Genomic DNA, 56779 nt, shown 5'->3' with positions numbered 1-56779 from the left:
GCCGGCCTGTCGATCCAGGACGTCGCCAGCAAGACCGGCCTGTCCACCGGCATGATCAGTCAGCTCGAACGCGCGCGCGCCATGCCGTCGATCCGCACGCTGCGCCTGCTCAGCATCGCGCTCGACGTGCCCATCTCCTATTTCTTCGAGACCAGCGATCCCGCCGAAGCGCCGCCCTACATCGTGCGCAAGAACGCCAGGCGTCTGCTGCGGCTCACCGCCAGCGGCGTGGTCAAGGAAGCCCTCACCCCCGAAGGCAAAGGCCAGCTCGAGCTGTACGAGCTTACGCTCAATCCCGGCGCCTCCTCCGGCACTGACTTCCTGCAGCACACCGGCGAGAAGGCCGGCTACATCCTCTCGGGCAGCCTGCGGCTGTGGCTCGACAACCAGGCCCATGTGCTGGAAGCCGGCGACAGTTTTCGCTTTCCGAGCATCGTGCCGCACATGTTCGACAATCCGACCCAGCAGGCCGCGCGCGTGATCTGGGTGACGACGCTGCGGCAAACCGATACGCCCGCAGGTTGAGGCGGCCGCCGCCCGGCACCACCAGAAATTGCCCCTCGACGACGCCGCATTGAATCTGTAGCTCACGCGGGGCCGGAGTAATGTGGCGGGCGGACGTGGGGGTCCGTAACGGACGTCGTTGGTGTGAGACCATGAAACTCAGGGGGCTTCTGACACTCGCGATGGCCGCACAGGTCGTCGTGACCGCGGCGGCCCTCCTCGCCTCCCATGCCGTGTCCGGACCGGGCTTCGGCATGGCCCAGATCGCGGCCCTCATCGCAAGCGCCGCCGTTGCCGTTCTGCTCGCGCGCCTCTGCAACGGCGCGATCGAGAGATCGGAGGGGAAACACGCCCTCGCGCACGCGACCGAGCTGGCGCGCGCCCGCAGCGACAGCGCGCAAATGACGCAAGCCGTCATCAGGACCGCGCTCGATGCCTTCATCCAGATCGACGACAGCGGCACCGTGCTGGAGTGGAGCTTTCAGGCCGAGGCCCTGACCGGATGGACGCGCCAGGAGGCGCTCGGGGCCGACGTGGTCGACCTCATCGTCGCCGAGCCGCTGCGTGCCGCCTTCAGGCAGCGCATGGCGCGGCTGGTTCCGGAACTGTCGAACGCGCCGTCGGGCCTGCGCTTCGAGCTCACTTTGATCCACAGGAATGGCGACCAGATCCTGGCCGAGGCCTCCAGCACGGTGCTGCGGCCCGCAGGGCGCACCCTCATCAACACCTTCGTCCGGGACATCACCCAGAAGCGCGCTGCCGAGGAGCAGCTGGTGCAGTCGCAGAAGATGGAGGCGGTCGGCCAGCTCACCGGCGGCATCGCGCACGAGTTCAACAACATGCTCACGGTGATCACCGGCACGATCGAGATCCTCGCCGACGCCGTCAAGGACAACCCGCCGCTCGCGACCATTACCAAGCTGATCAGCGAGGCCGCCGATCGCGGCGCCGCGCTGACGTCGAGCCTGTTGTCCTTTGCCCGCAAGCAGGCGCTGCAGCCGGCCGATATCGACGTCAACGAGCTGCTGGAGGAGCTCGCAAAGCTGCTGCTGGCGACCTTCGACAAGAAGATCGAGATCGCGACCCGGCTCGACCGCAACGTCTGGCTCGCCTTCGCCGACCGTGGCCAGCTGAGCTCGGCACTGCTCAACCTCGCGATCAACGCTCGCGACGCCATGCTCGACGGCGGCAGGCTGACGCTGACGACGCGCAACGTCGTGTTCGGCGTGCGCGAGGCCGTCGCGGTCGGCGCCGGCTATGCCGGGGACTATGTCGAGATCGAGATTGCCGACACCGGCACGGGCATTCCGCAGGCCATCCTGGAGCGCATCTTCGATCCGTTCTTCTCCACCAAGGAGGTCGGCAAGGGAACCGGCCTCGGGCTCAGCATGGTGTTCGGCTTCGTCAAGCAGTCCGGCGGCGGCATCAAGGTCGCTTCCGAAGAAGGCCGCGGCACGATCTTCACGATCTATTTGCCGAAGGCGGAGGCGAGCGCGCTGCGCCCGACCGGCTATGACGATCGCAAGATCGTCGGCGGCAAGGAGACCGTGCTCTGCGTCGAAGACGACCACGACGTCCGCCAATACGTCACGGTCCAGCTCGAAGGCCTCGGCTACAAGGTCATCCCGGCCGCCAATGCGACCGAGGCGCTGGCGATCGCGGCAGAAGGCAGGCCATTCGACCTGCTCTTCACCGACATCGTGATGGCCGGCGGCATGAACGGGCGCGAGCTCGCCGAGCAGATGGTGGCGGCGCGGCCGTCACTGCGCGTGCTGTTCACGTCGGGCTACGCCTACGATTCGCTGCACGCGCAGGGACGCGCCACGATGGGCGCACCGCTCCTACGAAAGCCTTACCGCAAGGCCGAGCTCGCCCGCATGCTGCGCCGCTGCCTCGACACCGCCGTCGATTCCGCCGGCGACGCGATCCCGACGCCCTACTCGGTGCAGGCCGATGTCGAGGCTTTCTTGCGCAGGCAGGCGGCGGAAGACAGCGGCGAGCCACGATCGCGGGAGTAGCGGCCTCGCTTCAGCTCATCCTTCGCCGCAGCGTCGCCGACGGCGTCTCGCCGAATTTTTCGCGGTAGGCGCCGGCCATGCGGCCGAGATGGGTGAAGCCGAGATCGAAGGCGATGTCGGTGATGGAAGCATCGGGCGATGCTTGCGCAAGGCGGGCGTGCAGTCCGGCGAGGCGCATGTCGAGCAGCATCTGCGAGATCGACAGGCCGAAGTGACGGCGGAAGCCGAGCTGCAGCGCGCGGATGCCGATGCCGGAAGCGCAGGCGAGCTGCGCCAGATCGAGCGGCTCGCCGGCGTTGTCCGCCAGATGATCGCGCGCCGTGCGAAGCGCGCGCGGCAGCCGCTCGGCCCGTCCCGAGAAGGTGTGAATAGCATCCGACAGGCCGTGGCGCTGGCCATTGAGCAGATGATCGAGCAGAAGCTCTCGCCAGTCGGCCATCGCGACCGCTGAAAGCCGACCCGAAGGACCGAGACGCTCGGCGAGATTCATCAGCTCGGCGAGACTGCGCCGCAAAACCTGACCGGACGGTGCGTCCAAATCGATGACGGGATCGAACTCGATCGTGCCTGCCACCCTGCCCGACAGCGCCGCGGCGCGCTGCTCGACCATGCGGCGGTCGAGCAGCAGGATCGCCTGCGCGCAGTCGCGCCACATCATCCGCGTCGGGATCGTCGGCGACAGCAGCGACGCCGTCCGCTCCGGCGCGGCCTCGAGCTCGGTGACGCCGGCGCGGATATGGGCCGTGCCCGCGAGCGGGATCTGCACCAGGAAGAAGCGCTCGAGGCAGCCGGGGTCGATGCCAACCGCTCCGCCATAGGCGACGTAGTTGATGGAAAAGCCGTCAAAGGCCGCGCAATTGTGCCGGGCAGAGAAGCCGGCGGCCCGCGCTGTTGCCGGCTTGAGGTCATGCGGGCAGAAGATGCGCCCGATCTCTTCGGCCGCTTCGTCGACATCGTCAGTGGTGACGCGGGCGAAATCCGCGAGCCGTTCGGCTGCGGACGCCCTTGCGGTCATTTCCAGCACGGCTGCGGACATCGTCGACCACGCTTCGCGTCACGGAATTGTTTTAAGCCTATAATAGTTCCCCGGACGCGAAAAGGGCGACGGCGGCGAAATCGTCATGCTGCAGGGCAACAGCGAGGAGCGGATTCGTTTAGCGGATAGACAGGCGCCCGTTGCTGGCTGAAGCTCCATCCCCGCCGGAATCCAATGGGAGCGCGCCATGACTGCACTCGAAAAAGGCATTACCGCTAACGGCACAGGCTACGGCGGCAAGAGCTGGAACATCCTGGGCCAGGTCTATTTCCCCAAGGCCGTCACCGATTCCACCTTCGCGTTCGAGACCAACAGCGATCCCGGCCAGTTCGTGCCGGTGCACATCCATCCGACCCAGGACGAGTTCATCCTGGTGCAGGAGGGCACGCTCGACCTCAAGCTCGACGGCGTCTGGGTCAAGGCTCACGCCGGCGATCTCGTCCGCATGCCGCGCGGCATCCCGCACGGCTATTTCAACAAGTCCGACAAGCCGTGCCGCGCGCTATTCTGGGTCTCGCCGATGCAGAAGCTGGAGGCGCTGTTCAATCAGCTGCACAATCTGACCGACCCTGCCGAGGTCGTGCGCATCTCGGCGCTGCACGAGGTCGACTTCCTGCCGCCCGAAGCCAACGACTAGGCGAGAGCTCTCCGTCCACTTTCATCTGCTTGCAGGCCCTACCGGCCGCGCCTTGCGGCCGAATGTGGCCGCTTGCGCGCGAAAACACATCGATTGCGAGCAAACTCATGGTCAGCCCCAAGCATGTCTGCGTGATCGGCGCCGGCGTCTCCGGCCTTGCCGCCGCCAAGGCGTTCTCTGCCCGCGGCCACCGCGTCACCATCGTCGAGCGCAGCTCGGATCTCGGCGGCGTCTGGGAGCCGGCACGCTCCTATCCTGACGTGCAGACGCAGAGCCCGAAGGAGCTCTACCGCTACACCGACCGCGCCATGCCGGACGCCTATCCGGAATGGCCGACCGGGCCGCAGGTCCACGCCTATCTTTCCGACTACGCCAGGAACTTCGGACTCGACCGCATGCTGCGCCTCGACACCGAAGTCGCCGGCATGGCGCGGCGCGCCGACGGCAAGCCGGGGTGGACGCTCGCGCTGAAGAGCAAGAACGCCGCGACGAACGAGGATTTCGATTTCGTCGCGGTCTGCACCGGGCAGTTCAACGAGCCGCGCGAGCTGCATTGCCCGGGCGAGGACGGCTTCCTCGCGCAAGGCGGCCAGATCCTGCATTCGTCGAAATACGGCGACCCGGCGCTGGCAAAGGGGCGCCGCGTAGTCGTGCTCGGCGGCTCGAAATCGGCGACCGACATCGCCGTCAACGCGGTGAAATCGGGCGCGCGCGAGGTCACCATCGTGATGCGCGAGCCGGTCTGGCGCATCCCTTATTTCATCGGCGGGCTCGTGAACTTCAAGCGCATTCTCTATATCCGCGCGCAGGAGGAGATGTTTCCGGGCTGGGGCGTCAGTTCAATGGGACGGCTCGCGCACCGCATCGCCGCGCCGCTGGTGTGGGCGAACTGGCGCGGGCTGGAGAGCCTGCTGAAGGCGCAGCTCAAGCTCGGCCGTTGCAACATGGTGCCGAAGGAGCGGATCGAGGACGGCGTCAACTGCTCGGTGCCGATCGCAACGCCGGGCTTCTATCCCATGGTCGCCGACGGCCGCATCAAGGCGGTGTTCGGAACCTTTGATCATTATGACGGCGACAGCATCGTGATGAGCGGCGGCGAGCGCGTCGGCGCCGACGTCGCGGTGCTTGCGATCGGCTACAAGCTCGGCGTGCCGTTCCTGCCGGAGGCCTACAGGCAGAAGTTGGTCGATGCCGACGGGCAGTACCGGCTCTACCGCCTGATCGCCAACCCCGATCTGCCCGAGCTCGGCTTCGTCGGCTTCAACTCGTCGTTCTGCACCGTGCTCTGCGCCGATCTCGCCGCCAACTGGCTGGTGCGCTACGCCGACGGCCAGCTCGCCAACCAGCCGACGGCGAAGGCGATGCACAACAACATCGAGATGATGCTGCACTTCAAGCGCGTCGAGCGGCCGGCCGCGGGCGTCTATGGCGGCCTCTGCGTCGCGCCCTACCACTACCGTCATTTCGACGAGCTGATGGCCGACATCGGCGCGAAGCAGCAGAAGCGCGGCGGCCTTGCCGGACACTTCCAGCCGCCGGATGCGGATGCCTATGCGAAATTCCTGGCGACGGCGCCGGACTATCGGGCGGCGTGAGAACTGTCGGACTTCGGCAGCACCGACTCGAGATCGGAATCGATCACGTCGGCCGTGCGCTGATAATGCTGCTGGAGCAGTGCGACGGCTTCATCCGTCTTCCGGTCGAGCACGGCTTTCAGGATCTGCGCATGCTCGCTTCCGACCTTGCGGATCGGATAGGCCTTCGCGATCGACATCATGCGATAGCGGTAGAGCCGATCAGCGAGCTGCTCGCAGAAAGCGAGCAGCGGGCGTGAGCCGCATAGCCCGATCAGCGTGGCGTGGAAGGCGCGATGCGCCTTCTCCCAATCCGGATTGTCCTCGAACTTCGCCGGGTCGAGCGAGCGCGGCGTGCGGTCGAGCCGATGATGCGTGACGAGCAGGGCTTCCTCCCAGCCTTGAGTCGCATTCTGCATGGACTCCCGCAACGCCAGCCCCTCGACCCAACAGCGTGTCTTCGTCAGCTCCCGAAGCTCGTCCTTGCTGACCGGCTTCACGTAGAAGCCGCGCTGCTCCATGCCAACCACGAACTCCTCCGTGGTGAGGCGGTTGAGCGCCTCCCGTAGCGGGGTCTGGCCGACATTGTAGTGCTCCATCAAAAACCGCGACTGGAGCTTGCGCCCGGGCGCGAGCCGCGTGGTCAGAATGTCGGCCTTGAGGCGGGCGTAGATGCTCGTCGCCAGCGTCGCCGGCGTGTCGGTCTTCAGGCTGGACAGGTGAGAACTCATAGCGTGCCGTTGATTCATCTGCGCTTTTTGTACATCGCCCTGACCAAAGCCATAATTTATAAATTTCTGCTTTACTGGCAAGTTTGTATATATTATTTCTCGGCCAACAACAACCGGCTCGAGAGCGATGAGCGGCTGCTTCGGCGCGCGTCTCTGGGCTTTTCACGAGGAAACCGATGTACGATTTTCCGGTGATCGCGTTACGCAGCGTCGAGATCGCGACACCGCATCTCGGCGCCTCGGCAGATTTCTATCGGAAAGTCTGGGGGCTCGATTTTGCCGCGGAAGCCGACGGCACGATCTATCTGGCGGCAACCGGAGCGGACTTCCACGTCCTGGAATTGACGCAAGGCGACCGCGCCGCGCTACGCAAGATCTGTTTTCGCGTGCGTTCGCGCGAAGACCTCGATCGCCTGTTCGACCGCGCCCGCAAAGCTGCCTGCGAGATCATCGTCCCGCCCGGCCCGTCGCATGCGCCCGCCGGCGGCGAGCACTTCGTGATCTGCGAGCCGCAGGGCTGCTGCATCGAGTTCGTCCACGGCGACCACACCAAGACCGCGCGCATCCTGGCTGATCGTCCCGAGCGGCTCGCCCACGTCAACATCAACAGCGCCGACATCGAGAAGCTCTCAACCTTCTACCAGCAGGTACTCGGCTTCCGCCTGACCGACCGCTCGAAGCTGATGGCATTCCTGCGCTGCAACAGCGATCACCACGCCATCGTGCTCGCGGAGGCGCCGGTCAACGGACTCAATCACATTGCCTTCCTGATGCCGGACCTGGAATCGGTGATGCGCGGCTCCGGCCGCATGGTCGATCACGGCTTTCCGATCGGCTGGGGCGTCGGCCGGCACGGGCCCGGCGACAATGTGTTCGCGTATTTCGTCGATCCGACGGGGGTCGTAATCGAATACACCGCCGAAGTCCTCCAGGTCGACGACAGCTATCGGGCAAAGGGACCCGCCGAATGGGTCTGGCCGCCGGGGCGCACCGACCAATGGGGCATCGCACCCCCGAAGAGCGATGCCTGCAAGACCGCGCAGCTCGCCGTGCTGTTCGACGCGGGTCGCCGCGCATGACGATGTCCCCGGCCACCACGGATTACGACGTCCTCGTCGTCGGCTTCGGACCGACCGGTGCCGTCGCGACCGGGCTGCTCGGCCGTAACGGGCATCGCACGCTCGTCATCGATCGCCTCACCGACATCTACGACAAGCCACGCGCGATCGCGCTCGATCACGAGATATTCCGTCACTTCGACAATATGGGGGTTGCGGAGGCGATCGCGGCCTATGTCGAACCGTTCACCGCCTCCGAGCATTTTGGCGCCGACGGCCAACTGATCCGTCGCATCGACATGATCGCAAAGCCCTACCCGCTCGGCTACACGCCGAGCATGGTGTTCAGCCAGCCACCGGTCGAGGCGGAACTGCGCCGCCACGCCACGGGATTTGCTAGCGTGCAGGCCGAGCTCGGCGTCGAGCTGACCGGTCTCGTGCAGCGCTCCGACCGCGTCGAGGCGACGCTGAAGGACGCAGGCGGACAATTACGGAGGGTGACAGCGCGCTATGTTCTCGGCTGCGACGGCGCCTCGAGCATGGTTCGCCAGATTGCCGGGATCGCGCTCGAAGACCTGATCTTCGACGAGCCCTGGCTCGTGGTCGACGTGCGGGTCAATCAGGCCGCGCTGGCAAAGCTGCCGCAGAACTCCGCGCAGTTCTGCAATCCGGCGCGGCCCGTCAGCTTCCTGATCGGCCCGAAGAACCATCGCCGCTGGGAGATCATGCTGCTGCCGGGCGAGGACCCCAGGCAGGTGGAGCGGCCGGAGAACGTGTGGAAGCTGCTGGGGCCGTGGCTCGCGCCGGAGGACGGCGAGCTATGGCGCGCGGCGTCCTATCGCTTCCACGCCCTGGTGGCTTCCGAATGGCGCAACGGCCGCATCATCATCGCCGGCGATGCAGCACATCAGCAGCCGCCCTTCATCGGCCAGGGTATGTGCCAGGGCCTGCGCGATGCGACGAACCTGGCCTGGAAGCTCGATCGCGTGCTCAAGGGCGCCTCGCCGGACTCGCTGCTCGACAGCTACACGGCGGAGCGCAAGCAGCACGTGATCGAGCTGACCGGCAAGATCAAGGCAATCGGTCAGTCGATCTGCGAGCGTGATCCGGCGGCAGCGCGGCAACGCGACGCACGGATCCTGGCGGAAGGCGGCGGCAAACCGCTGACACTGACGCGGCAGGAGATCATCCCGCCGCTACGCGCAGGTTTCTTGTCGGAGCGGGACGGCGCGGCGCGGGGCACGCTGTTTCCGCAGCCACGGATCATGAATGGGCGCGAAGCGCGCCCGCTCGACCAAGTGACCGGACTGGGCCTGCGCATCTTCATCGACGGCCGCGGCGACACGTCCGCACTCGCCGCGCTCAGTGCGGCGTATCCGGACCTCCCCGCAGCGACCATTGCTCCGGCGGACAGCGGCCAACCCGGCACGCTGAAGGAAGCCGACGGCGTGCTTGCCGGCTGGTTCGACCGGCACGGCGTCGTCGCCGCGATCGTCCGGCCCGATCACTACGTGTTTGGAACGGCGCGCAACGCGGACGAGCTCGACAGACTCTTGCGCGAGGTCAGCTCGCGCTTGCACGGCCATATCACGATCCGGATTTGAAAATGGAGAAGACAGCATGAAGCTCGCGACCGTTGCAATCGACGGACGGACCACCTGGGGCCTCGTCGAGGGCGACAATTTTCTCGATGTCGGCGCCGTGCTCGCCACCCGCTACGCCGATCTCAGGGCCGCCATCGCAGGTACCCTCGCGGGCGTCGCCGATGCGAAGTCCGTGGCGGCCGCCACGCCGCTTGCCGGGCTCAGCTGGCTGCCTGTTATTCCGAACCCCGACAAGATCCTGTGCGTCGGCCTGAACTACGAGACGCACCGGAAGGAGACCGGCCGCGCCGAGGTCGAGCATCCCACCATCTTCTCGCGCTATTCCAACAGCCAGACCGGACACCTCAGGCCCATCATCCGTCCGCGCGTCTCGACCGATCTCGACTTCGAGGGCGAGCTTGCGGTGATCATCGGCAAGGGAGGCCGCTACATCTCGCGCAACGAGGCGATGGGCCACGTCGCAGGCTATTCCTGCTACAACGACGGCAGCATCCGCGACTTCCAACGCCACACCCACCAGTTCACGCCAGGCAAGAATTTTCCTGATACCGGCGCATTCGGTCCGTGGATGATGACCACGGACGAGCTCGGCGAGCTCGCCGAGCTGAAGCTCACCACCCGCCTCAACGGGCAGGTCGTGCAGGAAGCGCGGATCAAGCACATGATCTTCGATATCCCGCGGCAGATCGAATATTGCTCGACGTTCACCCGGCTCGAACCCGGTGACGTCATCGTCAGCGGCACGCCCGGCGGTGTCGGTGCCAAGCGTACGCCACCGCTCTGGATGAAGCCCGGCGACATCGTCGAGGTCGAGGTCGAGAAACTCGCCATCCTGCGCAATCCGGTCGCCGACGAGGCGACGTGAGCGATCCGCTCGACGGATCCTTACGACCCGGCGGCGGCGGGACTTGCCTCGCGCCTCCGCCGTGCCGACGCGCCTGAATTGAGACGACACGAGCAAAAACCAAAGAGGGGAAACGCATGAGCAACACCGCAGAGGTCATCACCGGAACGACGGACCGCGCCAGATCGGCGCCGATCTCCCCCGCGTTCCGCAAGCTCGTGGTCGCGTCCTCGCTCGGATCGGTGATCGAACACTATGATTTCTTTATCTACGCGTTCACCGCGCCGATCGTGTTCGACCGCTTCTTCTTCCCCAGAATGGATTCGACAGCGAGCATGCTGGCGGTCTACGCGACGTTTGCGGTCGGCTTCGTCGCCAGGCCGCTCGGCGGCATGGTGTTCGGCCATTACGGCGACCTGCTCGGCCGCAAGGCGATGCTGACCATCACGTTCGTGCTGATGGGGATCGCGAGCTTCCTGATCGGCTGCCTGCCGAGCTATGATTCGATCGGGCTGCTGGCACCGGTCGCGCTGGTCACCTTGCGATTCGTGCAGGGCTTTGCCTTCGGCGGCGAATACATGAACGCCGTGTCGCTGACGCTGGAGAATGCCCCCTCGGCAAGGCGCGGCTTCTTCGCCTCCTTCGTCAACGCCTCGGGTCCGATCGGCGTGATCCTGGCATCCGGGTTCATCGCGCTGCTCGGTTTCGTTTCTACCCCGCAGGATTTTGCGCAATGGGTCTGGCGCGTGCCCTTCGTGCTCAGCCTCGTGCTGGTGGTGCTCGGCACCTACATCCGCCTCCAGGTCGATGAGTCGACCTTGTTCAAGGCGGCACAAGCCTCGGCCGCGCGGCCGAAGGCGCCGCTGCTGGCAGTGGTGCGGTCGTGGAAGAAATCGGTGCTGTTCGGCTGCCTCGCGAACATGGCCCACAGCACGTTCCAGTACATGAGCACGGTCTTCGTGCTCGGCTATGCCGTCAAGACACTGGGCATGGCGCAGTCCAACGTCACCTTCGGCACCATGGTCGCCAATTTGCTGGAGATGTGCATGGTGCCGCTGGTCGCGAGCTACTCGGACCGCTTCGGCCGCCGCCCGTTCATCGCACTCGGCATCCTGCTGGCGGCGGCCTGGTACCCAATCTACTTCCAGCTCGTCGCGACCAAGGATCCGACGCTGCTCATCATGGGCCTCCTGGTCTCGATCGGAATCATTCATGCGCTGATGTTCGCGCCGGAGGCGGCTTTCACTGCCGAACTGTTTCCGACCGAGGTCCGCGTCAGCGGCTCCTCCCTGGGCAAGCAGCTCGGCATCATCCTAGGCGGCGGCATCGCGCCTCTGGTCGGCACCGCCCTGATGGGATCGAGCGGCAGCTTCACCCCCGTGATCCTGTATTTCGAGGTGATCGCCGCCTGCGCCTTGGCTGGAATCCTGTTCGCCCCGGAAAACGCGAAACGCGCGCTGTAGGCAGAGAACGGCCGCCGGAGGCTGGGGAAAGAAATACATCTCGCCAGCTTTCGCATCCGACGCTTACGATCCCTGAGTGCGATTCGCGCCGGGGAACCGCCATGGGACCGAGATCTCTTGTTGCCGCAACCTTGACGGCTCTTGCCGTGCTCATGACGGCGCCCGCCGTCGGACAGAAGGGCGCGCTGACGACGAGTCAATCGGAGGCGATCGCGGCTTACGAGCGCGCGCTCGTCGACTTCAAATCGATCCTCGCCGAGCGGCGCCGCCAGATCGACGCGAAAGAGCCGCTGCCGAACCTGCCGGGACAGGCGTTGTATCTGGCGCGCGTCGCCGTCATCAGCACCTACAAGGATCTCACCGACGCCATGCCGTCGCGGATCGGCCGGCCCAACAAGTTCGAGATCCCGCCGGCCTATTTCGACGCCGAGATCGAACCGCTGATCGACGAATATTCTGAACTCTTCGACGTCATGGAGGCGCCGCCGGCGAATGCGCAGAACTCGGCGACACCGTTCAAGGACGTCGTCGATCTCGCGACAGTGATCGCGCGCGCCAAGGGACTTCCTCCCGACCACGCCGCTGCGGCGGGGCGCATCAGCCTCGGGCTGTTCTTTGCCGAGACCAACGGCAAGCAGAACGTCCGCAACGGGCGCTCCAACACCTATATGGGCAGCTTCCAGACCGGCCCCTCCGAAGACCGCAACGGCCACCGGAAATGGCAGGCCATCAAGGGCGAGATCGCCGCGATCGATCCGCAACTGAGCGCGCGCGACGACAAGGAAGAGGCGCGGGCCCGCAGCATCGATCGCCGCTTCAACCACTGGACCAACGTGCGCGACGGCCTGATGAACGCACACGCGGAGGTCTTCCGCGAGATCCCCGCCATCGTGAAGACGCTGCCCGACCCGATCGACCAGATGAAGCTGTTCGAGCTGATCCAGATCGTGCCCACACCGACGCGCGCCGCGCTCAAATCCGGCGATCTCCTGAATTACCGGGTCTCCAGCCCCACGATCATGAAGCACCTGCGCAACAACAGCATCTTCGCCTTCGGACGGGCCGACCGCGCGCGCACGTCAGCCAGCTTCCGCGAGATTCTCGCGGCGATGTGGCTGTTCAACCGGAAATTCGAGAAGGCGATGGTGAAATACGCGGAGATCAAGGGGCGGTAGACCATCACGACTGTGTCGATGGAAGAGACAATCGCATTCTCATCCTCGGCGACAGCCGCTCCCAACTCAAAGCCGCTTGATGAAATGGTAGCGGCGAATGCCACCGCCTAGCGTCTTGTTGGTGGGGGCATCGGCGATCTCCTCGCGCACTGGCTCGTATCCGGCGTTACGATACAGCGCCAGCGCGTCCTCCTGAAGCTCGGACGTACTCAGCTGCAATTGCCGCCGATTGCGACAGCGGCACTCCTGCTCGGCGAACGCCAACATCTTCCGCGCGATTCCGCGGCGTCGCGCGTCGGGAGCGACGTACATGCGCCGCAACTCCATAGCGTCCGCGCCAACGGCCTCCAACCCAAACATGCCAACAATCCTGTCGGTGGCGACAGCGACCCAGAAACCGCCATCCCGGCTTGCATAGTAATCGGCGAGCCGGTCAATCTCCTCGATCAACGAACGAGCGATGTAGTTTTCAAACGCCTCCGCCAGATGCGCCGGCGCCAGCAGGCGATTGACCCGGATGAACAGCTCGCGCACAGGCGCCGCATCGGACGGCGTGAAAGTGCGAATCTGAATCTCGTCCGTCATTGAGGCGCTGCCACTACTCCGTCCGGATCGGCGAATCCTTCAGGCCGCTATTGTCATAGGCCTTGCGCAGCGTGCCGTTGGTCGTCGCGTCCGTCATGAATTTGGTGACGAAGGCCAGCGCCTGCTGGTGACCGAGCGGCACGGCGACGGCGGTCACCGTCTTCTTGAACGTCTCGTCCAGCACCTTCGTGCCCGGGATTTTTTGCGCCATCTTGTTGAGCTGATCGCGCGACAGCGCGAAGGCGTCGATCTCGCCGCTCCTCAGCAGGCCGAAGATCTCGTCATAGGTCTGATAGCCCGTGACCTTCGCGTGCTTCAGATGCGCGATCGCGCCGCGCATGGTCGTCGTGGCCTTGACGGCGGCGACCTTGATTCCGGGCTGGTCCAGCGTCGCAAAATTGGTGACGGCGGAGCCGGGCTTGACGATATAGGTGGCGTCCGCGACCTCGTAGATCGGGCCGAACAGCATCCTGGTCTCGCGCTCGGGATCTTTGGGGAGCCAGGTGACGTCCCAGGTGCCCCTTGACGCGGCGTCGGTGATCTGCCCGGAATTCTGGTGCGCGACATATTCGACGGGGACCCCGAGCTGTGCAGCCATCGCCTTGCCGAGATCGACGGGAACGCCGGCATAGCCGGCTTCGGTCTTGGTCGACCAGAACGCCCCGCCTGCGGGGCTGATGGCGATCGCGACCCGCAGCTTGCCGGTCGGCGCGATCTCGTCCTTCAAGCCGTTGGCTAGCGCGGGCATCGCAACCATCGCCGCGAGAGCGAGGCCGGTGAGGGCCGACCGGAATGGCGTTGGCATGTCATGGTCTCCTCACCTTTTCTTCTTTCCGGTTCTGCTTCCGGCCGCTCTATCCGGCTCACGCGGCCTTTGACACAATTCTGGTCGATCGTGCGCCCGGTGAAAAGCAGTTTGTCACGACAAATCCGTCAAAGGCCACACCGCCCTGTGCAGCGCAAGGCCGGCGACTGCCATGGCTATGGTGTTCCACGGCCGGACATTTGTTGGTAGCCTGCCGCACCGACAGACGATACTCGGGGGCTACCGAATGACCGCATGGAATCCCGCATCTCCCGCACGGCGCAATGAAGCGTGGAGGCAGGCCGGGCGGACGCTGGCCGCCGCGGTGGCCCTGGTCGCGCTGACGGGTTGCGAGGACAAGAACACGTTCGTGGCACCGCCGCCGCCCAAGGTGGACGTGGCAACGCCGGTGCAGCGCGCCGTGACGCGCTATATCGAGGCCACCGGCAACACCGCGCCGATCAAGAGCGTCGATCTCGTGGCGCGCGTGCAGGGCTTTCTGCAATCGATCGACTATCAGGACGGCAGCTTCGTCAAGCAGGGCACCCAGCTGTTCACGATCGAGCCGGAGACCTACAAGCTCAAGCTTGAACAGGCCCAGGCGGCCGAGGCCGGCGCGCAGGCCTCGCTGCGGCAGGCGGAAGCCGATTACAAGCGGCAGGCCGAGCTGGTGCAGCGCCAGGCGGTCTCGCAAGCCACGCTCGACAATTCCACCTCGACGCGCGACAACGCCCAGGCCAATCTGCAGCAAGCGCAGGCCAATACCAGGCTCGCCCAGGTCAACTACGGCTACACCAGGGTGACGGCGCCGTTCGACGGCATCGTCAGCGCCCACATGGTCTCGGTCGGCGAGCTCGTCGGCGTCTCCTCCCCGACCCAGCTCGCGACCATCGTCGCGATGGACCCGATCTATGTGAACTTCACCGTCAACGAGCAGGACGTGCTGCGCATCCGCGCCGAGGCGACGCGCCGGGGATTGACGCCAGCCAACCTCAAGCAGTTTCCGATCCAGATCGGCCTTCAGACCGAAACCGGCTATCCGCACGAAGGCCATCTCGACTACGTCGCGCCGACCCTCAACCAGTCGACGGGCACGCTGGCGGTTCGCGGCCTCATCCCGAACGACAAGCGGGTGCTGCTGCCCGGATACTTCGTCCGGGTCCGCGTGCCGTTCGATCAGGAGAAGAGCGCCCTGCTCGTCCCCGATACGGCGCTCGGCAGCGACCAGGGCGGCCGCTATCTGCTGGTGGTCAACGCCGACAACGTCGTGGAGCAGCGCAAGGTGCAGATCGGCCCGGTCGACAACGGGCTGCGCGTCATCGAGGGCGGCCTGAAGCCGGAGGACCGCGTCGTCATCGCGGGACTTCTGCGGGTGATCCCGGGCCAAAAGATCGATCCGCAGGTGACCAAGATCGACCAGCCGCAAGCCTCGAGCAAGTAAGGGGCCGCAGCCATGATCTCAAAGTTCTTCATCGAGCGGCCGGTCCTCTCGAACGTCATTGCGCTCCTGATGATCCTGATCGGCGGCGTCGCCCTGTTCAACCTCGCCGTCGCGCAATACCCGGATGTGGTGCCGCCGACCGTGCAGGTCACCACGCGCTATCCCGGCGCCAGCGCCAAGACCGTGATCGACACGGTTGCCTTGCCGATCGAACAGCAGGTCAACGGCGTCGAGGACATGCTCTACATGCAGTCCTACAGCGGCTCCGACGGCACCTATACGCTGACCGTGACCTTCAAGATCGGCACCGACCTCAACTTCGCGCAGGTGCTGGTGCAGAACCGCGTCTCCAGCGCGCTGTCGCAATTGCCGCAAGCCGTGCAGAACCAAGGCGTCACCGTGCAGAAGCGGTCGACCTCGATCCTGCTGTTCGTGACGCTGACCTCGCCGGATGCGCGATACGACAGCCTTTATCTGAGCAACTACGCTACCATCAACATCCGCGACGAGCTCTCGCGCCTGCCCGGCGTCGGCAACGTCACCGTGTTCGGCGCCGGCCAATATTCGATGCGGGTCTGGCTCGATCCGAACAAGCTGCAGGTTCGCGGCCTGGTGCCGCAGGACGTCATCAACGCCATCCAGCAGCAGAGCCAGCAGGTCTCCGCCGGCCAGGTCGGCGCGCCGCCGACGCCGCCGGGCCAGGCGTTCCAGTACACGCTCAACGTCAACGGCCGGCTCGACGACACCAGCCAGTTCGAGAACATCATCGTCAAATCGGGCACCAGCGGCGACGTCACGCGCGTGCGCGACGTCGGCTGGGTCGAGCTCGGCGCGCAGACTTACAGCCAGATCTTCTCGCTCAACAAGCAGCCGGCCGTCGGCATCGGCGTATTCCAGTCGCCCGGCGCCAATGCGCTTCAGGTCGAGCAGGCCGTCGAGAAGAAGATGGCCGACCTCGCCAAGCGTTTCCCGGAAGGCATCAAATACGACACGCCGTTCGACACCACCAAGTTCGTCGAGGCCTCGGTGCACGAGGTCTACATGACGCTGATCGAGGCAGGTCTCCTCGTGCTGATCGTGATCCTGGTCTTCCTGCAGGACTGGCGCGCGATGCTGGTGCCGGCAACGACGGTGCCCGTCACCATCATCGGCGCCTTCGCCGCGATGGCGGCGCTCGGCTTCACCATCAACATGTCGACGCTGTTCGCGATCGTGCTCGCAATCGGCATCGTGGTCGACGACGCCATCGTCGTGGTGGAAGGCGCGGCCCACAATATCGAGCGGGGCATGAACGGCCACGACGCCGCGATCAAGGCGATGGACCAGCTGTTCGCCCCGATCGTCGGCATCACGCTGGTGCTGATCTCGGTGTTCCTGCCAGCCTCGTTCCTCGCCGGCCTCACCGGGCGCATCTACTCGCAATTCGCGCTGGTGATCGCGGCGACCGCGCTGCTCTCCGCCATCAACGCGGCGACGCTGAAGCCGACCCAATGCGCGCTCTGGCTGCGGCCGGCGGTGCCGCCGGAGCAGCGCAACTTCTTCTACCGCGGCTTCAACGCCGTCTATGACCGCGTCGAGCGCGGCTACACCAGGCTGATCACGTTCCTCGTGAAGCATGCCACCATCTCGGTCGCATTCGCGCTATTGGTCATCGGCGCCAGCGGTTACGGCCTGTCGCGAGTGCCGACCGGCTTCCTGCCGATCGAGGACCAGGGCTACCTGATCGCCGCCGTGCAGTTGCCCGACGGCGCCGCGCTGGAGCGGACGCAAGCCGTACTCGACAAAGCAAGTGGGCTGATCAAGGAGACGCCCGGCGTGGCGCAGGTCATCACCATCGCCGGCATCTCCGCGCTCGACAACAGCGCCAGCCTTGCCAATGCCGGCGTCGCCTACATCATCCTGAAGGACTGGGACGCGCGCAAAGGCCCCGGCGAGGATCTGCGCTCGCTGGTCTATGGCCTCAACGACAAGCTCGCGACCATCATGGAGGCGCGCACGCTGGTGCTGCCACCGCCGCCGATCCAGGGCATCGGCAACGCCGCCGGCTTCTCGATGCAGGTCGAGCTGCGCGACGGCAACAGCGACTTCGCCAAGCTGCAGGCCATCACCGGAGCGATGGTCTCGAACGGCCAGAGCCAGAGCGCACTGCAGCGCGTGCAGTCCTCGTTCCGCTCCTCCGTGCCGCAATTCAACGTCGAGATCGACCGCGTCAAGACCCAGACGCTGCACGTCACGACCGACCAGGTGTTCTCGGCGTTGTCGACCTATCTGGGCTCGTCCTTCGTCAACCAGTTCAACAAGTTCGGCCGCGTATTCCAGGTCTACACCCAGGCCGATCCGGCCTTCCGCGTCACCGAGCGCGACATCGCCAACATGCAGGTGCGCAATTCGAACGGCGACATGATCCCGATCGGGACCGTCGCTACGATCACGCCGGCGACCGGCCCGTCGCTGATCAGCCTTTACAATCTCTATCCGTCCTCGACCGTGATCGGCCTGCCGGCGCAGGGCTACTCCTCCGGCCAGTCGCTGAAGCTGATGGAGGAGATCGCCGACAAGACGCTGCCGCCCGGCACCGGCTATGAATGGACGGCGATGTCGTATCAGGAGAAGGCGGTCTCGAACCAGATCTACTGGGTGTTCGGGCTCGCCATGCTGCTGGTCTATCTGGTGCTCGCCGGCCAGTACGAGAGCTGGTACGCGCCGATTTCGGTGATCCTCGCCGTGCCGCTGTCGCTGCTCGGGCCGATGCTGATCCTCTCCGGGCTCAAGATCGACAACAACCTCTATTGCCAGATCGGCTTGATCCTGTTGATCGCGCTGTCGGCCAAGAACGCCATCCTGATCGTCGAGGTCGGGCTCGAGCTGCACGGCCGCGACGGCAAGCCGGTGCTGGAGTCGGCGATCGAGGCAGCACGCGCCCGCTTCCGGCCGATCCTGATGACCTCGTTCGCCTTCATCCTCGGCGTGGTGCCGCTGGTGCTCGCCACCGGCGCCGGCGCCAGCGCGCGCAAATCGATCGGCATCACGGTGTTCTCGGGCATGCTGGCCTCGACCTGCCTCGCGGTGCTGTTCGTGCCGGCCTTCTTCGTGGTGGTGCAGCGCTTCGAGAACTGGCGGGCGAGCAAGAAGGCGCCGAAGGCGGAGACGGTGGCGGAGGTGAAGCCTTAGTTCTCAGCCGGTTCAAACAAAAAGTGTGAAAACAACCCCATGCACAGTAGCGATGGGGTTGAAAAGTCTCACGAAAATTTCGGTCTTGCCGAAGCGATTTGCATCGTCGGGCAAAACAGGGGCATAATGGCATCATCGGTGGACGTTCGGCGAGGCGCCCCCCGCTCGTGCCCCGGACGCAGTGCAGCGCCCCGGCGATGCGAAGCATCGTCCGGTGCGGTGCGCTGCAGAGCCGGGGCCCATGCGGCACGGGGACTCGCGGCTCTGGGTCCCGGCTCTGCGCTGCGCTTGTCCGGGACACGAGACGTCACACCGCCTGCGGCGTCCGGATCTCGCGGGGCAGGATGATCGCGGCTGCGATGGCCAGCAGGCAGAGGCCGGCGAAGGCGTGCAGCATCGTCACGAAGCCGCCCTGCTCGTAGAGCCAGGCGACGAGGCCGACCGAGGCGCCGGCCGCGGTGAAGCCGATGAAATAGCGTACCGCATAGGCGCGCGAGCGCCATTCCTCGCTGGTGTACTTGCCGACCATGGCGTCGTTCACCGTGACCTGGCCGAACGCGCCCATGACGATGCCGATCGACACCAAAATCAGCGGCAGGTTGTTCAGGCTCGCGGCCAGATACAGGAATGGCGCCAGCATGAAGGACAGCGGCAGGGCCACCGTCTTCAGCGAGTAGCGGTCGAGCAGCCGACCGATCGTGTACTGCGTCATCGCGCCGAACACGTAGACGCAGGCGGCGATGACCCCGAGCAGCGCCGGGCTCCTGGTCAGGTCGGCGAGCCGCTCCGCAAACAGTTTTGGCAGCGCGACTGTGACGGCGTTGAACGTGGTCGAGATCGCGATCACCACGATCAGCAGCGACAGCACCACGCGCCACATGTCCTGTTTTGCCACCCGCGCTTGCGCCGCCGCCTGCTTGGCGCCCTTGCGGTCCTCATGCACGACCAACATCGCGAAGGCGATCCCGATCAGGATGGTGACCACGCCGGGGACGATGAAGGCAAAGCGCCAGCCGAGATATTGCCCGATCACACCGGTGACCAGCGCCGAGGAGGCCACGCCGAGATTGCCCCAGACGCCGTTGATGCCCATCTCGCGGCCGAGCCGGTCGGCATAGGACACGATCATCGCGGTGCCGACGGGATGGTAGATCGAGGCGAAGATGCCGATCGCAAGCAGGGCGGCGCCGAGCTGCGCCGGGGTCTGCACCAGGCCGACCGAGATCATGGATGCCCCGATGCCGACGAAGAAGATCAGCATCATGTGGCGGCGGCTCCAGCGGTCGCCGAGCCAGCCGGTGAGCAGCGAGCCAGCGCCGAAGGCGACGAAGCCCGGCGTCGCATACGGCAAGAGCTCCGAATAGGCCATGCCGAGCGCCGGGCCCATGATGATCACCGCGGCGGCGAAGATCAGCATCGAATAATGGTCGATGAAATGGCCTGCGTTGACGAAACTGATCACCCGGCTTGGGCTGTTCATTTCCCGAATCCTCTCCTGCTCCGAAATGAGTTATATGTCCTCCCCATGACGGGATGCTGCCAATGACTGTCTTGGAAACGCCAATCTTGGAAACGCCAATCCTGCGGGAGGTCCGGAGCAACCACCGCTCGCCCGCCGGCGTGCACCTGGTCGCGCGCGACTATCCCAAGGGAATGCGGATCGAGCCCCATCTGCACCGCGAGGCGCAGCTGATCTATGCGGCGAAGGGCACCATGCAGGTGACGACGCCCGAGGGCCGCTGGCTGGTGCCGCCGGACCGGGCGGTCTGGGTACCGGCCGGGCTCGAGCACGCCCTCGACCTGCTCGCCGACATCGAGATGCGCACGCTGTATTTCGACCTGTCGTGGCTGAAGCGCGAGCGGCGCTATGAGGGATTGACCAGGGAGTTCGTGGTGCGGGTGTCGCCGTTGCTCAACCAGGCGATCCTCGCACTGTTCGATTCGCGCAATACCGAGGAGCGCACCGAGCTGCTCGTGCGCCTCGTGATGCTGGAATTGCACCAGGCCGAGGATTCCGCGACCTTCGTGCCCCTGCCGCACGAGCCGCGCTGCCGCCGCGCCGCGCTGATCGTGCTCGACGATCCCACCGGCTTGCACGACATCGACACGCTGGCGCGCGAGGTCGGAACGTCGGCGCGGACATTGTCGCGGCTGTTCTCGAGCGAAACACAGCTCAGCTTCAAGAGCTGGTGCCAGCGCGCAAGGATTGCGGCTGCCATCCAGCGGCTGTCGACGGATGCGAATGTCTCGGTGAAACAGCTCGCGACCCAGCTCGGCTATGCCAGCGTGCCCGCCTTCTCGGCCGCGTTCCGTCAGGTGACGGGACGGACGCCGACGGAGTTTGCGGGGAAATAGGCTGCCACCATTCGCAGCAGGTCGTCATGCCCGGGCTTGTCCCGGGCATCCACGCTCTTCGTGCCGCGTGGCAAGGCGTGGATGGCCGGGACAGGCCCGGCCATGACGTTGTGGAAACTGGAGTGCCCGTATGCAAACGCACCGCTTCGCCCAGCATGCCGCCATTCTCCAAACGCACGGCCCGACTAAAGTTGCCGCATTCCTCCGCTTGATTGTGATCGGTCTCCGTCCAAATTCCGTGTAAGCTTCCGCAACGCACAAACCTGACACGAAAGTCCCGATGGCCAACGCCTTCTTCTCCGATCTGCTCGCCACCATCTCCGAGCGCGGCCGCACGCTGCTTCGTCGCGGCGATTCCGCCGACACCAGACCGGATGCCGACGGGCTGATCGAGCTCTGCGACGCGCTGCTGTCGGGCCGGGGCGAAGCATCGGGCATCGCCATCGCGCGCGAGGTGCTCGACATCTACCGGGAGCTGGATGCGGCAGGACGCCGCGCCTTCTTCGACGGATTGGTACGCGATTTCGGCCCGGACCGGGAGCGTCTGTCCAAGGCCATCGAGACATGGCGCGCGGCGCCCAGCGACGAGGACGCGAGCTCCTTGCATTTCGCCTCGGAGCCGCGCCGGCAGGAGCTGATCCGCCGGCTCAACCGAGCGCCCGGCGGCACCGGCGAGCTCGTCAACATGCGCGCCGATCTGCTCGGCATGATGAACGGGCACACCGATCTCGCAGCGCTCGATCGCGACATCTCGCATCTTCTTTCTTCGTGGTTCAACAGGGGGTTCCTCGTGCTGCGCAGGATCGACTGGTCGACGCCGGCCAACATCCTCGAAAAGATCATCCGTTACGAGGCCGTGCACGAGATCTCCGACTGGGACGATCTGCGCCGCCGCATCGATCCGGTCGACCGCCGCTGCTACGCCTTCTTCCACCCCGCGATGGTCGACGAGCCCCTGATCTTCGTCGAGGTGGCGCTGACCGAGACGATCCCGGGCGCGATCGCGCCGCTGCTTGCGGTCGACCGCCAGCATCTGCCGACCGACCGCGCGCGCACCGCCGTTTTTTATTCGATCTCGAATACACAACGTGGCCTTGGCGGCATCTCCTTCGGCAGCTTCCTGATCAAGCAGGTGGTGGAAGAGCTGCGCCGCGAGTTGCCGAAGCTCGACACTTTCGTGACCCTGTCGCCGGTGCCGGGCTTCATGGCCTGGGTGAAGCAGGACAAGGATCTGCCGCTGTCGGACGAGGACCGCGAGACGCTGAAGCGCCTCGACGATCCCAAATGGTTCGAGAGCCCCGAGACGACGGCCCTGCTTCGCGGCGTGATCGAGCCGCTGGCGGCGCACTATTTCCTCAAGGCGCGCACGCCGAAGGGCAAGCTGATCGATTCCGTCGCCCGCTTCCATCTCGGCAACGGCGCAAGGCTCGAGCGCATCAACTGGCTCGGCGACCTCTCGCCGAAGGGATTGCGCGAATCCGCCGGCGTGATGGTCAACTACCTCTACCGCCTCGACGACATCGAGAAGAACCACGAGGCCTATGCCAATGACGGCGAGGTCGTGGCATCCAGCGCGGTGAAGAAGCTGCTGAAGGGCGAAGGACGGCGGCTGCTGGATATGCGGTTGTCGTAAGACGCACACTCAGTCGTCATCCCGGACAAGCGCAGCGAAGCGGAGCGCTGATCCGGGATCCATACACAGGATCGAGTCTGGCGAAGACTCGGAGTTACCAGCTCGCTCCATAACCTCTCCCTGGGGTTATGGATCCCGGATCTGCGCTTCGCTTGTCCGGGACGACACCGGGTCTTAAGGCGCGGCCTTCGCACCCGACCCTACTCCGCCAGCGCCTTCATTTCCTTGTAGAGATCCGACTTGCCTTCGAAGCCGATGCCGGGGAGATCCGGCATGGTGATGTGGCCGCTCTCGACGCGGACGCCGTCGGGGAAGCCGCCATAGGGCTGGAACAGGTCGGGATAGCTTTCGTTGCCGCCGAGCCCGAGGCCCGCTGCGATGTTGAGCGACATCTGGTGGCCGCCATGCGGGATGCAGCGGCTGGGAGACCAGCCGTGGGTCTTCAGCACCTCCAGCGTGCGCTGGTATTCGCACAGGCCGTAGGACAGCGCGCAGTCGAATTGCAGCCAGTCGCGGTCGGGGCGCATGCCGCCGTAGCGAATGAGATTGCGGGCGTCCTGATGGCTGAACAGGTTTTCACCGGTTGCCATCGGGCCCGGATAGAATTCGGCGAGCGCGGCCTGCAATGCGTAATCGAGGGGATCGCCGACCTCCTCGTACCAGAACAGCGGATAGTCCCGCAGCATCTTGGCGTAGGCGATGCCGGTCTCCAGATTGAAACGGCCGTTGGCGTCGACGGCGAGCTGCGCGTCCTTGCCGATCTCTTCCAGCACGGCCTCGATGCGCTTACGGTCCTCGCCGATATCGGCGCCGCCGATCTTCATCTTCACGACGTTGTAGCCGCGGTCGAGATAGCCGCGCATCTCGCCGCGCAGCATCGACAGGCCCTTGCCGGGATAGTAATAGCCGCCGGCGGCGTAGACGAAGACGCGCGGATTGGCGTTGACGCCATGGCGTTCGGCGAGCAGGCGGAACAGCGGCTTGCCCGCGATCTTCGCCACCGCATCCCACACCGCCATGTCGATGGTACCGACCGCGACCGAGCGCTCGCCATGGCCGCCCGGCTTTTCGTTGGTCATCATCGCGGCCCAGACCTTGTCGGGGTCGAGATTGTCGCCGGCCTCGTTCAGAAGCTTCTTCGGATCGGCCTCCAGAATGCGCGGGGCAAAGCGCTCGCGGATCAGACCGCCCTGCCCGTAGCGGCCATTGGAATTGAAGCCATAGCCGACGACGCGCCTGCCGTCGCGTACCACGTCGGTGACGACGGCGACGAGGCTGGTCGTCATTTTGGTGAAGTCGATATAGGCGTTGCGGATCGGGGACGAGATCGGTTTTGTAATTTCGCGGACGTCGACGATGCGGACGGACATGGGGGTTTGCCTCTGTGATCAGAAATTTCGCGACTGTTTCTCCGTCATCCTGAGGTGCGAGTGGCGCGATGCAAAGCATCGCGCCGAGAGCCTCGAAGGATGAACGGCCGAGGTGCAGCCGGGCCGTCGCCCTTCGAGGCTCGCCGAAGAGGCGAGCACCTCAGGGTGACGGGGATCTATTTGGACGCGCTGCGCCTCCGATCGTACCGCGATGACGGCTCCGCCGTTACTTCTTATCCCTGAAATACGGCTCCACCGGCCCGTGCACCTTGATGGTCAGCGGATTGCCGTGGCGATCCCTGGCGTTGCCTGCGGTGACGCGGACCCAGCCTTCGCTGATGCAGTACTCCTCGACATTGGTCTTCTCGATGCCCTTGAAGCGGATGCCGACGTCGCGCGACAGGATGTCCGCGTTGTAATAGGGGCTGTTCGGATCGACCGACAGGCGGTCGGGAAATTCGTCGCTCATGATTGTCTCGCTCACAACAGTGTTTCGATTTGATTGCGCAATCCTTCGGGCCGCGCCGTCGGCGCGTAGCGCGCGACCACCTTGCCGGCACGGTCCACCAGGAATTTGGTGAAATTCCATTTGATGGAGGCGCCCAGCAGGCCCGATTGCTGGCGTTTCAGGTACTCATACAGAGGGTGCGCCTTCGGCCCGTTGACGTCGATCTTCTCGAACAGCGGGAAGGTGACGTCGTAATTGGTCGAGCAGAATTCCTGGATCTCGCTCGCCTGCCCCGGCTCCTGCGCCCCGAACTGGTTGCAGGGAAAGCCGAGCACGGAGAAGCCGCGCGGAGAGAGATCGCGATGCAGGTCCTCCAGCCCGCGATATTGCGGCGTGAAACCGCATTTGCTCGCGGTGTTGACGATCAGCAGCACCTGCCCTTCGAAACGTTTCAGGACGACCTCCTCGCCGGCAAGCGAGTTGGCCTTGAAGTCGTAGATGGCGGTCATCGTCAGCCCACTGGATCGATCGGCGACGGCGGCACGCCGCCGGCCTCGATCGCCTCGCCTGCGAGCAGGCACAGATCCTCGCGATAGCGGCCGGAGACCACGTGCACGCCGACCGGCGCCTTGCCGACGAGACCGGTGGAGACCACGAGGCCCGGCAATCCCATGAAGGGAATGGCGATCTGCGGCAGCTGCGCTTCCCAGACCCGCTTGAAGGAGGCCTCGTCCTTGCAGTCGAGATGATCCGGGAACGGCAGCTCGCCGGAGACCGGGGTCAGCAGCACCGCATATGTCTCGAAGAACAGCATCCACTCGCGCGTCAGCGTGGCTCTTCGGGTCAGCGCCTTGGCGTAGTTCGCCTGGTCCATCGGCGTGACCCTGCCGCGGTTGCCGCGCAGGCAGGCCAGCGCGCCGGGATCGCCCTCGCGCTCGGCCATCTCGAGCTGCGCCTCATAGCCGTCGCCGAGCCAGAGCTTGATCTGCCACTCGACCGCCTCGCGCATCGGCGGCGTGTCCTCGATGATGTCGACGGTCCACCCCGCCCGCTCCAGCCGCTTGCCGGCGTCGCTCACCGCCGCCTTCACCTCCGGCGTGGTGGCGAGGCCGCCCGGATTGAGGCAGAGCGCGGCGCGCTTGTCCCGCGCCGGACCTTCCAGCGGCGCCGGCACGAACCAGGGATCGCGAATGTCGCGGGCCGACATCGCGGCGAGCGAGATGCGAAGGTCGTTGACGGTGCGCGCCAGCGGGCCCGACACCGCCATGATCTGCGGCCCGATCGGGCGCTCCGGCAGCGCCGGATTGAAGGCGGGGATACGGCCGAGCGTCGGGCGCAGGCCGTGCACGCCGCAGGCATAGGCGGGATAGCGGATCGAGCCGGCGATGTCGGTGCCATGGGCGATATGGCCGATGCCGGCCGCGACCGCCGACCCGGCGCCGCCGGACGAGCCGCCCGGGGTCAGCGAAGCATCACGCGGGTTCTTGGTGTCGCCATGGACGAGGTTGGTGGTGAACCAGCGATAGGAGAAGGCGGGGCAATTGGTGCGGCCGAGCAGGACGGCGCCGGCTTTGCGGAAATTGGCGACCACCGGATTGTCCTCGCGCGCGATCAAATCGCGCTGCAGCTTCAGGCCGTTGGTGGTGGCAAAGCCTTCCTGGTCGACATTGGCCTTGATGGTGACGGGCACGCCGGCGAGCACGCCGGGGTCATCGCCCCTGGCAATTGCGGCGTCGACGGCATCGGCCTGCTTGAGCACGTCGTCCGGCCGGTGGTCGATCACCGCATTGAGCTGGGGATTGACGGCGTCGAGCCGGGCGAGCCCGGCCGTGGCGGCCTCCCTGGCGGAGACCTTCCTGGACTTGACGAGGGTGGCGAGGTCGGCGGCCGACAGGCGCCAGAGATCTTGCATGGCTTGCTCCGTATGACCGGCGTCTTTTAGCGCCGGGAACGCGGCAAAGCCATGCGGATTTCGCAGAGGCGAAGGGCGGGTTTGACGCGCAGTGGTGCTCCAACCGCCGTCATTGCGAGCGAAGCGAAGCAATCCAGAGTGCTTCCTCAGAGGCAGTCTGGATTGCTTCGTCGCAAGGGCTCCTCGCAATGACGGGGAGAGAGCGGTGTCCTCCAGCGGAGGCAGCTAGCCGCGCCCCTCCTAATGCCGCGTCGCGGAGGGGTCCGGGATGTCCAGCAGGGCCTCGGTGAAGGGAAACTCCAGGACGATCTCGCCTTCGGTGTCAGTCACCTCGATCACGGCCTCGAGCAACGCGCGCTGGGTGCCCTCCGACTTCACCACTTCCAGGATCATCTGGCGGGCGACCTCCCAGGCGCCATCGGGGTTGCGCAGATCCTCGCCGTCAGGATCCACGATCAATTCGTCGCCGATGCGGGTGTTGAAGAAATATCTGGGCATGCCTGATCCAATGGGGTCGCCTGTAGCCGATTGGAAGCCGTTCCTTACTCACAACTCGTTTATCCCGACAGGTATCACGACCTATCGGCAGTTTGCCTATGGCATCTTTACGGCCGCAATACGCTCTCTTTGCAGTGCAGCAATTCCGCACGCCTACTACCTATGTCCGGGAAAATTTCACTGGCGAACTTCTCGGCCGGCATTAGTTTATCGGGTGGGCGGATACGTCCGAATTCGCAAAAATGGAGAGCCGAAATGGCATGGAAAGCCCCGAAGATCGTCGAAGTGCCTTGTGGCATGGAAATCAACATGTATGTGAGCGCCACCCGCAAGTAAGCCGGTTGGCAAACTCGCGTTCTGCGCCGGTGGATCTTTCGGTCACGATGGCATTCGTGTCGGCCTGAGATCCACCGCGCGTGTTCCTTCCAGGAGACGGATTATGCTTCGCGTCGTCGTCCTGGGCGCCGCAGCCGGCGGCGGAGTTCCCCAGTGGAATTGCGGCTGCGAGGGCTGCCGGGCGGCCCGCAATGGCGGACCTGAGCTGCACCGGACGCAGGCCTCGGTCGCCTTCAGCGGTGACGGCGAGAACTGGTTCCTGATCAACGCCTCCCCCGACCTGCGCCAGCAGTTGAATGCCACGCCGCAGCTGCACCCCAAGGCCGGGGCGCTACGCCATACGCCGATCGCCGGTGTGATCCTCACCAACAGCGAAGTGGATGCGGTGGCGGGCCTGCTGTCAATGCGCGAGAGTTCGCCGTTCACCATCTATGCGCATGGGAAGGTGCTGGCGATCCTTGCCAGCAACAGCATCTTCAACGTGCTGAACGAGAAGCATGTGCGGCGCCAGCCGATCGGGATCAACGAGCCGTTCGAGCCGCGACTGACCGACGGCGCACGCTCCGGGCTGGAGGTGCTGCCCTTCGCAGTGCCCGGCAAGTCGGCCTGGTATCTGGAAGGCAAGGTACACCCCGGCGGCGAGAGCGGCGACGGCGATACGCTGGGGCTGAAGATCACCGACAAGGCGACCGGCAAGTGTTTCTATTTCCTCGCGGCCTGTGCCGAGATCACCGACGCGCTCAAGGCCGAGATCGACGGCGCTTCGCTGGTGTTCTTCGACGGCACGGTCTGGACCGACGACGAGATGATCCGGTGCGGCCTCGGCCACAAAACCGGCAAGAGCATGGGACATGTCGCGATGTCCGGCGACGACGGTGCGATCGCGCGGCTCGCCGACCTCAAGATCGGCAGGAAGCTGTTCCTGCATATCAACAACTCGAACCCGGCGCTGCTGCCCGCCTCGGCTGAACGCAAGACTGCTGAACAGGCGGGATGGCAGATTCCCGCGGATGGAACGGAGATCGTGCTGTGACGACGTCAATGACGGGAATGACTGCGCTCTCGATCGGGAAGGATTTGAAGCTCAACTCGGCCGAGGAGCTCGAGGCGACGCTGCGCCACATCGGGGCGACGCGCTATCACAGCCTGCATCCGTTCCATAAGCTGCTGCACGGCGGCAAGCTGAACAAGGGCCAGGTGCAGGCCTGGGCCCTGAACCGCTACTATTACCAGAGCACGATCCCGATCAAGGACGCGGTGGTGATCTCGCGCTTCCGCGACCGCGCCACGCGCCTGGAATGGCGCCACCGCATCGAGGACCATGACGGCGACGTCGGCAGCGAGGGCGGCATCGAGCGCTGGATCAAGCTGACCGAGGGCCTCGGGCTCGACACGGCCTACGTGGAATCCACCGAAGGCATCTTGCCGGCGACGCGCTTCGCGGTGGAGGCTTACGTGCACTACTGCCGCGAGAAAAGCCCGCTGGAGGCGATCGCCTCCTCGCTGACCGAGCTGTTCGCGCCGAGCATCCACGAAGAGCGCATCGCCGGCATGTTGCAGCATTACGACTTCGTCAACCCCGACACCATGAGCTACTTCAAGCGCCGCCTGACGCAGGCGCCGCGCGATGCCAATTTCGCGCTCGACTACGTCAGGACGCATGCGAGGACGCCGGAAGAGCGCGCCTCCGTCTGCAATGCGCTGATCTTCAAGACCAACGTGCTGTGGGTGCAGCTCGACGCGCTCCAGCACGCCTATGTCGAGGGCAACATTCCGCCGGGCGCGTTCGTGCCCAAAGCGAGCTGAGAGGAACGGGAATGGCCGGGCCGCGGAACATCAGCGTCAGCGAGACGAGCCGCCCCGTGCTGCCGCGGCACGCCAAGCTGAAATATGACGAGACCCGCAAGGTCTGGGTGATCCTGGCGCCGGAACGCGTGCTTGCACCGGACGAGATCGCGGTCGAGGTCTTGCAGCTCTGCAACGGCGAGCGCAACGTCGGCAACATCGCCGATCAGCTTGCGGCGAAATACGCCGCGCCCCGCGAGGCGATCCTGGCCGACGTCGTCGTCATGCTGCAGGATCTTGCCGACAAGGGCTTTCTCACCGAGATCAGGGAGAAGACGCCATGAGCGACGTGCTCCCGAACATCCCTCCCGAAGCCAGCGACAGCCTCGCGGTGCTGGAGAAGCAGCGCTCGACGGCGGAGACCTTCGGCATTCCGCTCGCCGTTCTGCTCGAGATCACCCATCGCTGTCCGCTGCAATGCCCCTATTGCTCCAATCCGGTCGAGCTCGACCGCTCGGGCAAGGAGCTGACCACGGAGGAATGGAAGAAGGTCTTGGGCGAGCTCGCCGAGATCGGCGTGCTGCAGGTGCACTTCTCCGGCGGCGAGCCGACGGCGCGCAAGGACCTGGTCGAGCTGGTGAAGCATGCCACCGACGTCGGGCTCTACACCAACCTCATCACCTCGGCCGTGCTGCTGACGCGGGAGCGGCTGAGCGAGCTTGCCGAAGCCGGGCTCTGCCACGTGCAGATCTCCTTCCAGGGCATCGAGGAAGGGCTCGCCGACCGCGTCGCCGGCTACAAGGGCGGCCACCGCAAGAAGCTCGAAGTCGCCAGATGGACGCGCGAGCTCGATCTGCCGCTCACCGTGAACGCGGTGATGCATCGGCAGAATCTGCATCAGCTCCCCGACATCATCCAGATGTCCGTCGATCTCGACGCCGACCGGCTCGAGGTCGCCAATGTCCAGTATTACGGCTGGGCGCTGAAGAACCGCGCGGCGCTGATGCCGACGGTGGCGCAGCTGGACGCGTGCACTGACATCGTCGAGGCCGCGCGCGAGCGCCTGAAGGGCCGGCTGACGATCGACTATGTCGTACCTGACTACTACGCGCTGCGGCCGAAGAAATGCATGGGCGGCTGGGGCCGGCAGTTCTTCAACATCTCGCCCGCCGGCAAGGTGCTGCCGTGCCACGCCGCCGAGAGCATCACCGGGCTCGATTTCTTGTCGGTGCGCTCCAACCATTCGATCGCCTGGATCTGGCAGAACTCGGAGGCCTTCAACCGCTATCGCGGCACCGGCTGGATGAAGGAGCCGTGCAAATCCTGCGAATTCCGCGAGATCGATTTCGGCGGCTGTCGCTGCCAGGCCTTCGCGCTGACCGGCGATGCCGCCAACACCGATCCCGCCTGCGCGCTGTCGCCGCTGCACGAGACCATCTTCAAGCAGGCGGAAGCCGAGGCCGCGGGCGAAACCAGCCGCTTCCTCTATCGCAACTTCGCCGGCGGCACCCTGGAATCCGATAATGGGACCTGACGCCGACGCGGGCACGGCGGCCAAGGAAGCAGTCCGGCGCGCCGATCCCTTTGCGCCGCTGACCTCCGACATGCTCGACGTCGGCGACGGCCACGAACTCTACGTCGAAAGTGTCGGCCGCAGCGACGGCATCCCCGCGATCTATCTGCACGGCGGACCGGGGAGCGGCTGTCAGCCCGACCATCGCCGCCTGTTCGACCCCGACCGCTTCTGTGCGGTGCTGTTCGACCAGCGCGGTTGCGGCCGCAGCCGGCCCAAGGGCTCGCGCGAGCACAACACCACGGCGCACCTGATCGCGGACATGGAGAAGATCCGCGAGAAATTCGGCTTCGACCGCTGGATGGTGGTCGGCGGCTCCTGGGGAGCGACGCTGGCGCTGGCGTATGCGCAGGCGCATCCCGAGCGCGTCTCCGGCATTGCGCTGCGCGCGACGTTCCTCGGTACGCGGGCGGAAGTGGAGACGGCGTTCACGGTGCGCCTGCCGCAATTCTATCCCGCGCTGTCCGAAGATTTTCTGAGCGTGCTCCCGCTGGAAGAGCGGGACCGGCCGGTCGAAGCTTACTATCGCCGCATCCTCGATCCCGATCCTGCCGTTCACGGACCTGCCTCGCGGGCCTGGCACGACGCCGAGCGCGCCCTGTCGGAGCATAAGGCGGCGAAGACGCGGCTCGATCTCGCCACGCTGAACGTCTGGCGGACGCTGCCGGCCACGCCGTTCATGGAGGCGCATTATTTCGTCAATGACAGCTTCATGAACGAAGACCAGTTGCTGCGGAACGCGGGCCGGCTCGAAGGCATTCCCGGCATTATCGTGCAGGGCCGCTACGACCTGTTGTGTCCTCCCGAGACGTCCTATGCTCTCGCGAAAGTTTGGCCGGGTTCCGAGCTTCGCATCGTGGAAGAAGCCGGACATTCGCTCTATGATGCCGGCGTGAGGGACGCGGTGATGAAGTCGATCGCCGACCTCGCGTCGAAGGCCGCGCGCTAATGCGCGGAGGAAGGACAGCAAGAAGATGCCGCTCGCCGGGAAAGGCATGCTGCTGACGTCGATGAATATCGACGCGGCCGATGAGGCCGATTTCAACCGCTGGTACGATCGCGAACACCTCGAAGAGCGCGTCGCGATCGACGGATTTCTCGAAGCGCGGCGCTATGTCGCGCATGCAGCCAACCCCAAATATCTCTCGCTGTACTCGACCGAGACGCTCGACGTGCTCGACAGCCCCGCCTACCGGGCGCGGCTCGCCAATCAGACCGATTGGTCGCGGCGGTGCATGGCACGTTTCAAGGACATGCTGCGCGTGGTCGCGCGCATCACGATCAGCATCGGCACCGGACGCGGCGCCGCGCTTGGCCTCGTGCGGCTGCGGCCGACACCGGATAACGCCGGCCCATGGCGTGATGCACTGCAAGAAAAGCTGGTTCCCGGGAATCGCGAAGGCATCATCTCGATGCACCTGCTCGAGAGCGAGCCGGAATTGTCGGGCGCAATGGCGGGTATTCCGGCAGTGCGCAACGAAGGCGCGCGCGACTGGTTCGTGCTGATCGACGGCACGCATGTCGGCGCCGTCTCGGCCGTCATTGCCGAACGTTTCACCGGACCGGCTGCAGCGCCCTTCCCGCTTCCGGTCTCCGTCGGCACCTACAGCCTGATGTGGGACCTCGCGAAGAGCGATATCGCGAGCGGCTGAATCGCTCATCTGCAGCGCAACATATTGCGCCGCCGCATGCTTCGCGCGGCGCGTTAATGCTATGCGCGCGTGGCCCCCATGAAAGCGGGGACCTGCGAAACTTTGCCGTTGTACTTGGGAACGGTTCTAATAAGCTAACCCAATGACGTCATTCAGAAACCAGATCGCCGCGCGTTAAGCGCCGACAAGCTCAAAGAAAAGGCCGCCGGGTCTTTGAGCCTGCGCGGACGAGGGTAGGAATGAAACCGACCGATATTGCGGCCCCCGACTACTTTCACAAAGTGGTCGATTGCCAATGGGCTTGTCCTGCACACACCCCGGTTCCCGAGTACATCCGATTGATCGCACAAGGGCGCTACAGCGACGCCTACATGATCAACTGGAAATCGAACGTGTTTCCCGGAATCCTGGGACGCACCTGCGATCGTCCCTGCGAGCCGGCGTGCCGGCGCGGACGCGTCGAGGAGACGCCGGTCGCAATCTGCCGCCTCAAGCGCGTCGCGGCCGACTTCAAGGACGACATCAAGCAGCGCTTGCCGCGCCCGGCACCAAAGAACGGCAAGCGCGTCGCCCTCGTCGGTGGCGGCCCGGCCTCGCTGACCGTGGCGCGCGATCTGGCACCGCTCGGCTATCACTGCACCGTGTTCGACGGCGATCCCGAAGCCGGCGGCATGATGCGGACGCAGATCCCGAAATTCCGCCTGCCCAATTCCGTCATCGACGAGGAGACCGGCTACATCCTGGGTCTCGGCGTCGAGTTCAAGGGCGGGCACCGCATCGAGAGCATGAAGTCGCTGCTCGCGGAGAAATATGACGCGATCTTCGTCGGCTCCGGCGCGCCGCGCGGCCGCGAGCTCGACATTCCCGGCCGGAAAGAGGCCGCTGGCAACATCCATATCGGCATCGAGTGGCTGGCCTCGGTCTCGTTCGGCCATATCGACAAGATCGGCAAGCGCGTGATCGTGCTCGGCGGCGGCAACACCGCAATGGATTGCTGCCGCACCGCACGCCGGCTCGGCGGCGAAGACGTCAAGGTCATCGTGCGTTCGGGCTTCGAGGAGATGAAGGCCTCGCCCTGGGAGAAGGAAGACGCCCTTCACGAGGACATCCCGATCCTCAACTTCATGGTCCCCGTCGCGTTCATCCACGACAACGGCAAGCTCACCGGCGTCACCTTCCAGAAGGTGAAAGCCGAATACGACGCCAAGGGCCGCCGTAACCTCGTTCCCTCCGGCGACCCGGATCAGACCATTCCCTGCGACGACGTGCTGGTCGCGGTCGGCCAGGAGAATGCCTTCCCGTGGATCGAGCAGGATTGCGGCATCGAGTTCGACAAATGGCACATGCCAAAGGTCGATCCGAAGACCTTCGTCTCGACCAATCCAAAGGTCTTCTTCGGCGGCGACGCCGCGTTCGGCCCGAAGAACATCATCTGGGCGGTCGCGCACGGCCATGATGCGGCGCTGTCGATCCACAAGATGCTCTCGGGCGAGGACATTACCGAGCGCCCGCTGCCCGACGTGGAGGTGTCGTCGCAGAAGATGGGCATCCACGAATGGAGCTATGACAACGACGTCTCCATCGACAAGCGCTTCAAGGTGCCGCATCGCGACAAGGTGGTCGCGCTGAAGGACATCCGCGCCGAGGTCGAGCTCGGCTACGACGTCAAGCTCGCGCTCGGCGAAGCCCATCGCTGCCTGAACTGCGACGTGCAGACCGTGTTCTCGACCTCGCTCTGCATCGAGTGCGATGCCTGCGCCGACATCTGTCCGATGGACTGCATCACCTTCACCGCCAACGGCGAGGAAGGCGATCTGCGCCAGCGGCTGAAGGCCCCCTCCGCGCATCCGGATCAGGACCTCTACGTCTCCTCGGATCTCAAGACCGGGCGCGTGATGGTCAAGGACGAGGACGTCTGCCTGCATTGCGGGCTGTGCGCCGAGCGTTGTCCCACCGGAGCCTGGGACATGCAGAAATATTTCATCGAGATGACCCACGCAGGTTCGACATGTCCGACAAAAAGCCGATCAGCAGCGTAAACGACTTCGTCGTCCGCTTCGCCAACGTCAACGGCTCGGGCTCGGCCAGCGCCAACGAGATGTTCGCCCGCGCGATCCTGCGCCATGGCGTTCCGGTGTCCCCGCGCAACATCTTCCCCTCCAACATCCAGGGCCTGCCGACCTGGTACGAGGTGCGGGTGACCGAAGAGGGTCATCTGGGCGCCCGTGGCGGCGTCGACATGATGGTGGCGATGAACCCGCAGACCTGGGACAAGGACGTCGCCGGCATCGAACCCGGCGGCTATCTGTTCTACGACTCCACCAAGCCGATGCCGTCGACCAAGTTCCGCGACGACATCACCGTGATCGGCGTGCCGCTGACTGCCATCACCAACTCGACCTATACCGATCCGCGCCAGCGCCAGCTGTTCAAGAACATCATCTATCTCGGTGCGCTCTCGGCGCTGCTCGACATGGACCCCAAGCTGATCGAGCAGCTGATCGGCGAGCAGTACAAGGGCAAGGAGAAGCTGCTCTCCTCCAACGTCCACGCGCTGCATCTCGGCCGCGACTGGGCGCTGCAGAACCTGAAATGTCCGCTGGGACTGCGCGTCAAGAAGTCCGACAAGGTCGGCGACCGCATCTTCATCGAGGGCAACAGCGCCGCCGCGCTCGGCGCCGTCTATGGCGGCGCCACGGTGTGCGCCTGGTATCCGATCACGCCGTCCTCGTCGGTGGCGGAGGCCTTCACCGCCCATTGCAAGAAGTACCGGCACGATCCGGAAACGGGCAAGGCGAAATACGCGATCGTGCAGGGCGAGGACGAACTGGCCTCCATCGGCATCGTGATCGGCGCCTCCTGGAACGGCGCGCGTGCCTTCACGGCCACTTCCGGTCCCGGCATCTCGCTGATGACCGAGTTCATCGGCCTTTCATACTTTGCCGAGATCCCGGCCGTGATCATGAACATCCAGCGCGCCGGCCCCTCCACGGGCATGCCGACGCGCACCCAGCAATGCGACATCATCGCCTGCGCCTATGCCTCGCATGGCGATACCAAGCATGTGCTGCTGTTCCCGGAGGACCCGGCCGAAGCCTTCGAATTCGCAGCCGCCGCCTTTGATCTTGCCGAACGTCTCCAAACCACGATCTTCCTGATGCTCGACCTCGACATCGGCATGAACCACCGGCTCTGCCGTCCGCTGAAGTGGGACGACGCCAAGCAATATGACCGCGGCAAGGTGATGACCGCGGAGATGCTGGAAGAAGGCCGCGACTTCGGTCGCTATCTCGACGTCGATGGCGACGGCATTCCCTACCGCACCTATCCCGGCACGCATCCGACCAAGGGCTCCTACTTTACCCGCGGCACGTCGCGCGATCGCTATGCCCGCTACTCCGAGGAAGGCTCGGTCTATGCAGACAACATGCAGCGCCTGGTGCGCAAGTTCGAGACCGCGCAGGACCTGGTGCCGCGGCCGCTGCAGGCCAATGCGGAGCGGCCGACCAAATATGGCGTGATCTATTTCGGCTCAACCTCGCCGGCGATGGACGAGGCGATTGGCTTGTTGGAAGCACGCGGGCATCAGCTCGACCGCCTGCGCATCCGCGCCTTCCCGTTCCACTCCAGCGTCGCGAGCTTCCTCGCCGAACACGATTTCGTCTACGTGGTCGAGCAGAACCGCGACAGCCAGCTCCGTCAGCTCATCGTCAACGAGAACGGCATCGATCCGGTGCGGCTGGTGCCGATCGTGCACTATGACGGCACCCCGATCACCGCCCGCTATATCGCAAAAGCCATTGGCGACCACCAGGATCACCTCAAGGTGACCCCGCTCCGCAAGGCCGTGTCATGACATACACTTTACTCTCTCCTTCGTCATGCCCGGGCCTGACCCGGGCATCCACGCCTTTCTTCCTTGCCGCCAAGACGTGGATGGCCGGGACAAGCCCGGCCATGACGCGGCTGGGATCGCAGGTGCTCGCATGACCTACATTGCAAAGCCGAAATTCCATCATCCCGGGCTGAAGAAGAACGAGCTCGGCTACACGCATCGCGACTACGAAGGAAAAATATCGACGCTGTGCGCGGGCTGCGGCCACGATTCGATCACGGCCTCGATCATCGAGGCCTGCTACGAGCTCTCGATCGAGCCGCATCGGGTGGCGAAGATCTCCGGGATCGGCTGCTCGTCGAAGACGCCGGATTATTTCCTCGGCAATTCGCACGGCTTCAACTCCGTGCACGGCCGCATGCCAAGCGTGCTCACGGGCGCCAATCTCGCCAACCGCGATTTGATCTATCTCGGCGTCTCCGGCGACGGCGATTCCGCCTCGATCGGGTTCGGCCAGTTCGCGCATTCGATCCGGCGCGGCGTCAACATGACCTATATCGTCGAGAATAACGGCGTCTATGGCCTGACCAAGGGCCAGTTCTCGGCCACCGCCGACCGCGGCTCGAAGAGCAAGAAGGGCGTCACCAATACCGACAACGCCATCGACCTCGTCGCGATCGCGCTGCAGTTGGGGGCGACTTTCGTCGCGCGCTCTTTCTCCGGCGACAAGACCCAGCTGGTGCCGCTGATCGCGGCCGCGATCCGCCACAAGGGCGCGTCCTTCATCGACGTCATCAGCCCCTGCATTGCCTTCAACAACCATGCCGGCTCGACCAAGAGCTTCGACTATGTCCGCGAGCACAACGACGCCGTGAACCGGCTCGACGTGCTGGTCGGCCGCGATCCCATCGCGGTGGACTACGCCCCGGGCACGGTGCAGGTGGTCGAGCAGCATGACGGCAGCAAGATCGCGCTGCGCAAGATCGACGCCGATTACGATCCGCACGACCGGCTCGGTGCCCAGACCTTCCTCGCACGGCACGCCGCCAAGGGGCAGATCGTCACCGGGCTTCTGTACGTCGATCCCGATGCGGAGGATCTGCACGAGCATCTCAATACGGTCGAGACCCCGCTCAACACGCTGGAAGCGGACACGCTGTGCCCAGGCTCGGCAGTGCTGGACAAGATCAACGCCAGCCTGCGCTGACGAATTGGCGGCGTCGGTCCTCTCTTCCCGACGATCGCAGGGCACTGCTCTAATGGGCAGGCTCGGGTTCGGTCTTGGGCTGGGCCGTATAGGCCAGGCGGCCGGCCTTCCAATATTGCTTGCAGGTTTCCAGCAGCGTTTCGCCGTCCATGGTCAGGCCGCCGGGATTGATCACCATGCCCTCCGCGCCCACCGCCTTGTTCATCATCGAGACGATGCGCTTCAGCAGACCGACGTCGAAACGGTCGGCGATCAGCGGATCGAGCTTGAGCACCACGATCACCTGACTGCGAAACTGCCAGGCCGAGATGTCCCGCACGGACCTCCAGGAGATGGTGTCATCGGCGATGCGGGTGTCGCGAATACCGACGCGGGTGATGAAGAGGACCGGCTGCCGGGTCGAGACAAGGCGCCATAGCGTCCTGCAGGTCACGAAGCCGAACACCACGACGCCAAGAAAACTACCCGCGATCTGGAATTCGGAGACGGTCTTGACGTGAAACCAGTTGAACGCGATCGCGGCGCACACAAGCGTCAGCAGCACGCCGGCCGCGAGCATCTTCAGCAGCCGCAGCACCGAATAGCCGATCGCAAGGTTGGGCAAGTTCTGACTTACGGACATGTTGACCGCCACCAGTCATCTGCAGCACCCGGGGGTTTACCAACCCTCATCCTTCCAGTCTGTTAAGACTGGAACCTTGCGCGAGGCTGCCCACAAGACCTGCGGCCGGGAGGGCTTGAACGCGCCGCCCGCCGCCTGCGACTAACCGCCAGTCGGCTCCTGCCGTTGCGGGTCGATGTTGGTTCAAACGCGAAGATGCGATCATGAAGCTTGCTCTTGTCCTGCCGCTCGCCCTTGCCGCCTTCGTCGGCGTCGCCCATGCCGAAGACTCCGACAAGGTCCGGGAGACCACAAACGCCGAGGCCGACGCCTTCAATGCGCGGCTCTATGGGGCGACGCCGGGCGACAAGGCCTATGCCTGCTTCGTCCGTCGCTATGACGCCGAGCATCTGGCGCGGCATCCCAAGCAGAAGGTCGCGTCCATGAAGCTGCTGATCTCGGCGGAAGCCGACAAGGAGGACAAGCGGCTGCATAATTCCTTCCGCCTGGGCTTTCGCTACCGTCACCGCTCCGGCGATTTCGATTCCAGCGGCTCGTGCGGCAGCCACGCGGTGCTGCTCAGCCAGGGCGACGAGGTGCGCATGGGCTGCGGCGTCGACTGCGAAGGTGGCGGCATCGAAGTGGCGCTGTCCAAGGACAACAAATCTGCCATCGTCCGGCTTGAGCAGGTCCGGGTCTGGCAGAACAACAAGCCGGACGACGAGGCGGAGCAATCGCTGGTCGCCGGCGCCGACGACAAAATCTTCCGCCTCGACCGCACTGACACCAGCGAATGCGCTGGGCTGGTGACCGACCGCAAGGAACTCGCCGCGCTGCGTCACAAGTGATATCTGTCCGGCGATGCCAGGCTTGAAGGAGATCGCCATGAACCGCCGCAACATCCTGTGGAGCGCCATCTCGACCTTGGGCGCGGCGCTCGGCGCCTCCAGCGCAAAGGCCGCGACGGACCCGGGCGCCGGCAACAAGCTGAAGGTCGTCTATCACCTCAGCGACGCCGAGAAGGTCAATTTCGTGCTCGGCAACATCCAGAACCACATCGACGGCGTCGGCGGCCCCGAGCATGTCACGATCGCGCTGGTGATCCACGGACCCGCGCTGAAGGCGTTTCACGCCGCGCAGGCCAATTCCGATCTCAGCAAGCGCGTCGGTGAATTCTCCAAGGACGGCGTCGAGTTAGCGGCCTGCGGCAACACGATGAAGGCGCAGAACGTCACGTTGAAGGAATTGCTGCCGGGCTTCGTCAGCGCAGAAAAGGGCGGCGTAGTTCGGTTGGCCGAGCTGCAGTCGCAGGGGTATCTCTATTTGCGGCCGTGAGATTGCTGCAGCCCCGTCATTGCTGTGCGGGTCCGCGCGAAGCGCGGCCCGATGACAGGCTCCGCGAGACAATCCAGAATCCCTTCGCGGAGACGGTCTGGATTGCCTCGTCGCAAGGGCTCCTCGCAATGACGGGAGAGAGGGCCGCGCGAGCCACCATCATTTCCCTACCGCTCTTGACATATCCATAACCCGCCAGTTATGAGTTTATCCATAACTTCCTGGTTATGGATCCTCCATGGCACCCGCTCCCGACCTCCTGTTCAGGACGCTCGCCGACCCCACGCGGCGGGCGATCTTCGAGCGGCTGTGCCGCGAGGGCGAGCAGACGGTCGGGGCACTGACGGCGACTTCGGGCGTTTCCCAGCCGGCGGTGTCAAAACATCTCGGCGCACTGAAGCAGGCGGGCCTCGTGCGCGACCGGCATGAGGGACGGCAGACCCATTACAGCGCGCAGCCCGGCGCGCTCGATCCGCTGATCGACTGGACCAGCCAGATGGCCTCCTTCTGGCAGAGGCGGCTCGACGCACTCGACGATCTCCTGAAGAGGATGGACCAATGACTGGAACCTCGGGCCAAACACGCTCGGTGATCGTCGAGCGCGAATTCGCCTTCCCGCCCGAACGGCTCTGGCGCGCGCTGACGCAGCCGCATCTGATCGAGGAATGGCTGATGAAGAACGACTTCAAGCCGACCGTCGGCCATCGCTTCAACCTGCGCGGCGAATGGGGCGGCGTACTGGACTGCGAGGTGCTCACCATCGAGCCGCAGAAGACGCTCGCCTACACCTGGAATTTCTCGCACGAGGATGCCGCGTTCGACCTGAAAAGCGTCGTGACCTTCACGCTGACGCCGACCAGCGCCGGCACGCATCTGCGCGTCGAGCAGGCCGGCTTCAGCCCGACGCAGAAGCAGGCCTTTGGCGGCGCGCATGCCGGCTGGAAGCAGTTCTTCAACAAGCTGGACGAGCTGCTGGCGCGGTCTGGCTAGACGCGTCCATTCCAACCCTTGCAAAGGAGGTCCGTTGACCATGTGGATTCGACAAACCCATCGCTGGCTGTCCATCGCCTTTACCCTCGCGGTGATCGCCAATATCGTCGCCATGATCATGCAGCTCGATGCCGCCTGGATCGGCTTCCTGGCGCTCGTGCCGTTGGTCCCGCTGCTCGCGACCGGGCTCTATCTGTTCGCACTGCCTTATCTCGGTCGGCGCAGCGCGCATGGTGAGGCGAGGTCATGAAGAAGGCGGTGGCGAAGAAGAGCGCGGCGAAGGCGACGGACGGAGCCTCGCCCTCCAGGATGATCGACGGCAGGATCAAGGAGCTCGGCGACTGGCGCGGCGAGATGCTGGCGCGGGTCCGCGGCCTGATCAAGCAGGCCGTCCCTGATGTCGTCGAGGAATGGAAGTGGCGCGGCGTGCCCGTGTGGGAGCACGACGGCATCATCTGCACCGGCGAGACCTACAAGGAGGTCGTGAAGCTGACCTTTGCCAAGGGCGCGGCGCTGGACGACCCGGCAGGCCTGTTCAACTCCAGCCTCGACGGCAATGTGCGCCGCGCGATCGACATTCGCGAAGGCGAGAAGATCAACGAGAAGGCGCTGAAGGCGCTGATCCGCGCGGCGGTGGAGCTGAATGCGAGCAAGGTGAAGAAGAAGCCGGTGAGGAAGCGGTCGGCATAGAGCTTTTCGGGCCGATGCAAGTGCTTGGGTAGCGGCCGGAGCAAGCGCCTCGTCCTTCGAGACGACCGCTTCGCGGTCTCCTCAGGATGAGGCTAATCAGCGTCTCTGTTTTGAAGTTGCAGCCACACACTCCGTCCTCATCCTGAGGGCCCGCCAAAGGCGGGCGTCTCGAAGGATGAGCCGCGGGCGAGTTTGGGCGCCGCGTCGGCACCTCACGCCACCGCGGCGGGAATCGGGCGCGGGCTCACGACGTATTCGCGCAAAACCTTGTCGTTGGCGTCGACCTCGATCAGCGCGACATCGTAGGTCCAGAGATCGGCGAGATGCTGCAACACGCGCTTGGCGTCGGTCTCGTTGAGCTGCGAACCCTTGATGACGTGGTGGTGCAGGATCAGGCGGCGATCACCGGAGAGATCGACGTCGACCACTTCGATATTGGCGTCGATGTAGCCGACATCGTGCTGCCGCGCCAGCTCGCGGCGAACGCGGCGGAAGCCGCGCTCGTCGTGAATGGCATCGACGCGGATGCCGGCGCGCTCCTCGGGATCGTCGTGCAGGTGGAACATGCGGAGGTGCCGCATCAACTTCGGGCTCAGGAACTGGCCGATGAAGCTTTCGTCGCGGTAATTGGCCCAGACGTCGCGCAGCACGCCCATGACGTCGTTCTTGCCGGCGATGTCGGGGAACCACTCGCGGTCCTCGGCCTCCGGATTGGTGACGATGCGCTCGATGTCCTGCATCATCGCAAAGCCGAGCGCATAGGGATTGAAGCCGGAGAACCGCGGGTCGTCGAATTCGGGCTGGAAAACCACGTTGGTGTGTGACCCTAGGAATTCGAGGAAGTTGCCGTCGGTGATGCGGCCCTGCTGATGCAGCTTGGTCATGATGCGATAATGGACGTAGGTCGCCGTCCCCTCGTTCATCACCTTGGTCTGGCTCTGCGGGTAGAAATATTGCGCGATGTGGCGAACGATGCGCAAAAGCTCCCGCTGCCACGGCGCCAGCCGCGGCGCGCTCTTCTCCAGGAAGTAGAGCAGGTTTTCCTGCGGCAGGCCAAGCAGCTTGCGGCGGCGCTCGACCGACAGCGCGGAGCGGCTCTTGCTCTTGCCGGCCGGCACGGTGCGCCAGAGGTCGTTGAAGACCTCCTCCTCATGCTGGCGGCGGCGCCCTGCCCGCTTCTCCTCGGCGCGCAAATCCAGTTTCTTCTTGCCGGGATAGCGGTCGATGCCATGCGACATCAGCGCGTGCGCGGCGTCCAGCGTGCGCTCGACCTCGACGCGGCCGTAACGCTCCTCGCATTGCATGACGTAGTTCTTGGCGAAGTCGAGATAGTCCAGGATGCCGTCGGCGTCGGTCCACTGCTTGAACAGGTAATTGTTCTTGAAGAAATGGTTGTGGCCGAAGGCGGCGTGGGCGATCACCAGCGTCTGCATCGTCGCCGTGTTCTCCTCCATCAGGTAGGAGATGCAGGGCGAGGAGTTGATCACGATCTCATAGGCGAGCCCCATCAGGCCCTTGCGATAGGAGGCCTCGTGGAACGCAAAATGCTTGCCGAACGACCAATGCTTGTAGAACAGCGGCATGCCGACGGAGGAATAGGCATCCAGCATCTGCTCGGCGGTGATCACCTCGATCTGGTTCGGATAGACGTCGAGCCCGAGATCCTTCAGCGCCACCTCCTCGCAGGCATCGGTGATGCGCTGCAAGGTGTGAAAATCCCAATCCGCGCCTTCGAACAATCGTTCCGTCATGGAGCGGCCTTCTCCTGGGCAGTTTCGCGACGCTGAAACAAATCGTGGAACACCGGAAATATCTCGCTGCGTTCCGAGACCTTGCGCATCGAGAGCGGCGCGCCGCCGTTGCGCAGGCGCTCATAGAGAGTCCAGAGCGAGGAGTCGGAGAGATCGAAGGCGCTGCCGCCTGATTCCCCGACCTCGAGATAGGCAAAGAACTGGCAGACCGGCAGGATCTTGTCGGTCAGCAGCATGCCGGTGAGCTCGCCATCGGAATAGGAATTGTCGCCGTCGGAGGCTTGTGCGGCGTAGATGTTCCAGTCCGAGGGATTGAACCGCTCGCGCACGATCTCGTGCATCGCCTGCAGCGCGCTGGAGACCAGCGTGCCGCCCGAGGCCGGACCGTAGAAGAAGGTCTGCTCGTCCACTTCCTCGGCGCGGTCGGTGTGACGAATGAAGACGATCTCGACATGCTTGTAGCGGCGCTTCAGGAACACGTAGAGCAGCATATAGAAGCGCTTGGCGAGATCCTTCATGTGCTCGGACATCGAGCCCGAGACGTCCATCAGGCAGAACATCACCGCCTGGGCCACCGGCCGCGGCACCTTCTCGTAGCGGCGGTAGCGGATGTCGAGCGGGTCGATGAAGGGGATGCGCTTGGTCTTCGCCTGGAGCTTTTCGAGCCGGGCGAGCAGCACCTCGCGCTCGTCCTCGTCGGTGCAGGCGGCGATCGCCGCCTCCAGCTCCTCGATCTCGTCCTTGCGCGGACGCTTGAGCGCGATGCGGCGGGCCAGCGCGAGCTTCACCGTCCGGCTCACCGAGATGTTGGCAGGCGAGCCCGACGTGGTGTAGCCGGCGCGCTGGATGCCCTCGCTTTCGGTCTGCGCGATCTTGCGCTTGGCGAGATCCGGCAGCTCGAGATCGTCGAGGAAGAGGTCGACGAACTCGTCACGGCTCAGCACGAAGCGGAACGCGTCCTCGCTGTCGCCTTCGCCGGGGCCGGAATCCTTGGCGCTGCCCTGGCCCGAGCGCTGCAGATAGTCGCCCTCGATGAACTTCTTGTTGCCGGGCAGCACCATGTCGCGCGTGCCGCCTTCGCGGCGGAAGCGCGGCTCGTGCATGCCGTCGAGGGGGATCGTGACTTCGCCCCCCTCCAGGACGTCCTTGATGTCGCGTTCCTGCGAGGTCTTCTTGACGGCGCCCTGCACCAGGGATTTGGCCCGACGCAAGAACCGCTGGCGGTTCTCAAGACTCTTGCCGCCTGGATTCAGGCGCCTGTCAATAATGTGAATGGGCACTTTACCATTCGCCTCCCATCCGCCTCAACCGGCCTGCTTCACGCGCATGTACCATTCGACGAGCCGGCGAACCTGACGCTCGGTGTAGCCGCGCTCCACCATGCGTGCGACGAACTCGCCGTGCTTCTTCTCCGTCTCGCCGTCCTTCTTCGAGCCGAAGGAGATGACCGGAAGCAGATCCTCGACCTGGGAGAATATCCTCTTTTCGATCACGTCGCGAATCTTCTCGTAGGAGGTCCAGGTCGGATTCTTGCCGCCGTTCTGGGCCCGGGAGCGTAACGAGAATTTGACGACCTCGTTGCGGAAGTCCTTGGGGTTGGCGATGCCCGCCGGCTTCTCGATTTTGGTCAATTCCTGGTTCAACAATTCGCGATCGAGCAGCTGGCCGGTGTCGGGATCCTTGAAGTCCTGGTCCTCGATCCATGCATCCGCATAGTCGACATAGCGGTCGAACAGGTTCTGGCCGTAATCCGAGTAGGATTCCAGATACGCCTTCTGGATCTCGTTGCCGATGAACTCGGCGTAGCGCGGCGCAAGGTCGGCCTTGATGAATTCGAGATAGCGCTTCTCGACTTCCTCCGGCAGCTGCTCGCGGCGGATCGACTGCTCCAGCGCGTACATCAGATGCACGGCGTCGGCGGCGACCTCCTGCGGGTCGTGGTTGAAGGTGGCAGCCAGGATCTTGAAGGCGAAGCGGGTCGAGACGCCGTCCATGCCTTCGTCGACGCCGGCGGCGTCGCGATATTCCTGCACGCTGCGCGCCTTCGGATCGGATTCCTTCAGGCTCTCGCCGTCGTAGACCCGCATCTTGGCATATATCGTGGAATTCTCGTGCTTGCGCAGGCGCGACATCACCGAGAAACGCGCCAGCGTCTCCAGCGTCGACGGCGCGCAAGGCGCCGATGCGAGCTCGGAGCCCTGGATCAGCTTCTCGTAGATCTTCTGCTCCTCCGTGATGCGCAGGCAGTAAGGCACCTTGATCACGCAGATGCGGTCGATGAAGGCCTCGTTGTTCTTGTTGGACTTGAAGCTCGCCCACTCGGCTTCGTTCGAGTGTGCGAGAATGACGCCCGTGAACGGGATCGCGCCGATGTTCTCGGTGCCGATATAGTTGCCCTCCTGCGTCGCGGTGAGCAGCGGGTGCAGCATCTTGATCGGCGCCTTGAACATCTCGACGAACTCGAGCACGCCCTGGTTGGCGCGATTGAGGCCGCCGGAATAGCTGTAGGCGTCGGGATCGTTCTGCGCGTAGGTCTCGAGCTTGCGGATGTCGACCTTACCGACCAGCGAGGAGATGTCCTGGTTGTTCTCGTCACCGGGCTCGGTCTTGGCGATTCCGATCTGGCGCAGCCGCGACGGCTGGATCTTGGCGACGCGGAATTGCGAGATGTCGCCGCCGAAGGCCTCAAGCCGCTTGTAGCACCACGGGCTCATCAGGCCGGTGAGACGACGGCGCGGAATGCCGTACTTTTCTTCCAGCATCGGGCCGAGCTGATCGGGATCGAACAGGCTGAGCGGGCTCTCGAACACGGGCGAGAGTTCGTCGCCGGCCTTGAGCACGTAGATGGGATGCACCTCCATCAGCGACTTCAGCCGCTCGGCCAGCGAAGACTTGCCGCCGCCGACCGGCCCGAGCAGATAGAGGATCTGCTTGCGCTCCTCCAGGCCCTGCGCCGCGTGGCGGAAGAAACCGACGATGCGCTCGATGGTTTCTTCCATGCCGTAGAAGCCGGCGAAGGCCGGATAGGTACGGATCGTGCGGTTCAAAAAAATACGGCCAAGGCGTGGGTCCTTGGCCGTGTCAATCGTCTGGGGTTCTCCGATCGCTGCTAGCAGTCGTTCGGCCGCGTTCGCGTATTTCATGGGATCGCTTCGACACGATTCCAGATATTCCGCCATCGACATGTCGTGCTGGCTTCTCGCCTCGAACGACCGAGCGAAAGCGTTGAATAGAGAATCGTTGTACATGATCCCTCTCCGCGTGAGTTCCGCCACAAGCTGAAACGAAAGCAGTTACCGGACCGTTCCTCAGGCCGTTTCGAATCAGCGTGAGCACATGACGATCATTGGACACCCGGGTGCCAACACGACGCAACGCACAACGTAGGCACTCGTTGAGTTACGAACAGGCACATGCCCGTAATTTGTGCGAATCTCTGTCTATATTGGCTCATTTCCAGAAAATGTCACTTGGTCGCAACATCCGGGCGTTACCGGGGATGCGTCCATCCGGCGTTGCAGCATAGCGATCCGCGAACGGCGATCTTATGACGCTTGTACGGCGAAGCCTTGAGTGCCGCGTTCATCTTCCTGCTGCAATGCGGTGCGCGGCGTGCTGGCAGCGTGAGCGTCGCGGCAGGCACGCAGCACTGTATCAAAATCGGCCGCCAGCCCCTCCGACCGGATGAGGATACGATCGCTCTCCGCGCGGCGGGCCAGATTGCGGATGCTGCGGAGCTGCCGCAGCAAGGCCGGCGTCGGCGTCAGCACGATCGTCATGTGGCCGCGGCGTTGTTCAGCCGAAATCTCCGCAATCGAGTCCCACGGCAGAAATTCATTGCCGATGCGGAGATCGCGGATGCCGTAGGGGGTGACGACCACCACTGCTCCCCGTTCGGTGGGAAGCATCCAGATCAGCCGGATCGTCGTCAGGGAGAACACCACGACGCCGGCAAATCCGGCCATCGTGTCGTAGTCGCCAAGCCCGCCCCACCAGTCGAACGCAAGGGTCGCGCTGAACAGGGTCATGGCAAAGCCGACCGCGACCAGCAGGCGGAGCGGGCTGGTACATGGGCCCACTTCGAGATCGTAGGACGTGTCGGCGCCTCCGGTCGGCGCGACCGGACCATTGGCGACGGCGAACGCAAGACCGTCAGCTTTTGCCTGCATGCCTTCCCCCAGCATGGCCATTCGCGGCCGAGCCACGATGCACCAGACGGATTGGACTCCGCTGATGGCACTCGACGCAAACGCCGGCTGACAAGACGGACTGACAACGCGCGGCCGACGTTACGCAACCAGACCCCGGCCGATCGTCGGCCAACGACTTTTTCCGCAACAACCGCTACTGCCGCCCGGATCGCCATGATCGCGACGGAGTTACACTGGAGGGTATGACGCCTGTACCCTTGATTGGTTCCCTCAGGTGCGCATGTAAGCTAGAGGATAGCGCGTCAGGACCGGCGCGGAAACCCCTCGCCCGCAGGCTTGGAGATAAATAAGCATCATGAATCCCGTCAAAGAACTGGAAAAGCACGGACAAGCCGTCTGGCTGGACTTCCTGGCCCGTGGCTTCATCGCCAAGGGCGACCTGAAGCGCCTGATCGACACCGACGGCGTCAAGGGCGTCACCTCCAATCCCTCGATCTTCGAGAAGGCGATCGGCAGCTCGGACGAGTACGACGCCCCGATCGGCAAGGCGCTGAAGCGCGGCGACCGGACCGTGGCCGACCTGTTCGAGGCCGTCGCGGTCGAGGACATCCAGAACGCCGCCGACGTGCTCCGCCCGGTCTACGACCGCCTCAAGGGCGGCGACGGCTATGTCAGCCTGGAGGTCTCGCCCTATCTCGCCATGGACACATCAGGCACCGTGGCCGAGGCGCGGCGGCTCTGGAAGGACGTCGGCCGCAAGAACCTGATGGTGAAGGTGCCGGCAACGCCAGAGGGCCTGCCGGCGATCGAGACGCTGATCGGCGAGGGCATCAGCATCAACATCACGCTGCTGTTCTCCAAGGCGGTCTACCTTCAGGTCGCAGAAGCCTACATCGCGGGCCTCGAAAAATACGTCGCCGGGGGCGGCGACCCCTCCCATGTCGCGAGCGTGGCGAGCTTCTTCGTGAGCCGCATCGATTCCGTGGTCGACAAGCAGCTCGACGAGAAGATCGCCCGCGCCAACGATCCATCCGAGAAGGAGCGGCTCGCCGCACTCAAGGGCAAGGTCGCGATCGCCAACGCCAAGGTCGCCTACCAGGATTACAAGCGCCTGTTCGCAGGTCCCCGCTGGGACAAGCTCGCCGCCAAGGGTGCCAAGCCGCAGCGCATGCTGTGGGCCTCGACCGGCACCAAGAACAAGGATTACAGCGACGTCCTCTATGTCGAGGAGCTGATCGGCCCCGACACCATCAACACCGTGCCGCCGGCGACGCTGGATGCGTTCCGCGACCACGGCAAGCCGCGCGACAGCCTGGAGGAGAACGTCGACGACGCGAGGCGCGTGCTGGAGGAGCTGGAGCGCTCCGGCATCTCGCTCGATGCGATCGCCGAGGAACTGGTCAAGGACGGCGTCAAGCTGTTCGCGGACGCCGCCGACAAGCTCTACGGCGCGGTCGCCCACAAGCGCGCCACCGTGCTTGGACCGGCGATCGACCGCCAGCAGCTGTCGCTTGGCGAGGGCCTCGGCAAGGCGCTGGCCAAGAGCACCGAGGAATGGCGCACATCGGCCAAGATCCGCAGGCTGTGGCAGCGCGACAAGTCGGTCTGGACCGGTGCGGACGAAGACAAATGGCTCGGCTGGCTCGACAGCGCCGCCAAGGCCGACGTGGCCGACTACGAGGATTATGCCGGCCGGGTGAAGGGCCAGAAATTCTCCGACGCCGTCGTGCTCGGCATGGGCGGCTCGAGCCTCGGCCCTGAAGTGCTGGCCGAGACCTTCGGCAAGAAGCCCGGCTTCCCCAAGCTGCATGTGCTCGACTCCACCGATCCGGCGCAGGTGCGGGCGATGGAATCGAAGATCGACATCGCCAACACCGTGTTCATCGTCTCGAGCAAGTCGGGCGGCACCACCGAGCCGAACGCGATGAAGGACTATTTCCACGAGCAGGTTGCCAAGGCGGTCGGGCCCAAGGTGAAGACCGGCCATCGCTTCATCGCGGTGACCGATCCGGGCTCATCGCTGGAGAAGGCGGCGAAGAAGCTGAACTACGCCCGCATCTTCCATGGCGAGCCCTCGATCGGCGGCCGCTATTCGGTGCTGTCGCCGTTCGGCCTGGTGCCGGCGGCAACCGCCGGCATCGACGTCAAGACGTTCGTCAAGCATGCGCTGGCTATGGCGCGCTCCTGCGGACCGGACGTGCCGCCGAGCGAGAACCCCGGCGTGCAGCTCGGCCTTGCCATGGGCCTCGCCGGGCTCGAAGGCCGCGACAAGGTGACAATCCTGGCGTCGAAGAAGATCGCCGATTTCGGCGCCTGGGCCGAGCAGCTGATCGCGGAATCGACCGGCAAGGACGGCAAGGGCCTGATCCCGATCGAGGGCGAGCCGCTGGGCGCCCCTTCCGTCTACGGCAACGACCGCTTCTTCATCGACATCCGCATCGAAGGCGAGGCGGACGCGGCGCATGACTCGGCTCTCGCCGGGATCGAGGCCGCAGGACATCCCGTCGTACGCATCGTCATGAAGTCGATCGAGCATCTCGGCCAGGAGTTCTTCCGCTTCGAGATGGCAACGGCGGTTGCGGGCTCGGTCCTCGGCATCAACCCGTTCGACCAGCCCGACGTGGAGGCGGCCAAGATCAAGACCCGCGAGCTCACGGCATCGTTCGAAAAGACCGGCGCGCTGCCGGCGGAGAAGCCGGTGGTGAGCACGAACGAGGCCGATCTCTACACCGATGACGCCAACGCCACGGCGCTCCGCGCCGCCGGCGCCAATGGCGATCTCAGATCCTGGCTGAAGGCGCATCTGTCGCGCTCGGGCGATGGGGACTATGTCGCCCTGCTCGGCTATGTCGTGCGCGACAAGGCCACGATCGATGCGCTGCAGGCCATGCGGCTCGAGGTGCGCGAGAAGCGGCATGTCGCGACCTGCGCCGAGTTCGGACCGCGCTTCCTGCACTCGACGGGGCAGGCCTACAAGGGCGGACCCGACAGCGGCGTATTCCTCCAGATCACCGCTGACGACACCAAGGACCTCCAGGTGCCGGGCCAGAAGGCCAGCTTCGGCGTGATCAAGGCGGCGCAGGCGCGCGGCGATTTCGACGTGCTCACGGAACGCGGCCGGCGCGCGCTGCGCGTGCACCTCAAGGGCGGGCTCAAGAAGGGTCTTGCCGCGCTCAATGCGGCGCTCAACGACGCGCTCACTTAAGGAATATTGCAAATGCAACTCGGCATGATCGGCCTCGGCCGGATGGGCGGCAACATCGTTCGCCGGCTGATGCGCCACGGACATTCGACCGTGGTCTACGACAAGGACACCAAGGCCGTCACCGGCCTTGCCGCTGACGGCGCGGTCGGCTCAGCGACGCTGGAAGAATTCGTCGGCAAGCTCGAGCGGCCGCGCACGGCATGGGTGATGCTGCCTGCGGGGCACATCACCGAAACGACGATCGACACCATCGCGGCCGTGATGCAGGAAGGCGATGTGATCATCGACGGCGGCAACACCTTCTGGCAGGACGACGTCCGCCGCGGCAAGGCGCTGAAGGCGCGTGGCATCCACTATGTCGACGTCGGCACATCAGGCGGCGTCTGGGGCCTCGACCGCGGCTATTGCATGATGATCGGCGGCGAGAAGCAGGTGGTCGACCGGCTCGATCCGATCTTCGCCGCACTCGCGCCCGGCGCCGGAGACATTCCGCGCACCGAGGGACGCGAAGGCCGCGATCCCCGCATCGAGCAGGGCTATATCCATGCCGGCCCCGTCGGCGCCGGCCACTTCGTCAAGATGATCCATAACGGCATCGAATACGGCCTGATGCAGGCCTATGCCGAAGGGTTCGACATCCTCAAGAACGCCAACATCGACGCGCTGCCCGCGGACCATCGCTACGATTTCGATCTCGCCGACATCGCGGAGGTGTGGCGGCGCGGCAGCGTGATCCCGTCATGGCTGCTGGACCTCACCTCGACGGCGCTCGCCGACAGTCCGCAGCTCGCCGAATATTCCGGCTTCGTCGAGGATTCCGGCGAAGGCCGCTGGACCGTGAATGCCGCGATCGACGAGGCCGTGCCGGCCGAGGTCCTGACCGCGGCGCTCTACACACGTTTCCGTTCCCGTCGGGAACACACCTTCGCCGAGAAAATTCTCTCCGCGATGCGTGCGGGGTTCGGCGGGCACAAGGAGCCGAAGCAGCCGGGCGTTTCGAGACCGAAATAGCAAAGTCAAGGCCGATAGTTCGTGACAAAAGACCCGCAAGCCAAGCGCAAGCCGGAAAATTGCGCCTTCGTCATCTTTGGCGTGACCGGCGACCTCACCCATCGCCTGGTGATGCCCTCGCTCTACAATCTCGCGGCCGAACATCTGTTGCCGGAAAAGTTCTGCGTCGTCGGCGTCGCCCGCAAGAGCCAGTCGGATGACGAGCTGCGCAGCAGCCTGCTGAAGGGACTGCGCGAGTTCGCGACCCGTCCCATTGACGACGACATCGCCACGAGGCTGCTGGAATGCGTGACCTTCGTCGAGGCCGATCCGAAGGATCCGCCTTCCTTTGATCGCCTGCGCGCGCATCTGGATTCGCTGGAATGCGCGCAGGACACCGGGGGCAACCGGCTGTTCTATCTGGCAACGCCGCCCTCGGCGTTTGCGCCGACTGCGCGCGAGCTCGGCCGCACCGGCATGATGAAGGAGAACGGCGCCTGGAGGCGTCTGGTGATCGAAAAGCCGTTCGGCACCGATCTGGCCTCGGCGCGCGCGCTCAACACCGAACTCTTGAAGATCATGGAGGAGCACCAGATCTACCGGATCGATCATTATCTCGGCAAGGAGACGGTGCAGAACATCCTGGTGCTGCGTTTTGCCAACGGCATGTTCGAGCCGATCTGGAATCGCAACCACATCGACCATATCCAGATCACGGTGGAGGAGAAGCTCGGCGTCGGCCATCGCGGCGGCTTCTACGATGCCACCGGCGCTTTGCGCGACATGGTGCCGAACCATCTGTTCCAGCTGATGTCGCTGGTGGCGATGGAGCCGCCCGCACGTTTCGACGCACATTCCGTGCGCTCCGAGAAGGCCGACGTGCTGACGTCGATCCAGCAGCCGAGCCGGGACGAGGCGCTGAAGAATTCGGTGCGGGCGCAATATCTAGCGGGGCGCGTCGGCGACGACGAGATCCCGGACTATCGCAAGACCGAGGACGTCAAGCCCGGCAGCACCACCGAGACCTTCGTCGCGCTCAAGCTGATGATCGACAATTGGCGCTGGGCCGGCGTCCCCTTCTACTTGCGCACCGGGAAGGCGCTTGGCCACAAGCGCACCGAAGTCGCGATCAAGTTCAAGCAGGCGCCGCTGTCGATGTTTTCGGGCACCGACGTCGACCGCCTGTCGCAGAATTTCCTCACCATCGGCATCGCGCCGAGCGAGACCATCGAGCTGCAGTTCAACGCCAAGATCCCGGGGCCGAGCATCACCATCGACGGCGTCGAGATGAAGTTCCGCTACGGCGACTTTTTCCGCGTCGATCCCTCGACCGGCTACGAGACGCTGATCTACGACTGCATGATCGGCGACAACATCCTGTTCCAGCGCGCCGACGGCATCGAGGCCGGATGGCAGGCGGTGCAGCCGTTCCTGGACGCCTGGAAGCAGGCCGGCAGCGACGGCATCGAGACCTACGAAGCCGGCAGCGACGGTCCCGCCTGCGCCGACGAGTTGCTCCGGCGCGACGGGCGAAGCTGGCGGAAGTTTTCGTGATGGCTCTGGCGGGCCAGCCGAAGCTGATCGTCGCGGCCGACGCGGAGGCCCTCGCCCACGCCGCAGCCGAACGGGTGATGGCACGGATCGCGGCCAATCCCGGCCGCATCGCCATCTGCCTGACCGGCGGCTCCAGCCCGAAGAAGCTTTATCAATTGCTCGGCAGCGATGCCTGGCGCGGCAAGATCCCGTGGGAGCGGGTGCACTGGTTCATCGGTGACGAGCGCTTCGTCTCCGAGAGCGATCCCCTCAGCAACATGGCGATGGCGCGGGCGGCGTTTCTCGATGGCAATGCGCCTGCCGGCTACATCCATCCGATCCCGACCACGACTGGAAATCCCGATGCCGGTGCCGAAGCCTATGCGCGCGAGCTGCAGGCCTATTACGGTGCCGACCAGCTCGATCCCTCGCGGCCGCTGTTCGACATGGTCCTGATGGGTGTTGGACCGGACGGCCACACCGCCTCGCTGTTTCCCGGCTTCCCCGAAATCGAGGAGACCGAGCGCTGGGTCGTTGGGGTGCCCAGGGCCAATGTCGCGCCTTTCGTGCCGCGGGTCTCGCTCACCCTGCCCGTCCTGGCGTCCTGCCACGAAATGCTGTTCGAGATTGCCGGGCACGACAAGCAGGCGACCTTGACGCGCCTCCTCAATGGCGAGACTCTGCCGGCCTTGCGCGCGCGCTCCAATGGCGAGACCGTCTGGCTGGTCGATGAGGCCGCGCTTCCGGAGGAATTTCGTGGGCGGCGTTGAAGCACCTTGTGCGTTGATCGTGATGGGCGTGTCGGGTTCGGGCAAGAGCACGGTCGCGGCCGCGCTGGCCCAGCGGCTCGGCTGGCGCTTCGAGGACGGCGACAGCTTCCATCCCGCCAGCAATGTCGAGAAGATGCGAGCCGGCCATCCGCTCACTGACGAGGACCGCTGGCCCTGGCTCAACGCCATCGCCGACGAGATCGCGCGGGTTTGCGGCAAGGGCGAACACGTCATCATCGCCTGCTCGGCCCTGAAGCACACCTATCGCGACGTGCTGCTGCGCGGGCGCGACGATGTCCGCTTCGTCTTCCTGAAGGGCACCAGGGAGCTGATCGCCGAGCGGCTCGCGCAGCGCAAGGGCCATTTCATGCCGCCCGGGCTACTGACCAGCCAGTTCGAGACGCTGGAGCCGCCGGAAGCGGGCGAGCACGTCATCACCGTCTCGATCGACGAGACCGTCGAGGCGATCGTGGATGGCCTGGTGCGGCAATTGAAGCTGGGCGGGGCGAAGCGCTGAGAACCGAACCGAAGGTCCTGCCATGACGCAAATCTCACTCGTGGTCTCCGACGTCGACGGCACGCTGCTGACCAAGGACAAGACCCTGACCGAGCGCGCAAGGGGTGCAGTGCAGCGGCTGCACCAGGCCGGCATCGGCTTCACCATCACCTCCAGCCGCCCCGCGATCGGCATGCGGTTCCTAATCGAGCCGCTGGCGCTGTGGCTGCCGGTCGGCCCCTTCAACGGCTCCTCGATCGTCGATCCCGAGATGAGGCCGGTCGAGCAGCACCTCATCCCGGCAAGCGCGGCCGAGCGGTCCCTGCAGATCCTGCGCGAGTTCAGCGCCGACATCTGGCTCTTCACCTATGACGAGTGGTTGATCGACAATCCCAGCGGTAAGTACGTCGCCCATGAGCAGCACACGATCCGCTCCGATCCGACCATCGTGGCCGATTTCTCGCCTTACCTTGCCAGTGCCTGCAAGATCGTCGGCGCCAGTGCCGACGCCGCCGGGCTCGCCGCTTGCGAGAAGGTGATGCAGGAGGCGCTCGGCGTTGAGGCCACCGCCGTGCGTTCGCAGACCTATTATCTCGATATCACCCCGCCCGGCTTCAACAAGGGTACGTTCGTCGAAGCGATGGCGAAGCGCCTCGGCATCGCGACCGATGCCGTCGCCACCATCGGCGACATGCAGAACGACCTCGCGATGTTCGCCGTCAGCGGCACCTCGATCGCCATGGGCAATGCCACCGACAACGTCAAGGATCAGGCCACCCACGTCACTGCGAGCAACGAGCAGGACGGGTTTGCGGAGGCGATGGAGATGATCTTGAAACGGAATGGGGTGGGTTAGGGCCGCCAGCCGTGCGAAAACGGGTGCGATCAATCGACATGACCGTCAACGATGACGAGATTACCAACCGAACTATCGTGCCTAAGTTTGATGATGCTTTGATACTCGTGAGATCGGTACCAAGCCTCGGCGGCTGCGCGCGATGGGAATTCGATGATCACGAGCCGTGAATGAGGCCACTCACCCTCGATCAGCGTTAGGCCGCCACCTCGCGTAACAAACCGTCCCTCGAACGGCTCCAGCGTCCCAGGAACCTGCTTTCTATATGCTGCAAACAAGGTTTCGTCCTTAACAGTTTCGGCAGCTACCACGAATGCCTTCATCTCCGACTCCACTTGGATGGACTCTGATGTCACATTTGGACGCAACGAATGAGTTGCATTCTAGCATCGGGGCTCAAAATGCAACGGATCTTAAATCAAAGCTCACTTCGACCGCTGCTGCGCCGGCTTCTCGCTCTCCTGCCTTGCCGCCGACAGATTATGCGCGGTGTTGATCAGCGCGATGTGGGTCAGCGCCTGCGGGAAATTGCCGGTCTGGCGCCCGGCGACTGAATCATATTCCTCGGCAAGCAGCCCGACGTCGTTGGCGATGCCGACCACGCGATCGAACAGGACCTGCGCCTTGTCGAGATCACCTGACAGCACATAGGCATCGGCCAGCCACAGGCTGCAGGCCAGGAACGCGCCCTCGAGCGGAGGCTGCCCCGCGGGCAGCTCGCGCGGATCATGGCGCAGCACGAAGCCGTCGCGCATCAGGCATCTCTCGACGGCGGCGATGGTGCCGCGGATGCGCGGGTCGTCCGCGGGAAGAAAACCAACGGCCGGCAGCAGCAGCACGGATGCATCGAGCAGCTTCGCGCCGTAGGACTCGACGAAGGCATTTTCCTCGGCGTCAAATCCCTTGTTGCAGACGTCGCGGTGGATGGCCTCGCGAAGCGTGCGCCAGTGCAGAAGCGGCGCCTTGAAGCCGAAGGTCTCAGCGCTCTTGATGCCGCGGTCGAAGGCGACCCAGGTCATCACCTTGGAGAAGACGTAGTGCTTCGGCTGCCCGCGCCGCTCCCAGATGCCGTGGTCGGGCCGGTCCCAGACCTCGGCGAGATGATTGAGCACGGCGCATTCGAGTGCCCAGGTCTCCTCGTCGAGCTTGAGCCTGGCCATACGCGACTGGTGGAAGGCGTCGATCAGCTCGCCATAGACGTCGAGCTGAAGCTGCGCATGGGCGGCATTGCCGACGCGCACCGGCCGCGCACCCTCATAGCCGTCGAGCCAGCCAGCCTCCCATTCGAGCAGCCGCCGCTGGCCCCAGATGCCGTACATGATCTGCATGTTCGAAGGCGATCCGGCTGCCGCACGGAGCAGCCAATTGTGCCAGGCCAGGGCCTCCTCGGTGTAGCCCGAGTTCATCAGCGCCAGCAGCGTGAAGGTGGCATCGCGCAGCCAGCAGAAGCGGTAGTCCCAATTCCGGCTGCCGCCGAGCTTCTCCGGCAGGGAGGTGGTAGGCGCCGCGACGATACCTCCGGTGGGACCAAAGGTCAGCGCCTTCAGCGTGATCAGCGAGCGCACGACGAGGTCTTGATAGTCGCCGTCACGGGTGCAATGGCTGCACCAGTCCTTCCAGAATTTTTCGGTCTCCTGGAGCGCGACTTCCGGATCGATCGGCGCGGGCGGCGCGAGATGCGAGGGGCCGTAAGTCAGCACAAACGGCACGGTCTCGCCTTCCTTCACCTCGAAATCGGCAACCGTGGTCAGATCCTCGCCGCGGATCTCGACCGGCGTGCGCAGCACGGTCATGTCCTGGCCGGCAACCGCGAGCAGCGAATGGTCGATCCGCCGCACCCAGGGGATGTCGACGCCAAAGCCGAAGCGGATCACGAGCTCCATCCGCATCCTGACCGTGCCGCTCACGCCGCGCACCAGTCGCACGATGTCGGACGCCTTGCCCCGCGGCGGCATGAAGTCGATCAGCGCGACGGTGCCGGTCTCCGTCTCGAAGCGCGTTTCCAGGATGACGGTGTTGCCGAGATAGCGGCGCGAGATGGAGGTCGCACTCTCGCTTGGAGCGATCAGCCAGCGGCCGTTCTCATGGTTGCCGAGGATCGCGGCAAAGCAGGCATCGGAATCGAAGGCCGGCCAGCACAGCCAGTCGATCGAGCCGTTGC

General features: G+C 64.7%; 52 protein-coding genes (2 of these 52 cut by a window edge). 35 read left to right on the top strand and 17 right to left on the bottom strand.

Annotation, left to right across the window (positions count from 1 at the left end; all coding sequences use genetic code 11):
* Positions 1–525, top strand: partial view of a cupin domain-containing protein gene (locus tag TSA1_RS23360; protein WP_100178383.1) — the 3' portion only. It extends 108 nt beyond the left edge of the window; the window shows 525 of its 633 coding nt (coding positions 109–633); the start codon falls outside the window, past its left edge; it ends in the stop codon at positions 523–525.
* Between the two features lie 131 nt (positions 526–656).
* Positions 657–2522 carry an ATP-binding protein gene (locus TSA1_RS23355; protein WP_100178382.1) on the top strand — a complete coding sequence of 622 codons (1866 nt, stop codon included), beginning with the start codon at positions 657–659 and terminating at the stop codon, positions 2520–2522.
* A 10-nt stretch (positions 2523–2532) separates the two neighbouring features.
* Here the strand turns inward: TSA1_RS23355 and TSA1_RS23350 are convergent, their stop codons facing one another.
* Positions 2533–3558, bottom strand: a complete 1026-nt coding sequence (locus tag TSA1_RS23350) for an AraC family transcriptional regulator (RefSeq protein ID WP_100178381.1) — start codon at positions 3556–3558, stop codon at positions 2533–2535.
* Between the two features lie 187 nt (positions 3559–3745).
* On the opposite strand from TSA1_RS23350, the gene TSA1_RS23345 reads away from it, so the two are divergent.
* Together TSA1_RS23345 and TSA1_RS23340 are read left to right on the top strand one after the other, a co-directional pair.
* Entirely contained in the window at positions 3746–4195 is a 450-nt protein-coding gene (locus tag TSA1_RS23345) for a cupin domain-containing protein (RefSeq protein WP_057743125.1), read from the top strand.
* A 107-nt stretch (positions 4196–4302) separates the two neighbouring features.
* Positions 4303–5790 (top strand): flavin-containing monooxygenase, encoded by a 1488-nt coding sequence (locus TSA1_RS23340; protein WP_100181299.1) that lies wholly within the window; start codon positions 4303–4305, stop codon positions 5788–5790.
* Here TSA1_RS23340 and TSA1_RS23335 read toward each other — a convergent pair.
* Positions 5775–6500: a GntR family transcriptional regulator gene (locus TSA1_RS23335; RefSeq protein ID WP_100178380.1), complete on the bottom strand. Its 726-nt coding sequence runs from the start codon at positions 6498–6500 to the stop codon at positions 5775–5777. The two genes, TSA1_RS23340 and TSA1_RS23335, sit on opposite strands and share 16 nt — an antisense overlap.
* 176 nt (positions 6501–6676) lie before the next feature.
* Here TSA1_RS23335 and TSA1_RS23330 point away from each other — a divergent pair, with 176 nt between their 5' ends.
* The 5 genes from TSA1_RS23330 (at position 6677) to TSA1_RS23310 (ending at position 12644) form a co-directional block, all read left to right on the top strand.
* On the top strand, positions 6677–7579 hold the full coding sequence (locus TSA1_RS23330; protein ID WP_100178379.1) for a VOC family protein: 903 nt from the start codon (positions 6677–6679) through the stop codon (positions 7577–7579).
* Entirely contained in the window at positions 7576–9162 is a 1587-nt protein-coding gene (locus TSA1_RS23325) for a bifunctional 3-(3-hydroxy-phenyl)propionate/3-hydroxycinnamic acid hydroxylase (RefSeq protein WP_245448397.1), read from the top strand. Before TSA1_RS23330 ends, TSA1_RS23325 begins: the two co-directional genes overlap by 4 nt.
* A gap of 16 nt (positions 9163–9178) precedes the next feature.
* A complete protein-coding gene (locus tag TSA1_RS23320) occupies positions 9179–10027 on the top strand; it encodes a fumarylacetoacetate hydrolase family protein (protein WP_100178378.1) in 849 nt (282 codons plus the stop codon).
* A gap of 116 nt (positions 10028–10143) precedes the next feature.
* Complete coding sequence (locus TSA1_RS23315) at positions 10144–11469, top strand: MFS transporter (protein WP_100178377.1); 1326 nt, start codon at positions 10144–10146, stop codon at positions 11467–11469.
* A gap of 101 nt (positions 11470–11570) precedes the next feature.
* Entirely contained in the window at positions 11571–12644 is a 1074-nt protein-coding gene (locus tag TSA1_RS23310) for a hypothetical protein (protein ID WP_100178376.1), read from the top strand.
* 66 nt (positions 12645–12710) lie between these two features.
* On the opposite strand, the gene TSA1_RS23305 is transcribed toward TSA1_RS23310, so the two are convergent.
* Positions 12711–13229 (bottom strand): GNAT family N-acetyltransferase, encoded by a 519-nt coding sequence (locus tag TSA1_RS23305; protein WP_100178375.1) that lies wholly within the window; start codon positions 13227–13229, stop codon positions 12711–12713.
* A gap of 13 nt (positions 13230–13242) precedes the next feature.
* Entirely contained in the window at positions 13243–14034 is a 792-nt protein-coding gene (locus tag TSA1_RS23300) for a transporter substrate-binding domain-containing protein (protein ID WP_100178374.1), read from the bottom strand.
* 247 nt (positions 14035–14281) lie between these two features.
* Between TSA1_RS23300 and TSA1_RS23295 the strand changes: the two genes are divergently transcribed.
* Positions 14282–15475, top strand: coding sequence for an efflux RND transporter periplasmic adaptor subunit (locus tag TSA1_RS23295; RefSeq protein ID WP_174719039.1), 1194 nt, complete (start codon positions 14282–14284; stop codon positions 15473–15475).
* Between the two features lie 12 nt (positions 15476–15487).
* Positions 15488–18646, top strand: coding sequence for an efflux RND transporter permease subunit (locus TSA1_RS23290; RefSeq protein WP_100178373.1), 3159 nt, complete (start codon positions 15488–15490; stop codon positions 18644–18646).
* A 307-nt stretch (positions 18647–18953) separates the two neighbouring features.
* Here the strand turns inward: TSA1_RS23290 and TSA1_RS23285 are convergent, their stop codons facing one another.
* Complete coding sequence (locus tag TSA1_RS23285) at positions 18954–20126, bottom strand: MFS transporter (protein WP_100178372.1); 1173 nt, start codon at positions 20124–20126, stop codon at positions 18954–18956.
* Positions 20127–20179: 53 nt separating this feature from the next.
* Between TSA1_RS23285 and TSA1_RS23280 the strand changes: the two genes are divergently transcribed.
* Both TSA1_RS23280 and TSA1_RS23275 read left to right on the top strand, forming a co-directional pair.
* On the top strand, positions 20180–21001 hold the full coding sequence (locus TSA1_RS23280) for an AraC family transcriptional regulator (RefSeq protein ID WP_100178371.1): 822 nt from the start codon (positions 20180–20182) through the stop codon (positions 20999–21001).
* A 280-nt stretch (positions 21002–21281) separates the two neighbouring features.
* Positions 21282–22634, top strand: a complete 1353-nt coding sequence (locus tag TSA1_RS23275) for a malonyl-CoA decarboxylase (RefSeq protein WP_100178370.1) — start codon at positions 21282–21284, stop codon at positions 22632–22634.
* A 200-nt stretch (positions 22635–22834) separates the two neighbouring features.
* Here the strand turns inward: TSA1_RS23275 and tarD are convergent, their stop codons facing one another.
* The 5 genes from tarD to TSA1_RS23250 all read right to left on the bottom strand — a co-directional run bounded on the left by tarD (position 22835) and on the right by TSA1_RS23250 (position 26862).
* Positions 22835–24004, bottom strand: a complete 1170-nt coding sequence (tarD, locus tag TSA1_RS23270) for a D(-)-tartrate dehydratase (protein WP_100178369.1) — start codon at positions 24002–24004, stop codon at positions 22835–22837.
* A 226-nt stretch (positions 24005–24230) separates the two neighbouring features.
* Positions 24231–24473, bottom strand: coding sequence for a DUF3297 family protein (locus tag TSA1_RS23265; protein WP_174719038.1), 243 nt, complete (start codon positions 24471–24473; stop codon positions 24231–24233).
* A gap of 11 nt (positions 24474–24484) precedes the next feature.
* Positions 24485–24961, bottom strand: coding sequence for a glutathione peroxidase (locus TSA1_RS23260; RefSeq protein WP_100178367.1), 477 nt, complete (start codon positions 24959–24961; stop codon positions 24485–24487).
* Positions 24962–24963: 2 nt separating this feature from the next.
* Entirely contained in the window at positions 24964–26364 is a 1401-nt protein-coding gene (locus TSA1_RS23255; protein ID WP_100178366.1) for an amidase family protein, read from the bottom strand.
* A gap of 240 nt (positions 26365–26604) precedes the next feature.
* Positions 26605–26862 (bottom strand): DUF6894 family protein, encoded by a 258-nt coding sequence (locus tag TSA1_RS23250; protein WP_100178365.1) that lies wholly within the window; start codon positions 26860–26862, stop codon positions 26605–26607.
* 255 nt (positions 26863–27117) lie between these two features.
* Between TSA1_RS23250 and pqqA the strand changes: the two genes are divergently transcribed.
* The 10 genes from pqqA (at position 27118) to TSA1_RS23200 (ending at position 37250) form a co-directional block, all read left to right on the top strand.
* Positions 27118–27198, top strand: a complete 81-nt coding sequence (gene pqqA / locus TSA1_RS23245; protein WP_007595659.1) for a pyrroloquinoline quinone precursor peptide PqqA — start codon at positions 27118–27120, stop codon at positions 27196–27198.
* Positions 27199–27301: 103 nt separating this feature from the next.
* Complete coding sequence (gene pqqB, locus TSA1_RS23240) at positions 27302–28231, top strand: pyrroloquinoline quinone biosynthesis protein PqqB (protein WP_100178364.1); 930 nt, start codon at positions 27302–27304, stop codon at positions 28229–28231.
* Positions 28232–28248: 17 nt separating this feature from the next.
* The gene (gene pqqC / locus TSA1_RS23235; RefSeq protein WP_174719331.1) at positions 28249–29004 is read left to right on the top strand and encodes a pyrroloquinoline-quinone synthase PqqC; all 756 of its coding nucleotides are present in this window, start codon (positions 28249–28251) and stop codon (positions 29002–29004) included.
* An 11-nt stretch (positions 29005–29015) separates the two neighbouring features.
* Positions 29016–29327, top strand: coding sequence for a pyrroloquinoline quinone biosynthesis peptide chaperone PqqD (gene pqqD, locus TSA1_RS23230; RefSeq protein ID WP_100178362.1), 312 nt, complete (start codon positions 29016–29018; stop codon positions 29325–29327).
* Positions 29324–30517 carry a pyrroloquinoline quinone biosynthesis protein PqqE gene (pqqE, locus tag TSA1_RS23225; RefSeq protein ID WP_100178361.1) on the top strand — a complete coding sequence of 398 codons (1194 nt, stop codon included), beginning with the start codon at positions 29324–29326 and terminating at the stop codon, positions 30515–30517. The genes pqqD and pqqE overlap by 4 nt, the downstream gene beginning before the upstream one ends.
* Entirely contained in the window at positions 30507–31505 is a 999-nt protein-coding gene (gene pip, locus TSA1_RS23220) for a prolyl aminopeptidase (protein WP_100178360.1), read from the top strand. The genes pqqE and pip overlap by 11 nt, the downstream gene beginning before the upstream one ends.
* Before the next feature lie 25 nt (positions 31506–31530).
* Positions 31531–32208, top strand: coding sequence for a DUF4286 family protein (locus TSA1_RS23215; protein WP_100178359.1), 678 nt, complete (start codon positions 31531–31533; stop codon positions 32206–32208).
* 239 nt (positions 32209–32447) lie between these two features.
* A complete protein-coding gene (locus TSA1_RS23210) occupies positions 32448–34247 on the top strand; it encodes an FAD-dependent oxidoreductase (RefSeq protein WP_100178358.1) in 1800 nt (599 codons plus the stop codon).
* The gene (locus TSA1_RS23205; RefSeq protein WP_174719037.1) at positions 34217–36064 is read left to right on the top strand and encodes a 2-oxoacid:acceptor oxidoreductase subunit alpha; all 1848 of its coding nucleotides are present in this window, start codon (positions 34217–34219) and stop codon (positions 36062–36064) included. The genes TSA1_RS23210 and TSA1_RS23205 overlap by 31 nt, the downstream gene beginning before the upstream one ends.
* A gap of 130 nt (positions 36065–36194) precedes the next feature.
* The gene (locus tag TSA1_RS23200) at positions 36195–37250 is read left to right on the top strand and encodes a 2-oxoacid:ferredoxin oxidoreductase subunit beta (RefSeq protein WP_100178356.1); all 1056 of its coding nucleotides are present in this window, start codon (positions 36195–36197) and stop codon (positions 37248–37250) included.
* Positions 37251–37299: 49 nt separating this feature from the next.
* Here TSA1_RS23200 and TSA1_RS23195 read toward each other — a convergent pair whose 3' ends face one another.
* Positions 37300–37872 carry an STM3941 family protein gene (locus TSA1_RS23195; protein ID WP_100181296.1) on the bottom strand — a complete coding sequence of 191 codons (573 nt, stop codon included), beginning with the start codon at positions 37870–37872 and terminating at the stop codon, positions 37300–37302.
* A gap of 203 nt (positions 37873–38075) precedes the next feature.
* On the opposite strand from TSA1_RS23195, the gene TSA1_RS23190 reads away from it, so the two are divergent.
* From TSA1_RS23190 to TSA1_RS23165, 6 genes are all read left to right on the top strand, one after another.
* Entirely contained in the window at positions 38076–38699 is a 624-nt protein-coding gene (locus tag TSA1_RS23190) for a hypothetical protein (protein WP_100178355.1), read from the top strand.
* Between the two features lie 37 nt (positions 38700–38736).
* The gene (locus TSA1_RS23185; protein WP_100181295.1) at positions 38737–39186 is read left to right on the top strand and encodes a DsrE family protein; all 450 of its coding nucleotides are present in this window, start codon (positions 38737–38739) and stop codon (positions 39184–39186) included.
* Positions 39187–39424: 238 nt separating this feature from the next.
* Positions 39425–39748: an ArsR/SmtB family transcription factor gene (locus TSA1_RS23180; protein ID WP_100178354.1), complete on the top strand. Its 324-nt coding sequence runs from the start codon at positions 39425–39427 to the stop codon at positions 39746–39748.
* On the top strand, positions 39745–40176 hold the full coding sequence (locus TSA1_RS23175) for an SRPBCC family protein (protein WP_100178353.1): 432 nt from the start codon (positions 39745–39747) through the stop codon (positions 40174–40176). The genes TSA1_RS23180 and TSA1_RS23175 overlap by 4 nt, the downstream gene beginning before the upstream one ends.
* A gap of 40 nt (positions 40177–40216) precedes the next feature.
* The gene (locus TSA1_RS23170) at positions 40217–40426 is read left to right on the top strand and encodes a hypothetical protein (protein WP_100178352.1); all 210 of its coding nucleotides are present in this window, start codon (positions 40217–40219) and stop codon (positions 40424–40426) included.
* Positions 40423–40866 (top strand): DUF1801 domain-containing protein, encoded by a 444-nt coding sequence (locus TSA1_RS23165; protein WP_100178351.1) that lies wholly within the window; start codon positions 40423–40425, stop codon positions 40864–40866. Before TSA1_RS23170 ends, TSA1_RS23165 begins: the two co-directional genes overlap by 4 nt.
* A 212-nt stretch (positions 40867–41078) precedes the next feature.
* Here TSA1_RS23165 and TSA1_RS23160 read toward each other — a convergent pair whose 3' ends face one another.
* The 4 genes from TSA1_RS23160 to TSA1_RS23145 all read right to left on the bottom strand — a co-directional run bounded on the left by TSA1_RS23160 (position 41079) and on the right by TSA1_RS23145 (position 46807).
* On the bottom strand, positions 41079–42617 hold the full coding sequence (locus TSA1_RS23160) for a SpoVR family protein (RefSeq protein ID WP_100178350.1): 1539 nt from the start codon (positions 42615–42617) through the stop codon (positions 41079–41081).
* Positions 42614–43891 (bottom strand): YeaH/YhbH family protein, encoded by a 1278-nt coding sequence (locus TSA1_RS23155; protein WP_174719330.1) that lies wholly within the window; start codon positions 43889–43891, stop codon positions 42614–42616. Before TSA1_RS23155 ends, TSA1_RS23160 begins: the two co-directional genes overlap by 4 nt.
* 30 nt (positions 43892–43921) lie before the next feature.
* Complete coding sequence (locus TSA1_RS23150; protein WP_100178348.1) at positions 43922–45865, bottom strand: PrkA family serine protein kinase; 1944 nt, start codon at positions 45863–45865, stop codon at positions 43922–43924.
* 297 nt (positions 45866–46162) lie between these two features.
* Entirely contained in the window at positions 46163–46807 is a 645-nt protein-coding gene (locus TSA1_RS23145; protein ID WP_100178347.1) for a hypothetical protein, read from the bottom strand.
* 316 nt (positions 46808–47123) lie between these two features.
* On the opposite strand from TSA1_RS23145, the gene TSA1_RS23140 reads away from it, so the two are divergent.
* From TSA1_RS23140 to TSA1_RS23115, 6 genes are read left to right on the top strand one after another with little or no spacing between them, the layout of a single operon-like run.
* Positions 47124–49973 carry a bifunctional transaldolase/phosoglucose isomerase gene (locus TSA1_RS23140; protein WP_100178346.1) on the top strand — a complete coding sequence of 950 codons (2850 nt, stop codon included), beginning with the start codon at positions 47124–47126 and terminating at the stop codon, positions 49971–49973.
* Between the two features lie 12 nt (positions 49974–49985).
* Complete coding sequence (gene gnd / locus TSA1_RS23135) at positions 49986–50984, top strand: phosphogluconate dehydrogenase (NAD(+)-dependent, decarboxylating) (RefSeq protein WP_100178345.1); 999 nt, start codon at positions 49986–49988, stop codon at positions 50982–50984.
* 21 nt (positions 50985–51005) lie between these two features.
* The gene (zwf, locus tag TSA1_RS23130; RefSeq protein WP_100178344.1) at positions 51006–52517 is read left to right on the top strand and encodes a glucose-6-phosphate dehydrogenase; all 1512 of its coding nucleotides are present in this window, start codon (positions 51006–51008) and stop codon (positions 52515–52517) included.
* Positions 52517–53266 (top strand): 6-phosphogluconolactonase, encoded by a 750-nt coding sequence (gene pgl, locus TSA1_RS23125; protein ID WP_174719329.1) that lies wholly within the window; start codon positions 52517–52519, stop codon positions 53264–53266. Before zwf ends, pgl begins: the two co-directional genes overlap by 1 nt.
* The gene (locus tag TSA1_RS23120; protein ID WP_100178342.1) at positions 53253–53783 is read left to right on the top strand and encodes a gluconokinase; all 531 of its coding nucleotides are present in this window, start codon (positions 53253–53255) and stop codon (positions 53781–53783) included. Before pgl ends, TSA1_RS23120 begins: the two co-directional genes overlap by 14 nt.
* A 22-nt stretch (positions 53784–53805) precedes the next feature.
* Positions 53806–54618: a Cof-type HAD-IIB family hydrolase gene (locus tag TSA1_RS23115; protein ID WP_100178341.1), complete on the top strand. Its 813-nt coding sequence runs from the start codon at positions 53806–53808 to the stop codon at positions 54616–54618.
* 29 nt (positions 54619–54647) lie between these two features.
* On the opposite strand, the gene TSA1_RS23110 is transcribed toward TSA1_RS23115, so the two are convergent.
* On the bottom strand, positions 54648–54941 hold the full coding sequence (locus TSA1_RS23110) for a DUF1330 domain-containing protein (protein ID WP_145984360.1): 294 nt from the start codon (positions 54939–54941) through the stop codon (positions 54648–54650).
* A 102-nt stretch (positions 54942–55043) separates the two neighbouring features.
* On the bottom strand, positions 55044–56779 hold the 3' portion of the coding sequence (locus TSA1_RS23105; RefSeq protein ID WP_100178339.1) for a glycoside hydrolase family 15 protein. The gene runs 64 nt beyond the window's last position; only the last 1736 of its 1800 coding nucleotides appear in the window; its start codon lies beyond the right edge, outside the window — the gene reads right to left on this strand; it ends in the stop codon at positions 55044–55046.

Source organism: Bradyrhizobium nitroreducens (assembly GCF_002776695.1).
GTDB classification, from domain to species: domain Bacteria; phylum Pseudomonadota; class Alphaproteobacteria; order Rhizobiales; family Xanthobacteraceae; genus Bradyrhizobium; species Bradyrhizobium nitroreducens.
This window is presented reverse-complemented; position numbering and strand designations above follow the sequence as displayed.

Bases quoted from the DNA above. Each gene is read 5' to 3' on its own strand.
- TSA1_RS23355 (WP_100178382.1), top strand. From the start codon at position 657: ATGAAACTCAGGGGGCTTCTGACACTCGCGATGGCCGCACAGGTCGTC.
- TSA1_RS23350 (WP_100178381.1), bottom strand. From the start codon at position 3,558: ATGTCCGCAGCCGTGCTGGAAATGACCGCAAGGGCGTCCGCAGCCGAA.
- TSA1_RS23345 (WP_057743125.1), top strand. From the start codon at position 3,746: ATGACTGCACTCGAAAAAGGCATTACCGCTAACGGCACAGGCTACGGC.
- TSA1_RS23340 (WP_100181299.1), top strand. From the start codon at position 4,303: ATGGTCAGCCCCAAGCATGTCTGCGTGATCGGCGCCGGCGTCTCCGGC.
- TSA1_RS23335 (WP_100178380.1), bottom strand. From the start codon at position 6,500: ATGAGTTCTCACCTGTCCAGCCTGAAGACCGACACGCCGGCGACGCTG.
- TSA1_RS23330 (WP_100178379.1), top strand. From the start codon at position 6,677: ATGTACGATTTTCCGGTGATCGCGTTACGCAGCGTCGAGATCGCGACA.
- TSA1_RS23325 (WP_245448397.1), top strand. From the start codon at position 7,576: ATGACGATGTCCCCGGCCACCACGGATTACGACGTCCTCGTCGTCGGC.
- TSA1_RS23320 (WP_100178378.1), top strand. From the start codon at position 9,179: ATGAAGCTCGCGACCGTTGCAATCGACGGACGGACCACCTGGGGCCTC.
- TSA1_RS23315 (WP_100178377.1), top strand. From the start codon at position 10,144: ATGAGCAACACCGCAGAGGTCATCACCGGAACGACGGACCGCGCCAGA.
- TSA1_RS23310 (WP_100178376.1), top strand. From the start codon at position 11,571: ATGGGACCGAGATCTCTTGTTGCCGCAACCTTGACGGCTCTTGCCGTG.
- TSA1_RS23305 (WP_100178375.1), bottom strand. From the start codon at position 13,229: ATGACGGACGAGATTCAGATTCGCACTTTCACGCCGTCCGATGCGGCG.
- TSA1_RS23300 (WP_100178374.1), bottom strand. From the start codon at position 14,034: ATGCCAACGCCATTCCGGTCGGCCCTCACCGGCCTCGCTCTCGCGGCG.
- TSA1_RS23295 (WP_174719039.1), top strand. From the start codon at position 14,282: ATGACCGCATGGAATCCCGCATCTCCCGCACGGCGCAATGAAGCGTGG.
- TSA1_RS23290 (WP_100178373.1), top strand. From the start codon at position 15,488: ATGATCTCAAAGTTCTTCATCGAGCGGCCGGTCCTCTCGAACGTCATT.
- TSA1_RS23285 (WP_100178372.1), bottom strand. From the start codon at position 20,126: ATGAACAGCCCAAGCCGGGTGATCAGTTTCGTCAACGCAGGCCATTTC.
- TSA1_RS23280 (WP_100178371.1), top strand. From the start codon at position 20,180: ATGCTGCCAATGACTGTCTTGGAAACGCCAATCTTGGAAACGCCAATC.
- TSA1_RS23275 (WP_100178370.1), top strand. From the start codon at position 21,282: ATGGCCAACGCCTTCTTCTCCGATCTGCTCGCCACCATCTCCGAGCGC.
- tarD (WP_100178369.1), bottom strand. From the start codon at position 24,004: ATGTCCGTCCGCATCGTCGACGTCCGCGAAATTACAAAACCGATCTCG.
- TSA1_RS23265 (WP_174719038.1), bottom strand. From the start codon at position 24,473: ATGAGCGACGAATTTCCCGACCGCCTGTCGGTCGATCCGAACAGCCCC.
- TSA1_RS23260 (WP_100178367.1), bottom strand. From the start codon at position 24,961: ATGACCGCCATCTACGACTTCAAGGCCAACTCGCTTGCCGGCGAGGAG.
- TSA1_RS23255 (WP_100178366.1), bottom strand. From the start codon at position 26,364: ATGCAAGATCTCTGGCGCCTGTCGGCCGCCGACCTCGCCACCCTCGTC.
- TSA1_RS23250 (WP_100178365.1), bottom strand. From the start codon at position 26,862: ATGCCCAGATATTTCTTCAACACCCGCATCGGCGACGAATTGATCGTG.
- pqqA (WP_007595659.1), top strand. From the start codon at position 27,118: ATGGCATGGAAAGCCCCGAAGATCGTCGAAGTGCCTTGTGGCATGGAA.
- pqqB (WP_100178364.1), top strand. From the start codon at position 27,302: ATGCTTCGCGTCGTCGTCCTGGGCGCCGCAGCCGGCGGCGGAGTTCCC.
- pqqC (WP_174719331.1), top strand. From the start codon at position 28,249: ATGACTGCGCTCTCGATCGGGAAGGATTTGAAGCTCAACTCGGCCGAG.
- pqqD (WP_100178362.1), top strand. From the start codon at position 29,016: ATGGCCGGGCCGCGGAACATCAGCGTCAGCGAGACGAGCCGCCCCGTG.
- pqqE (WP_100178361.1), top strand. From the start codon at position 29,324: ATGAGCGACGTGCTCCCGAACATCCCTCCCGAAGCCAGCGACAGCCTC.
- pip (WP_100178360.1), top strand. From the start codon at position 30,507: ATGGGACCTGACGCCGACGCGGGCACGGCGGCCAAGGAAGCAGTCCGG.
- TSA1_RS23215 (WP_100178359.1), top strand. From the start codon at position 31,531: ATGCCGCTCGCCGGGAAAGGCATGCTGCTGACGTCGATGAATATCGAC.
- TSA1_RS23210 (WP_100178358.1), top strand. From the start codon at position 32,448: ATGAAACCGACCGATATTGCGGCCCCCGACTACTTTCACAAAGTGGTC.
- TSA1_RS23205 (WP_174719037.1), top strand. From the start codon at position 34,217: ATGTCCGACAAAAAGCCGATCAGCAGCGTAAACGACTTCGTCGTCCGC.
- TSA1_RS23200 (WP_100178356.1), top strand. From the start codon at position 36,195: ATGACCTACATTGCAAAGCCGAAATTCCATCATCCCGGGCTGAAGAAG.
- TSA1_RS23195 (WP_100181296.1), bottom strand. From the start codon at position 37,872: ATGTCCGTAAGTCAGAACTTGCCCAACCTTGCGATCGGCTATTCGGTG.
- TSA1_RS23190 (WP_100178355.1), top strand. From the start codon at position 38,076: ATGAAGCTTGCTCTTGTCCTGCCGCTCGCCCTTGCCGCCTTCGTCGGC.
- TSA1_RS23185 (WP_100181295.1), top strand. From the start codon at position 38,737: ATGAACCGCCGCAACATCCTGTGGAGCGCCATCTCGACCTTGGGCGCG.
- TSA1_RS23180 (WP_100178354.1), top strand. From the start codon at position 39,425: ATGGCACCCGCTCCCGACCTCCTGTTCAGGACGCTCGCCGACCCCACG.
- TSA1_RS23175 (WP_100178353.1), top strand. From the start codon at position 39,745: ATGACTGGAACCTCGGGCCAAACACGCTCGGTGATCGTCGAGCGCGAA.
- TSA1_RS23170 (WP_100178352.1), top strand. From the start codon at position 40,217: ATGTGGATTCGACAAACCCATCGCTGGCTGTCCATCGCCTTTACCCTC.
- TSA1_RS23165 (WP_100178351.1), top strand. From the start codon at position 40,423: ATGAAGAAGGCGGTGGCGAAGAAGAGCGCGGCGAAGGCGACGGACGGA.
- TSA1_RS23160 (WP_100178350.1), bottom strand. From the start codon at position 42,617: ATGACGGAACGATTGTTCGAAGGCGCGGATTGGGATTTTCACACCTTG.
- TSA1_RS23150 (WP_100178348.1), bottom strand. From the start codon at position 45,865: ATGTACAACGATTCTCTATTCAACGCTTTCGCTCGGTCGTTCGAGGCG.
- TSA1_RS23145 (WP_100178347.1), bottom strand. From the start codon at position 46,807: ATGGCCATGCTGGGGGAAGGCATGCAGGCAAAAGCTGACGGTCTTGCG.
- TSA1_RS23140 (WP_100178346.1), top strand. From the start codon at position 47,124: ATGAATCCCGTCAAAGAACTGGAAAAGCACGGACAAGCCGTCTGGCTG.
- gnd (WP_100178345.1), top strand. From the start codon at position 49,986: ATGCAACTCGGCATGATCGGCCTCGGCCGGATGGGCGGCAACATCGTT.
- pgl (WP_174719329.1), top strand. From the start codon at position 52,517: ATGGCTCTGGCGGGCCAGCCGAAGCTGATCGTCGCGGCCGACGCGGAG.
- TSA1_RS23115 (WP_100178341.1), top strand. From the start codon at position 53,806: ATGACGCAAATCTCACTCGTGGTCTCCGACGTCGACGGCACGCTGCTG.
- TSA1_RS23110 (WP_145984360.1), bottom strand. From the start codon at position 54,941: ATGAAGGCATTCGTGGTAGCTGCCGAAACTGTTAAGGACGAAACCTTG.